Annotated in this window: 56 protein-coding genes and 1 tRNA gene (2 of these 57 running past the window's edge); 15 read left to right on the forward strand and 42 right to left on the reverse strand. The window is 58.9% G+C overall.

The features are described from left to right. Window positions 1-117 carry the 5' portion of a quinone oxidoreductase family protein gene (locus RG836_RS13585; protein WP_310846132.1) on the reverse strand. Its footprint begins 876 nt before the window's first position, so 117 of the gene's 993 nt are visible here — the first part of the coding sequence; its start codon is at window positions 115-117; the stop codon falls past the left edge of the window. Between the two features lie 154 nt (window positions 118-271). Between RG836_RS13585 and RG836_RS13590 the strand changes: the two genes are divergently transcribed. Further along, window positions 272-1,177, forward strand: coding sequence for a LysR family transcriptional regulator (locus tag RG836_RS13590; RefSeq protein ID WP_310846135.1), 906 nt, complete (start codon window positions 272-274; stop codon window positions 1,175-1,177). A gap of 33 nt (window positions 1,178-1,210) precedes the next feature. Here RG836_RS13590 and RG836_RS13595 read toward each other — a convergent pair whose 3' ends face one another. From RG836_RS13595 to RG836_RS13640, 10 genes are all read right to left on the reverse strand, one after another. Next, the gene (locus RG836_RS13595; protein WP_310846542.1) at window positions 1,211-1,843 is read right to left on the reverse strand and encodes a LysR substrate-binding domain-containing protein; all 633 of its coding nucleotides are present in this window, start codon (window positions 1,841-1,843) and stop codon (window positions 1,211-1,213) included. Between the two features lie 6 nt (window positions 1,844-1,849). Beyond that, entirely contained in the window at window positions 1,850-2,122 is a 273-nt protein-coding gene (locus RG836_RS13600) for a LysR family transcriptional regulator (protein WP_310846137.1), read from the reverse strand. Window positions 2,123-2,232: 110 nt separating this feature from the next. Then, on the reverse strand, window positions 2,233-2,961 hold the full coding sequence (locus tag RG836_RS13605; RefSeq protein ID WP_310846139.1) for an SDR family oxidoreductase: 729 nt from the start codon (window positions 2,959-2,961) through the stop codon (window positions 2,233-2,235). Between the two features lie 71 nt (window positions 2,962-3,032). Further along, window positions 3,033-3,530, reverse strand: a complete 498-nt coding sequence (locus RG836_RS13610; RefSeq protein ID WP_310846143.1) for a nuclear transport factor 2 family protein — start codon at window positions 3,528-3,530, stop codon at window positions 3,033-3,035. 457 nt (window positions 3,531-3,987) lie between these two features. After that, window positions 3,988-4,935 (reverse strand): SphA family protein, encoded by a 948-nt coding sequence (locus tag RG836_RS13615; protein WP_310846145.1) that lies wholly within the window; start codon window positions 4,933-4,935, stop codon window positions 3,988-3,990. Between the two features lie 155 nt (window positions 4,936-5,090). Next, window positions 5,091-6,044, reverse strand: a complete 954-nt coding sequence (locus RG836_RS13620) for a fumarylacetoacetate hydrolase family protein (protein ID WP_310846147.1) — start codon at window positions 6,042-6,044, stop codon at window positions 5,091-5,093. 10 nt (window positions 6,045-6,054) lie between these two features. Further along, the gene (locus RG836_RS13625) at window positions 6,055-6,432 is read right to left on the reverse strand and encodes a YciI family protein (RefSeq protein ID WP_310846150.1); all 378 of its coding nucleotides are present in this window, start codon (window positions 6,430-6,432) and stop codon (window positions 6,055-6,057) included. Continuing rightward, window positions 6,425-7,405: a VOC family protein gene (locus RG836_RS13630; protein WP_310846153.1), complete on the reverse strand. Its 981-nt coding sequence runs from the start codon at window positions 7,403-7,405 to the stop codon at window positions 6,425-6,427. Before RG836_RS13630 ends, RG836_RS13625 begins: the two co-directional genes overlap by 8 nt. 13 nt (window positions 7,406-7,418) lie before the next feature. Continuing rightward, a complete protein-coding gene (locus RG836_RS13635; RefSeq protein WP_310846156.1) occupies window positions 7,419-7,733 on the reverse strand; it encodes an NIPSNAP family protein in 315 nt (104 codons plus the stop codon). A 5-nt stretch (window positions 7,734-7,738) separates the two neighbouring features. After that, entirely contained in the window at window positions 7,739-8,632 is an 894-nt protein-coding gene (locus RG836_RS13640; protein WP_310846158.1) for an NAD(P)-dependent oxidoreductase, read from the reverse strand. A gap of 137 nt (window positions 8,633-8,769) precedes the next feature. Between RG836_RS13640 and RG836_RS13645 the strand changes: the two genes are divergently transcribed. Continuing rightward, window positions 8,770-9,672, forward strand: a complete 903-nt coding sequence (locus RG836_RS13645; protein ID WP_310846161.1) for a LysR family transcriptional regulator — start codon at window positions 8,770-8,772, stop codon at window positions 9,670-9,672. Between the two features lie 13 nt (window positions 9,673-9,685). Here RG836_RS13645 and RG836_RS13650 read toward each other — a convergent pair whose 3' ends face one another. Continuing rightward, the gene (locus RG836_RS13650; RefSeq protein WP_310846163.1) at window positions 9,686-10,591 is read right to left on the reverse strand and encodes a LysR family transcriptional regulator; all 906 of its coding nucleotides are present in this window, start codon (window positions 10,589-10,591) and stop codon (window positions 9,686-9,688) included. A gap of 149 nt (window positions 10,592-10,740) precedes the next feature. Here RG836_RS13650 and salA point away from each other — a divergent pair, with 149 nt between their 5' ends. From salA to catA, 4 genes are all read left to right on the forward strand, one after another. Continuing rightward, window positions 10,741-12,042 (forward strand): salicylate 1-monooxygenase, encoded by a 1,302-nt coding sequence (gene salA, locus RG836_RS13655; RefSeq protein WP_310846165.1) that lies wholly within the window; start codon window positions 10,741-10,743, stop codon window positions 12,040-12,042. A gap of 74 nt (window positions 12,043-12,116) precedes the next feature. Then, window positions 12,117-13,487 (forward strand): MFS transporter, encoded by a 1,371-nt coding sequence (locus RG836_RS13660; RefSeq protein WP_310846167.1) that lies wholly within the window; start codon window positions 12,117-12,119, stop codon window positions 13,485-13,487. A 40-nt stretch (window positions 13,488-13,527) separates the two neighbouring features. Beyond that, window positions 13,528-14,649, forward strand: a complete 1,122-nt coding sequence (locus RG836_RS13665; protein ID WP_310846169.1) for a muconate cycloisomerase family protein — start codon at window positions 13,528-13,530, stop codon at window positions 14,647-14,649. Window positions 14,650-14,690: 41 nt separating this feature from the next. Next, complete coding sequence (gene catA, locus RG836_RS13670) at window positions 14,691-15,626, forward strand: catechol 1,2-dioxygenase (RefSeq protein WP_310846172.1); 936 nt, start codon at window positions 14,691-14,693, stop codon at window positions 15,624-15,626. A gap of 202 nt (window positions 15,627-15,828) precedes the next feature. On the opposite strand, the gene RG836_RS13675 is transcribed toward catA, so the two are convergent. The 7 genes from RG836_RS13675 to RG836_RS13705 form a co-directional block, all read right to left on the reverse strand. Next, on the reverse strand, window positions 15,829-18,324 hold the full coding sequence (locus tag RG836_RS13675; protein WP_310846175.1) for an efflux RND transporter permease subunit: 2,496 nt from the start codon (window positions 18,322-18,324) through the stop codon (window positions 15,829-15,831). Further along, window positions 18,321-19,418, reverse strand: coding sequence for a WD40/YVTN/BNR-like repeat-containing protein (locus RG836_RS13680; RefSeq protein WP_310846178.1), 1,098 nt, complete (start codon window positions 19,416-19,418; stop codon window positions 18,321-18,323). Before RG836_RS13680 ends, RG836_RS13675 begins: the two co-directional genes overlap by 4 nt. A 190-nt stretch (window positions 19,419-19,608) precedes the next feature. Beyond that, a complete protein-coding gene (locus RG836_RS13685; RefSeq protein ID WP_310846180.1) occupies window positions 19,609-20,940 on the reverse strand; it encodes a DUF1329 domain-containing protein in 1,332 nt (443 codons plus the stop codon). Window positions 20,941-21,017: 77 nt separating this feature from the next. After that, window positions 21,018-22,712 carry a DUF1302 domain-containing protein gene (locus tag RG836_RS13690; RefSeq protein ID WP_310846182.1) on the reverse strand — a complete coding sequence of 565 codons (1,695 nt, stop codon included), beginning with the start codon at window positions 22,710-22,712 and terminating at the stop codon, window positions 21,018-21,020. A 134-nt stretch (window positions 22,713-22,846) separates the two neighbouring features. Beyond that, entirely contained in the window at window positions 22,847-23,611 is a 765-nt protein-coding gene (locus tag RG836_RS13695) for an SDR family NAD(P)-dependent oxidoreductase (RefSeq protein ID WP_310846185.1), read from the reverse strand. A 173-nt stretch (window positions 23,612-23,784) separates the two neighbouring features. Continuing rightward, window positions 23,785-24,243, reverse strand: coding sequence for an SRPBCC family protein (locus tag RG836_RS13700; RefSeq protein ID WP_310846188.1), 459 nt, complete (start codon window positions 24,241-24,243; stop codon window positions 23,785-23,787). 92 nt (window positions 24,244-24,335) lie between these two features. Continuing rightward, entirely contained in the window at window positions 24,336-25,100 is a 765-nt protein-coding gene (locus tag RG836_RS13705; protein ID WP_310846191.1) for an SDR family NAD(P)-dependent oxidoreductase, read from the reverse strand. A gap of 329 nt (window positions 25,101-25,429) precedes the next feature. On the opposite strand from RG836_RS13705, the gene RG836_RS13710 reads away from it, so the two are divergent. Then, the gene (locus tag RG836_RS13710; protein WP_310846194.1) at window positions 25,430-26,368 is read left to right on the forward strand and encodes a LysR substrate-binding domain-containing protein; all 939 of its coding nucleotides are present in this window, start codon (window positions 25,430-25,432) and stop codon (window positions 26,366-26,368) included. A gap of 1 nt (window position 26,369) precedes the next feature. On the opposite strand, the gene RG836_RS13715 is transcribed toward RG836_RS13710, so the two are convergent. The 12 genes from RG836_RS13715 to RG836_RS13770 form a co-directional block, all read right to left on the reverse strand. Then, on the reverse strand, window positions 26,370-27,278 hold the full coding sequence (locus RG836_RS13715) for a LysR family transcriptional regulator (protein ID WP_310846195.1): 909 nt from the start codon (window positions 27,276-27,278) through the stop codon (window positions 26,370-26,372). A gap of 98 nt (window positions 27,279-27,376) precedes the next feature. After that, window positions 27,377-27,769 (reverse strand): nuclear transport factor 2 family protein, encoded by a 393-nt coding sequence (locus RG836_RS13720; RefSeq protein ID WP_310846196.1) that lies wholly within the window; start codon window positions 27,767-27,769, stop codon window positions 27,377-27,379. 127 nt (window positions 27,770-27,896) lie between these two features. Beyond that, window positions 27,897-29,165, reverse strand: a complete 1,269-nt coding sequence (locus RG836_RS13725; protein WP_310846198.1) for an acetyl-CoA hydrolase/transferase family protein — start codon at window positions 29,163-29,165, stop codon at window positions 27,897-27,899. Between the two features lie 101 nt (window positions 29,166-29,266). After that, a complete protein-coding gene (gene catC, locus RG836_RS13730) occupies window positions 29,267-29,545 on the reverse strand; it encodes a muconolactone Delta-isomerase (protein ID WP_310846202.1) in 279 nt (92 codons plus the stop codon). A gap of 57 nt (window positions 29,546-29,602) precedes the next feature. Beyond that, a complete protein-coding gene (gene mmlI, locus RG836_RS13735; RefSeq protein WP_310846206.1) occupies window positions 29,603-29,926 on the reverse strand; it encodes a 4-carboxymethyl-4-methylbutenolide mutase MmlI in 324 nt (107 codons plus the stop codon). A 32-nt stretch (window positions 29,927-29,958) separates the two neighbouring features. Then, entirely contained in the window at window positions 29,959-31,248 is a 1,290-nt protein-coding gene (locus RG836_RS13740) for an MFS transporter (RefSeq protein WP_310846209.1), read from the reverse strand. 172 nt (window positions 31,249-31,420) lie between these two features. Beyond that, complete coding sequence (locus RG836_RS13745; RefSeq protein WP_310846212.1) at window positions 31,421-32,314, reverse strand: acyl-CoA thioesterase; 894 nt, start codon at window positions 32,312-32,314, stop codon at window positions 31,421-31,423. 3 nt (window positions 32,315-32,317) lie between these two features. Next, entirely contained in the window at window positions 32,318-32,995 is a 678-nt protein-coding gene (locus RG836_RS13750; RefSeq protein ID WP_310846215.1) for a 3-oxoacid CoA-transferase subunit B, read from the reverse strand. Then, the gene (locus RG836_RS13755) at window positions 32,992-33,684 is read right to left on the reverse strand and encodes a 3-oxoacid CoA-transferase subunit A (protein WP_310846218.1); all 693 of its coding nucleotides are present in this window, start codon (window positions 33,682-33,684) and stop codon (window positions 32,992-32,994) included. The genes RG836_RS13750 and RG836_RS13755 overlap by 4 nt, the downstream gene beginning before the upstream one ends. Window positions 33,685-33,915: 231 nt before the next feature. After that, complete coding sequence (locus RG836_RS13760) at window positions 33,916-34,818, reverse strand: LysR family transcriptional regulator (RefSeq protein WP_310846221.1); 903 nt, start codon at window positions 34,816-34,818, stop codon at window positions 33,916-33,918. A gap of 127 nt (window positions 34,819-34,945) precedes the next feature. Continuing rightward, on the reverse strand, window positions 34,946-35,839 hold the full coding sequence (locus tag RG836_RS13765) for an MBL fold metallo-hydrolase (protein WP_310846223.1): 894 nt from the start codon (window positions 35,837-35,839) through the stop codon (window positions 34,946-34,948). Window positions 35,840-35,993: 154 nt separating this feature from the next. Then, on the reverse strand, window positions 35,994-37,190 hold the full coding sequence (locus tag RG836_RS13770; RefSeq protein WP_310846225.1) for an acetyl-CoA C-acetyltransferase: 1,197 nt from the start codon (window positions 37,188-37,190) through the stop codon (window positions 35,994-35,996). A 226-nt stretch (window positions 37,191-37,416) separates the two neighbouring features. Between RG836_RS13770 and RG836_RS13775 the strand changes: the two genes are divergently transcribed. The 5 genes from RG836_RS13775 (at window position 37,417) to RG836_RS13795 (ending at window position 42,192) form a co-directional block, all read left to right on the forward strand. Then, window positions 37,417-38,244: an HTD2 family dehydratase gene (locus tag RG836_RS13775; RefSeq protein WP_310846227.1), complete on the forward strand. Its 828-nt coding sequence runs from the start codon at window positions 37,417-37,419 to the stop codon at window positions 38,242-38,244. Window positions 38,245-38,297: 53 nt separating this feature from the next. Then, window positions 38,298-39,461: an acyl-CoA dehydrogenase family protein gene (locus RG836_RS13780; protein WP_310846230.1), complete on the forward strand. Its 1,164-nt coding sequence runs from the start codon at window positions 38,298-38,300 to the stop codon at window positions 39,459-39,461. A gap of 12 nt (window positions 39,462-39,473) precedes the next feature. Then, window positions 39,474-40,316 carry an HpcH/HpaI aldolase/citrate lyase family protein gene (locus RG836_RS13785; protein ID WP_310846232.1) on the forward strand — a complete coding sequence of 281 codons (843 nt, stop codon included), beginning with the start codon at window positions 39,474-39,476 and terminating at the stop codon, window positions 40,314-40,316. A 166-nt stretch (window positions 40,317-40,482) separates the two neighbouring features. Beyond that, window positions 40,483-41,247, forward strand: a complete 765-nt coding sequence (locus RG836_RS13790) for an electron transfer flavoprotein subunit beta/FixA family protein (RefSeq protein WP_310846235.1) — start codon at window positions 40,483-40,485, stop codon at window positions 41,245-41,247. Beyond that, window positions 41,248-42,192, forward strand: coding sequence for an electron transfer flavoprotein subunit alpha/FixB family protein (locus RG836_RS13795; RefSeq protein WP_310846239.1), 945 nt, complete (start codon window positions 41,248-41,250; stop codon window positions 42,190-42,192). A gap of 156 nt (window positions 42,193-42,348) precedes the next feature. On the opposite strand, the gene RG836_RS13800 is transcribed toward RG836_RS13795, so the two are convergent. Further along, window positions 42,349-43,275, reverse strand: coding sequence for a LysR family transcriptional regulator (locus tag RG836_RS13800; RefSeq protein ID WP_310846242.1), 927 nt, complete (start codon window positions 43,273-43,275; stop codon window positions 42,349-42,351). Window positions 43,276-43,460: 185 nt separating this feature from the next. Between RG836_RS13800 and RG836_RS13805 the strand changes: the two genes are divergently transcribed. Further along, window positions 43,461-44,078: an isochorismatase family protein gene (locus RG836_RS13805; RefSeq protein WP_310846245.1), complete on the forward strand. Its 618-nt coding sequence runs from the start codon at window positions 43,461-43,463 to the stop codon at window positions 44,076-44,078. 228 nt (window positions 44,079-44,306) lie between these two features. Next, window positions 44,307-46,367, forward strand: coding sequence for a 2Fe-2S iron-sulfur cluster-binding protein (locus RG836_RS13810; protein ID WP_310846247.1), 2,061 nt, complete (start codon window positions 44,307-44,309; stop codon window positions 46,365-46,367). Window positions 46,368-46,587: 220 nt separating this feature from the next. On the opposite strand, the gene RG836_RS13815 is transcribed toward RG836_RS13810, so the two are convergent. The 9 genes from RG836_RS13815 to RG836_RS13855 form a co-directional block, all read right to left on the reverse strand. Beyond that, window positions 46,588-47,064: a nuclear transport factor 2 family protein gene (locus RG836_RS13815; RefSeq protein ID WP_310846249.1), complete on the reverse strand. Its 477-nt coding sequence runs from the start codon at window positions 47,062-47,064 to the stop codon at window positions 46,588-46,590. Between the two features lie 158 nt (window positions 47,065-47,222). Further along, complete coding sequence (locus tag RG836_RS13820) at window positions 47,223-47,849, reverse strand: glutathione S-transferase family protein (protein ID WP_310846252.1); 627 nt, start codon at window positions 47,847-47,849, stop codon at window positions 47,223-47,225. 202 nt (window positions 47,850-48,051) lie between these two features. Beyond that, window positions 48,052-48,963 (reverse strand): LysR substrate-binding domain-containing protein, encoded by a 912-nt coding sequence (locus RG836_RS13825; RefSeq protein ID WP_310846253.1) that lies wholly within the window; start codon window positions 48,961-48,963, stop codon window positions 48,052-48,054. A 19-nt stretch (window positions 48,964-48,982) separates the two neighbouring features. Further along, complete coding sequence (locus RG836_RS13830) at window positions 48,983-49,885, reverse strand: LysR family transcriptional regulator (RefSeq protein ID WP_310846256.1); 903 nt, start codon at window positions 49,883-49,885, stop codon at window positions 48,983-48,985. Between the two features lie 821 nt (window positions 49,886-50,706). Next, window positions 50,707-50,782: transfer RNA gene (locus tag RG836_RS13835), tRNA-Gly, on the reverse strand. Between the two features lie 62 nt (window positions 50,783-50,844). Beyond that, the gene (gene pgsA / locus RG836_RS13840; RefSeq protein WP_310846258.1) at window positions 50,845-51,405 is read right to left on the reverse strand and encodes a CDP-diacylglycerol--glycerol-3-phosphate 3-phosphatidyltransferase; all 561 of its coding nucleotides are present in this window, start codon (window positions 51,403-51,405) and stop codon (window positions 50,845-50,847) included. A gap of 32 nt (window positions 51,406-51,437) precedes the next feature. Then, on the reverse strand, window positions 51,438-53,261 hold the full coding sequence (gene uvrC, locus RG836_RS13845) for an excinuclease ABC subunit UvrC (RefSeq protein WP_310846261.1): 1,824 nt from the start codon (window positions 53,259-53,261) through the stop codon (window positions 51,438-51,440). Window positions 53,262-53,263: 2 nt separating this feature from the next. Continuing rightward, the gene (gene gacA / locus RG836_RS13850; protein ID WP_310846262.1) at window positions 53,264-53,905 is read right to left on the reverse strand and encodes a response regulator transcription factor GacA; all 642 of its coding nucleotides are present in this window, start codon (window positions 53,903-53,905) and stop codon (window positions 53,264-53,266) included. Between the two features lie 133 nt (window positions 53,906-54,038). Continuing rightward, window positions 54,039-54,452, reverse strand: coding sequence for a GNAT family N-acetyltransferase (locus tag RG836_RS13855; RefSeq protein WP_310846544.1), 414 nt, complete (start codon window positions 54,450-54,452; stop codon window positions 54,039-54,041). Window positions 54,453-55,113: 661 nt separating this feature from the next. On the opposite strand from RG836_RS13855, the gene RG836_RS13860 reads away from it, so the two are divergent. Next, window positions 55,114-56,199, forward strand: coding sequence for a 3-deoxy-7-phosphoheptulonate synthase (locus RG836_RS13860; RefSeq protein ID WP_310846265.1), 1,086 nt, complete (start codon window positions 55,114-55,116; stop codon window positions 56,197-56,199). A gap of 60 nt (window positions 56,200-56,259) precedes the next feature. Here the strand turns inward: RG836_RS13860 and RG836_RS13865 are convergent, their stop codons facing one another. After that, window positions 56,260-56,927, reverse strand: the 3' portion of a protein-coding gene (locus RG836_RS13865; RefSeq protein WP_310846268.1) for a hypothetical protein. 337 nt of this gene lie beyond the right edge of the window; 668 of the gene's 1,005 nt are visible here — the last part of the coding sequence; the start codon falls outside the window, past its right edge; its stop codon occupies window positions 56,260-56,262.

Here is a 56,927-nt window from a genome sequence, read left to right on the forward strand (position 1 = left end):
CCCACTGGAGGGTTTCCCCGGCGTAAAGGTTTCGTGGCGCATAACTGCAGGTGTTCCTTGCTGGTAAATCCGGACGCGTTGATTCATGGCTGCCTCGCCTTGAAGTTGCTGAGTCATTGTCTGATTCCCCCGTTAAGCGCGATCCGTCGGATCGCTTCAGTGAAATCAATGTATAAGCAAGCCAATTCAGGATAAATAAGCTAAAAAGCACACCACTGTTCCCACTAGCGTGCTAATAGTTCGCTCATATAACGTCGCGAAGAGAGACAGCGTGGACTATTTCAACGCGGTAAAAGCGTTCACTCAGGTCGTGGAAGCCGGGAGTTTCACCAAGGCGGCCCAGGCGCTGAACCTGCCGCGCAATACCGTTACCAAACACATCCAGTCGCTGGAAAGCCATCTGCGGGTCAAGTTGCTCAATCGCACTACGCGCCGTATTTCATTGACCAACGACGGCACCGCTTATTACGAGCGCATGGTCCGGGTGGTCGATCAATGGCTGGAAGCCGAATCGGATATGGCCAGTGCCCAGGCCCGGCCCAACGGGCGCTTGCGGGTCGACATGGGCGCAACCATGGCCTCGATGCTGGTGCTGCCCGCCCTGCCCGACTTTCAAAAACGCTGGCCGGAACTGCAACTGGACATTGGCGTGAGCGACCGAATGGTCGACCTGCTGGGCGACCGGGTGGACTGTGTCATTCGCGGGGGCACGTTGAACGATCCTTCGCTGATTGCCCGACGTCTGGGCAGCCTCCCGTTCGTGACCTGCGCGGCACAGGATTACCTGGCGGCGCAGGGTTCGCCGCAGCACCCAAGCGAGCTGGAAAAGGATCAGCAAATGGTGCGGTATTTTTACGCCAGCACCCACCGACGCCAGCCCGTGGAATTCGTCAGAGGCGATGAGCGCCTGTCGATCAACGCGAATTATTTCGTATCGGTGAACGACTCCAACGCTTTGCTCGCTGCCGCACTCGCCGGCCTGGGGATCGTGCAGGTGCCGATGTTCATGGCTGAACCGCACCTCAAGTCCGGTGCATTGATCCAGTTGTTGGAGGACTGGTCACTGGAGCCGAATCCGATCTACATCGTGTACTCGCCCAATCGCCATCTCAGTGCCCGCGTGCGCGTTTTCGTTGACTGGATGGTCGAGTTGTTCGAGGCCAAGGGATTGCGCTAGATCATGACCTCAGGCCATCAAGCTTGCGGATGTTCAAGAACGCAGGGTCGGATGGTTGGCGAACAGATCGGTGACCCACTCCACGAACACCCGCACTTTTCCTGACAGGTGACGGTTCTGCGGATACACCACGTGGATCGGCAGGGGTTCGTTGGTCCAGTCTTGCAATATCGGAATCAACCGCCCGTCCTCAATGAACGGTGACAGCAGAAAATCAGCCATTTGCACGATGCCCAATCCCGACAAACCCGCCGACGTATAGGCATAACTGTCGCTGAGTGCAATGTGACTGGATAACGCTACCTGAACGCGCTCATCGTCTCGGCTGAAATACCAGTCAAAAGGCGTGCCCGCACGGGAGGAAAAGTAGTTCACACACCGATGATCCACCAACTCGTCGGGGTGCACCGGGCGGCCATGTTTCTCCAGATAGGACGGCGAGGCGCAGGTGACGTAGTGCATGGTCCCCACCCGACGCGCAATCAGCCGGGAGTCAGCCAATCGCCGTCCGCCACGAATGGCGCAATCCACGCCCTCTTCTACAAGGTCAACCGGACGGTCGCTGCAGCCGAGTTCCAATCGAATATCGGGATAAAGCGCAAAGAAGGCCGGGAGTGCGGGAATGATCACATCGCTGGCCAGGCCGGCCGGCGCATCGACCCGCAGACGCCCCTAGGGGCTGAGGCGCGTGTGTGTTAAAGCGTCCTCGGCATCGCGGACATCCGCGAGTATCCGTAAGCAGCGCTCATAGTAGGCCGATCCATCGGCAGTCACGCTGACATGCCGAGTCGTGCGGTTCAACAGCTTGACCGACAGTGAAGTTTCCAGCGACTGGATCAACGTGGTCACCGTCGCTTTGGGAAGCTTCATGTTTTCAGCCGCGCGATTGAAACCGCCGGTATCCACCACTTGGACGAATACCTCCATCGCTTGGAATTTGTTCATTGGGTCCTTTGATCCAGCGGGTGCTTGAAAGAGCCGCGCCTATGAGTGATCGGCACACGTCTGCGAGTTAATGGCTCCCAGCTTAACCAGTGCGGCGCTCGATTGCCTAACTACCAAGGCTGCCGACCATGGCTCCCAAAGAAGCCGCCCGTTGGGCCATCAGCGCCGATCAGGGCCATCTTGATCGCTGTCGCGGCGCCTTCCTCCGGCGTGAGAACGCCCGTGTTGCCATTCAGGTCGGTCTGGACATGGCCGGGCTCGACGGCGTTCACTTTGATGCCCAGGCTTTCAAGTTCCTTGGCAAATGAAACCGTGACAGCATTGAGTGCGACCTTGGATGAGGTGTAATCGAGCAAGTTGACGCTGGAATAAATCGAAGTCGGGTCGGTGATCAAAGCCAGCGAGCCGACACCACTGCTCATCATCACGATCCGGCCGTTTTGCGCCGCTTTGATCAGTGGCAGCACAGCTTGAGTGACGCGCACCGGACCGAACAGATTAACCTCGTAAACCGCCTTCATGTCCTCCATCCGGACCTGGCTCGGTGGCGTGGTGACGTCGATGATGATCCCGGCGTTGTTAATGAGAACTTCGAGCGCGTCTATTTCCGCCGAGAGTGTCGCCACTGCACGCTGCACACTCTCAGGGTCGGCCACATCCAGCTGCAGAAACCGCACATCCAGACCTTCGCCGCGCAGTTCAGCAACCGCCGCCTCGCCACGGGACCGGTCACGTGCGCCCATCCAGACTGCCATGCCGGCCTCGGCCAGCCCTTTGGCAATGGCAAAGCCAATGCCTTTGTTAGCGCCGGTGACCAGCGCTTGCCGTTTGTTCTTCATGGGTGTTTTTCCAATTCTGTAGAGTTTGCTGGCGAAGATGCCACTGCGACACCCATCAGGATGGGCCCTGACTAACGAGCGCTGTGGGCGACAGGGTCGTTTTGCGCGCCTTGCACATGGTGCTGAAGATCACCCGCCAGACTCAGCGTCACTTCCCGGCGACTGAAGCGCCATTCACCGCCATGCAGTTCAAATTGATCCAGGTATTTGCCGGTGCAAATCGGCTGCAGCGGGAAGCCATCGAGTTGTTGATGCACGGTGTAGTAGCTCGCCGAACTGGCTTTTTCGCCCGAGGCATCGACGTCAATCAGCACGTTGGTGACCGAATGCCACGTGCGCGGGGTTCGATCTGCGTGAACCTGCAGGCCAGCGTTGAAAAACTCGAGAAGACCCTCAAGGGTGGATGCTTCGTTGCCCAGTACATGCAGCACGGCGTGTTCGAGTACATTCGCGACACCTGCGAAATCCCCGCGATCCAGGCAGTGGCAATAAGTGGCGTGAAGCCGATGGATGGCGCTCTCGGCGGCCAGGCGCGTAATGATATCCAGGTCTCTGGTGTTCTCGCTCATGCTCAATACTCCGCGGCCGAAGCCATTCAATAACGATATGTAGCAAACGCTACAAACACATCATTGCACGGTGCTTTGCACAGCATCAAGTTCTTTATAGCGATCGATACATTCAGACTCAGCGCGGCCAGCAGCTGCCCTACAAGAGCGCGAATTCCGACTGAAAGGCGCTGCCGGCAACTGTCGAACAGCCCACCAGTTTTTCTTGCGAATGCCCCAGACAGGCATAGGAAGACGGACCGCACAAGGTCAAGAGAACGTAGTCGGTGATGCTATCGACTTTGTCCGCAGAGGTATGTTCGGCCACGTAAGCACTTACCGCTTCGCTGCCCTTGGCCGCCAGACTGGCAGCCAGTGCAGCCGCGATAAACATCATCCTTGGCAGATGAAGTTCGACGCAGCGCGCTGCTGGATATTCAACGATCCATGTTTGGCATGGTTACAAAAACAGTCCCGGTCAGAAGCGAAAAACCGCCTGCAACCAAAAACGGTCACCTTCGGAACGGTTCTCGACTTTCATCTCATGCTGCCACTTGGCCGCAAAACCCCATTGCGGAGTCTGGTACTTCACGGCAGGACCGATCGCAAATACTTGCCCGCGGTTACCATCTGCAAAAGTTTCTCCGTGTTGTTCATCATCGGTTACTTGTTTGTAAAGATAACCGTTGACGCCAACTTGCCATTCTTTAGTGACGTTGTAGCCAATATTGTAATCCGCGTTGAATTCATCCCCGGATTTATAGTGCGTCGCATCATTCTTAGTGTTAACGAAGTAAACCATCTTGGAGCTGACTTCCAAGTTATCGATCGGATAAGCGGTAAACGAATACCAAGGCCCGAAAGACCACGTATTACGGCCAGGGTTGAACAGGCGATCTTCGTCGTAGGAACCAATCGGCGCCACGATGTCCAGGCCCAGCAACTGATGAAAGCGTGGCGTGCTCCAGCTCAGGATCAACGGCACCATGGTCAGATCACCCATGCCGTCCTGATGCTCGGTTCGACGCACGCGGCCACGCGGGGTGTCCACATCGAAACTGATAGCGCCCTTGACAAGCGGCAATGCAAATCGACTCTCGACCCTGGCCCCGAACAACGTCAGGTAGGAATAGACATAATCCAGACGGAGTGAGATAGCCTGAACATTCAAATCAAAGTTATGAATACCAGCCTTGTCATGCCCATCACTGTCTTTGAGTGAGTTGGAAGTATAGTCACTCAGATACCAGAACGTAGTCAGCCCTGGCGGAGGCAACCTTCCCGAAGCTACCGTATTGACGCCAACGGGATATACGCTGCCCCCTCCCTCAGTTGCCTGTACATGAGAAGGCAATACCGCGCCAGCTAATATCAAGGCGGCAATGCACTTGGGTTCAGTGATGGAGAATCGGACTATAGGCCTCATTTTTCGTACCTTCTTTTTATTGTTTTTTATCGATTACAACCTGCATTTACTAGCCATTTTCAGGCAGCACAAAACCCTTCCAAGAAATGGAAAACACGCAAAGTTCTGTTGTTAAAACCTGCCGATCGAAAGGGACCGGCATGCAAGGGATTACATCAAGCGATAATGGTTTCCAGTTCGCCCAGGCCGTCGATCCAAACTCTCAACACATCTCCCCGGACAAGGAATACGCCCTTTTCCATGCCCACGCCGGCCGGCGTTCCGGTCAGGATCACGTCACCGGGAAACAGCTCGACCCGCTGACTCAGATACTCGATCTGATCCGCGACGCCGTACATGTGGTTGGAGGTGCTGGAGTCCTGCTCGATCGTACCGTTACGCCAGAGTTTGATATCGAGCGCTTCCGGATCCTCCACGAATTGCGCCGGCGTCAGATAAGGACCCAACGGACAAGCGCCGTTGAATACCTTGTGGCCGATCCAGTCAAAACGGAACGGCGAACTGGCATCGACCGTGTCGCGCACCAGGCTATCGCGGGCCGACAGGTCGTTGGCACACGTATACCCGGCGACATAATCGAGCGCCGTGTCCTTGCTGACCCGATAGGCTCGGCGACCGATCACCACCGCCAATTCGGCTTCCCAATCCAGCTTTGTGGTGCCTGCAGGCATCTCGACGATCTGCTTGTGCGCTGCCAGGCTGCCTCGACCGGCCTTGATGAAATGCCAAGGGGCAATGCCATCGCTGCGCGGATCAAGCGACAGTTTCATGTTGAAGGCACGGCCCATCGCCGCCACATGGTCCCGGTAGTTGGCCCCCGCCGCATAAATAGTGCCTGGACGCTGCAAGGGCGTGGAGAGCTCGAGTGCGTCAAGGTCCAGTCGGTGGTCGTCGAAGCCTGCTGGGTTGTTGCTGATCCCTTCAGCCAGCGCCTGAAGCTGCTCGTTGGCGCGTGTCCAGTTCTCCAGCAAACCATCGATCGTGAGCACTGCAAGCTCGACCTGCGCCGAGGTCGCCACCCCCAGCAGGTCATAAGCCTGATCGTTCACCCGCAGACCCGTGGCAGGGATGGCGGAGTCAGTCCGGTAGGCGAAAAGTTGATATTTCATAAGTGACCTTTTAAAGAAGCGAGGCGCGTTTATCCGAGAAGGTGACATGTACGGTGATACCGCCTTCCATGAGCATCCACTTGCGCACCTCCACCGCGAAAACGCCGTTGGCGATGAACGGATCGGCCTGCACCAGACGCTCGGCCTCAGCCTGGTCGGAGGCCCGCAGGATGGTCATGCCGCCCAGCTGCCCGGGCGCATACTCGTCAGACACAAACGGCCCGGAAGCAAACAACTCGCCACGGTTCTGAGCAGCGATTGCCCACTGCAAATGGGCACCGAGCAACTCCGCCATGCGGGTCAGGTCTTTAGGCGTACGAAAAGCCACGAATAACGGCTTATTCAGCATGCCGGCAAGCAACGCGTGCTCCGGGGTCATCTCAGCCATTGGCCAGCGCCTCGGTCAGGGCCATGCCCGGTGTTGCATCAAAGCCTTCCGGCACTTCGTAGTTCTGGGCGAAGTCATCCTTAGGCGGGCCAACAGACCACACGGCGGCCAATTCATGAGGACCGGCAGCGTTCAACGGCACCCAATCGCTGTCGTCCTCAGGAATCACGTCGATGTCCCAGAAGTACTCCACCAGGCTGTTCCATGGATCACGGATGTAATGGAAGTAGTTGGAGCCGCCAACGTGGCGCCCGAGACCGAAGGCACTGGTGTAGCCCTTGGCAACCAGGCTTTGCGCGCCCATTTCGATCTCGTCGATGTCCATCACTTCGAAACTCAAGTGATGCAGGCCACTGTGCGAGCTTTTGGCCAGCCCCAGCGCATGGTGATCGCCACCACAACCAAAACGCAGAAAGCCCAGAATATCGCCGGCGCGATCCGACACCTTCATACCCAGCACTTCGGTATAGAACTGAATGGATTTGTCGACATCCGGGCTGAACTTGATCAGATGGCCCAGGCGCAAGGGCGACGCGATCCGGGAGGACGACTTCAGATCGCAGGCGCGCTGGCCGATGCGGCGATAACGGCCGTAGGTGTTCACTTCCGGCGTCGGGCGAGGTGCCGAGGGTGCTGCAACACCCTCGCAGACATGCACCCAGTCATTGCTCGGATCACGGAACCAGATGCCTTGGGAGTCGATAGCGAACGGGGCGTCTTCAAGCGCAACGTTGTGGCTCTTGAGGCTCTTGCGAACCTGTTTCATGCCTGCCGCATCGGTGCCATAGGCCACATAACTCAAGGTTTTGGGGCTGCCCGGCATCAAGCGCACCTGATCCTGGCCCCGACCCTTGCAACGCAAGACCAGATGCTCGCCCGATACCCGGGCTTCCAGTCCGAAGGCCTCGTAAAACGCCCGCCCGACTTCCAGGTCGGGAACGGACAGACCGACGTGATGAAGAAAACGAATCATGGCTGTAGCTCCGTTACTTGATTGGGGAAAAAGGCGCGCCCGTCAACAGCTCGGCGTGCTGCGACGTCACCATGTGCCCCGCTTTAGCGAGGAATTCATGCCATTTCGGATTGCTTGAAAGCGCCGCGCGACGTTGCGCACGGTCCTCATAGCTGGAAAACCCCCAGATATGGATGACGCGATTGACGTCGCCGGTTTCCGGTTTCAAGTAAGCGATGAGATTGCCCCAGGCTCCGCTCTGGATTGGCAGCCCCTCGGCTTCATACATGCGGAGGAATTCGTGCAGGGCACCGGGCTTGAGTTGATATGTGCGTTGTTCAATGAGCATGTCGTTCACTCTTCTTGGGGACGTACACGGGAGTCGGCTTCGATAAGCTTGATCACGGCAGAGATATCTTCTTCACCCATCCCCAAATACAGGGCACGGTTGAAGTAGGACTGAGCGGCACTGAACAGCGGTGACGCACAGCCCAGATCCGCGGACATGTCACCGGCCATCCGCAGGTATTTTTCCAGGGTCACCAGCGGCCCGGGAGCTGGCTGGAATGTACGGCTGGCCATCATCGGTGCACGCACGGTGAACATGATCGAACCGCCAGCACTCTGGCGTATGACTTCCACCACCTTCTCGGCACTGAAACCGGCTCTGACGCCCAGGTTCAACGCTTCGGCAGCCGCCAGCGTATGGATGGTCAGCAGGTAGTTGGCGATCAGCTTCATCGCTACGGCACTGCCCAATTCGCCAATACGGAACTGAATATCAGCGATGGCGCTGAGCACCGGCTGGCAGTGTTCGATCAACGACTCGTCACCGCCCAGGAACAGCGAGGCCTTGCGTGCCAGCACCAGGGGTGGAGACCCGCTGACCTCTGCTTCCAGCATTCTGGCGCCCTTGTTCTCGATACGCTGCGCCCACTGGATTTTGAAGTCGCGCTCATACGTGCCCATTTCAATCAGGGTGTGACCCGGACGCAGCGCATCGAGCAATCCGTGGGGGCCTTCCATGACTTCGTTTTGCGCCTCCTCACAGGGCAGGCAAGTGAGGATGAAATCCGACTCGGCAGCGACCTGGGCCGGGTTCTCCAGGGCAATGCCACCCAGTTCCACAAAGCATTCACGGTCGCGGCGACGATAACCCACCACGCGGAAACCGGCGGCGAGCAGATTGGTGGCGATGGGCAGGCCGAGTTGGCCGATGCCCACCATACCGATGGTGATAGCACTCATTGTGAGCTTCTCTTGTTGTTATTCTTGCCTGTGAACGTCACAGGCGTCGTTGACTGCTAACTTAGGCGCCGCCGGTGTCGAGAACAAATAGCCTGAGTTATTTATAAGTAGTAATCAGAGTGATACGAGGCGCTGCAATGAAGGATCTGAACCTGTTGTTTACGTTCGAGGCACTGTGGCGCGACCACTCTGTGTCCATTGCAGCGGAGAACCTGGGAGTGACTCAGGGCGCGGTCAGTAGCTCGCTCAAACGCCTGCGCCAGGAATACGGCGACAAATTGTTCGCCATGGTGGGGAGGCGCATGGAACCCACGCCGTTTGCCGTACAGATCGCCCCGACCCTGCTCGATGCGCTGGATCTGGTCCGCGAGGCGCAAACGCGCGCACTGGAGTTCGCCCCACAACACTGCCGCAAGGTCTTCACTTTGCGTACACGGGACATCGGCGAAGCGGTCTGCCTTCCGACGATTCTGAAGCTGTTGCAGGCCGAGGCGCCGTTGTGCCGAATCACCACCGTGGCCAGCCCGGTCGAGGAGACCTTGAGCGGCTTGTCCATCGGACGCATCGATCTTGCGATCGGGTATCTGCCGACCTTGAAGACTGACATCCATCGAACCGTGGTGTCCTCGCAACAGTATGTTTGTGCACTGCGCACCGGACACCCGCTGGCAGATGTGGAGCTGACCCTGGAGCGATTCCTGAGGCAACAGCACCTGCTGGTCGAGACCGGAGGCACCGGGCACGTGTTGCTCGAGCGCGCGCTGATTGAGGCCGGCGCACGAAACAATATTGGTCTGCGCATCCCGCAGTACCTGTCGGCCCCTTACCTGTTGCTGGAATCGGACATGCTATGGGTGGTGCCTGCGGTACTGGGCAAGACGCTGTCACGGCACTTTCCGTTGCTGCTCAAACCCGTGCCACTGGTGCTGCCGGAATTCGACATTGCGCTGTATTGGCACGACCGCTTTCATCGTGATCCACAGAACAAGTGGTTTCGCGAAATGGTCGCCACCGCTTTGCGTCAGTCGTTACAGGACTGAGAGCCGGTACTGGTCAGGCTTCGGAAAACAGCTCGAACATCAATTGGCGCAGCCAGCGGTTGGCTGGATCGCGGTGATAACGGGCATGCCAAAGCATGTTGATGGTGAATTCGGGTATGGCCACCGGATGAGGTAACGCCGTCAGCCCGAAATGTTCCAAGTTCACAGTGGCGTAGCGCTCAGGCACGGTTGCAAGTAAGTCGGTGTGCTGGAGGATGTGGCCTACTGCGGCAAAGTGCGGTACTTCCAGGCGAATGGAGCGCTGGATGCCCAGCCGCATCATCAAGGCATCCGCTTCGCCGTGCCCGGTGTTCGCAGCGACAACCCGCACATGTCCATAGGAGCAGAACCGCTCAAGGCTGAGCGGTTCGCGGGTGGCGGGATGGTCCCTGCGGCACAGGCACACATAATGCTGGCGCATCAGCCTGCGTTGAAAAAAGCCTGCCCGCAGTTGCGGGATCAAACCGATCGCCACGTCCACCGTACCGTTCTGCAAATCCTCGTTGAGGCTCATCGCATTGTCGCGAACCGTACTGATGACACAGCCGGGAGCCAGACGCGCCAGCGCATCCATCAGCCGTGGAATCAGGTAAATCTCGCCGATGTCAGTCATGGCCACCGTGAACTTCCTGACACTGGTCATAGGGTCGAACGAATTGGCCCGACTGAAGGCGTCACGCAGGGTGTCCATGGCCTGCAGCACCGGTTCGGCCAATTGTTCGGCATAGGGCGTGGGCTGCATGCCGTGGTAAGTGCGCACGAACAGATCGTCTCCCAGCGCCGCTCGCAGACGCTTGAGAGCGTTGCTGACAGCAGGCTGTGTCAGCCCGAGATTTTCCGCCGTGGTCGACACGCGGCGGTCGAGTAGTAGCTGGTTGAAAACCACCAGCAGGTTCAAATCCAGATCATGCAGTTCCATCAGCCATCGCCCTGACGTGGTACGGGTAAGCCCTGAAAAGTAATATTCAGAGTGGTGATAAATCTTATACGGGTCAGTGCATTTATCAATGTCACTACGTTACTCATGATGGCCTCACAACAAGAATTTCCGTCATGGGTAACCCAAGCATGAATAACAAAAGCACTAATCCAGCCCTGCGCATCGGCATTGTTGGCGGCGGTATTTCCGGGGTCGCCCTGGCCCTCGACCTCTGCCGCAACAGCGATGTTTATGTCCAGTTATTTGAAGCCGCACCCGCCTTCGGTGAAGTGGGTGCCGGTGTCGCCTTCGGCGCCAACTCGGTGCGCGCTTTGGATGGCCTGGGTATCGGCGACGCATACCGCAAAATCGAAGACCGCACGCCAGCACCGTGGGAAGACGTATGGTTCGAATGGCGCCACGGCACGGGCGACTCCAAGTACTTGGCCACAACCATAATGCCAGGCATGGGCCAGTCTTCGGTGCACCGTGCCGACTTCCTCGATGTGTTGACCACCCATCTGCCGGCCGGCATCGCCCAGTTCAATAAACGCGCTGTGGGTGCCGAACAGATCGGCAACGAGGCTCGCGTCCTGTTTGCCGATGGCACCGACTACCGTTGTGACCTGCTGATCGCTGCGGACGGCATCAAATCGGCGCTGCGCTCCCATGTGCTTGAAGGCATCAACGCGCAACCGGCAGAACCACGCTTCACCGGCACTTGCGCTTATCGCGGCATGATCGACAGCGAGACCCTGCGCGAAGCCTACCGTGCCAAGGGCCTCAATACCCATCTGGTGGATGTGCCTCAGATGTACCTGGTCAAAGACGGTCATATCCTGACCTTCCCGGTCAAACAGGGTCGCATCATCAACGTGGTGGCGTTCCTCTCCGACCGTTCCACCGACACCCCACATTGGCCGGCCGATGCGCCCTGGGTGCGCAAGACCACTCAAGCGCAGATGCTCGAGGATTTCGCCGAATGGGGCGAGGCCGCTCGCACGCTGCTCGAATGCATTCCCGAGCCAACCTACTGGGCACTGCACGACCTGGCCGAGCTGCCTGGCTACGTGCATAACCGTGTCGTGCTGATCGGTGATGCGGCCCACGCCATGTTGCCGCACCAGGGTGCTGGCGCCGGGCAGGGCCTGGAAGACGCGTACTTCTTGGCACGCCTGTTGGGCGATTCACGCCTGACCGCAGACAACCTCCCCGCGGTTTTGACCGTTTATGACGAATTGCGCCGGCCACGGGCCTGCAAGGTTCAGCGCACCTCCTGGCAAGCGGGAGAGCTGTACGAGATGCGCGATCCGGAAGTCGGGGATGACGAACAGGCCTTGGCGACCAAACTGGAAAGCAGGTTCAACTGGTTGTGGCACCACGACCCGGAAACCGACGTCGTCGAGGCGCGCGCGCGTCTGGGCTGGGGGCTGCCGTCCGACGCAGCCTGACCGCCGGCCGCTCACACCGGGGTGCGCCCGCGCGACACCCCGGCTCACATAACAACTACAAGAAGAGCCATGCCATGCGAACAATCGACGTAGCTGCCCTGCTCAGCGGGGCGCGATTCAACGCCTTCCATGCTCGCCTCCTGTTCTGGGGCGCATTGATCATTATTTTCGACGGTTACGATCTGGTTATCTACGGCGTGGTTCTGCCCGTGCTGATGAAAGATTGGGGCCTGAGTGCGTTGCAGGCCGGTCTGCTGGGCAGTTGTGCGCTGCTGGGGATGATGGCAGGGGCGCTGTTCTTCGGGCAGTTGTCCGACCGCATCGGCCGGCGCAAGACCATCACCCTGTGCGTTGTGCTATTCAGCGGCATGACGGTGATCAATGGCTTTGCTCGCACCCCTGAAGAGTTCGGGTTGATGCGCTTCTTGGCCGGCATCGGCATTGGGGGCGTCATGCCCAACGTCATCGCCCTGATGAACGAATACGCGCCGAAGAAACTGCGTGGCACGCTGATTGCCGTGATGTTTACTGGTTATTCAGTCGGCGGCATGCTTTCCGCTGGCCTCGGAATGTGGCTGATTCCTCTGTATGGATGGTCCTCAGTCTTCTTCGTCGCAGGTGTGCCGCTGCTGGTGTTGCCACTGATGGTCCGGCAGTTGCCCGAGTCGATCAACTTTATGTTGCGCAAAGGACAGGGCCCGGCTGCCGGTCGCCTGCTGCAGCGGGCAGTGCCAGGCTACCTTCCGGTCAGCGATGATGACCTGCGCCGCGAAGCTGGCCAGGCTCCCAAAGTCTCAGTGGCGCAGATCTTTCAGGACGGCCGACTGATCAACACCCTGCTGCTCTGGCTGGCATTCTGCTGCAGCCTGCTGATGATTTATGGCATCAGCGCCTGGCTGCCCAAATTGATGAACACTGCAGGTTACGGGATCAACTCCAGTATTGGCTTTTTGCTGGTACTCAATTTCGGCGCGATCTTCGGTTCGCTGTTTGGCGGCTGGTTGGCCGACCGTTTCGGCCTGGGGCGCGTGCTGGTGTGGTTCCTGGCGACCAGCGCACTGGTGCTTGGCTTGATGGCGGTAAAAGCGCCTCTGGCGCTGTTGTATGTGTTGATCGCCATTGCCGGCGGCGGCACCACGGGGGCCCAGATATTGGCCAACGCCTTCGCCGTGCAGTACTACCCCGCACACATCCGTTCTACCGGGCTGGGCTGGGCGATGGGCATCGGCCGGGTCGGCGCGATCATCGGCCCGATGCTGGGCGCCGCCATGCACGCCGCCGAACTGCCGTTGCAGTTTTCCTTCCTGGCCTTTGCTGTCCCGGGACTGATCGGCGCGGCCGCCATCGGCACTTTCCTGATCCGGGTCAATCGTAAGCGCCCGGTGCATCCAGACGTGGACGCCGTGACCGAGTCGCAGCCCTCCTCTGCCCGGATCAATCCATGAAGAACGCTCAATCAATCCAATCCTGCCTGTGGAATCCGGTATGACCGCTGCCAATATCGAAAGCATCGAAACGATCCTCGTCGACCTGCCGACCGTTCGCCCGCACAAACTGGCGATGCACACCATGTCTCAGCAGACACTGGTCATCATCCGACTGCGCTGCAGCGACGGCATAGAAGGCCTGGGCGAATCCACCACTGTCGGTGGCCTGTCGTACGCCAATGAAAGCCCTGAGAGCATCAAGACCAATATCGACACCCACCTGGCGCCCGCTTTGATTGGCATGGACGCCAGTAACCTCAACGCCGCCATGCAGCGACTGGATAGAGTCGCCAAAGGCAACACCTTCGCCAAATCCGGCCTGGAGACGGCGCTGCTCGATGCCCAAGGCAAGCGCCAGGGCGTTGCGGTCAGCGAGCTGCTGGGCGGTCGTGTGCGCGACAGTCTGGAAGTCGGTTGGGTATTGGCCAGTGGCGACACCGCCAGAGATATCGCCGAGGCCGAGCATTTTCTCGATGTGCGTCGTCACCGTCTCTTCAAGGTCAAGATCGGCGCCAATGCGCTGGAGCAGGATCTTAAACACGTAGTGGCGATCAAGCAGGCGCTGGGCGAGCGGGCGAGCGTACGGGTCGACGTCAATCAGTACTGGGACGAGGCGCAGGCGATTCGGGGTTGCCAGGTCCTGGGCGACAACGGCATCGACCTGATCGAGCAACCGATTTCACGGATCAATCGCGCGGGCCAAGTGCGTCTGAACCTGCGTAGCCCAGCACCGATCATGGCTGACGAATCAATCGAATCGGTCGAAGACGCCTTCAGTCTCGCAGCAGACGGCGCGGCCAGCGTGTTTGCCCTGAAGATCGCCAAGAACGGCGGCCCACGTGCGGTGCTGCGTACTGCACATATTGCCGAAGCGGCAGGCATCGCACTGTATGGCGCGACCATGCTCGAGGGCGCCATCGGCACCCTGGCCTCGGCTCACGCGTTTCTCACCTTGAGGAAACTCGCATGGGGCACCGAGCTCTTCGGTCCGCTGTTGCTGACTGAAGAGATTGTCAGCGAGCCACCGGTCTACCGCGATTTTGAGCTGCACGTGCCCAACAAACCCGGCCTGGGTCTCAGCCTGGATGAAGAACGCCTGGCAATGTTTCGTCGCAAGTGATGCCTGGCCGCACCTGATACAAAAAAAAGAGGAACCCGCACATGACCGTAAAAATAAGCCATACCGCCCAAGTACAAGACCTGATCAAGGAAGCTGCCGGCTTCAACAACGAACAGGGTAGCCCGCGTCTCAAGCAACTGATGCACCGCCTGATCAGTGACGTGTTCAAGACCATCGAAGACCTAGAGGTGACCGAGGACGAGTTCTGGTTGGCAGTGGACCGATTGAACAAGGTCGGCGCGCACACCGAGTTCGGCCTGTTGCTGCCGGGTTTGAGCATGGAGCATTTCATGGATTTGCTGCAGGATGCCAGGGATGAGCAGGTTGGGCTCACCGGTGGCACCCCGCGAACCATCGAGGGTCCTTTGTACGTCGCCAATGCGCCGCTCAGCGAAGGCTTTGCGCGGATGGATGACGCAAGCGAAGACGATGTGGCGACGCCGTTGTTCATCAGCGGCACGGTCACCAATACCGAGGGCAAACCGGTCGCAGGCGCTATTGTCGATCTCTGGCACGCCAACACTAACGGCACCTACTCCTATTTCGATCAGAGCCAGTCAGCCTTCAACCTCCGTCGGCGGATCAAGACCGATGCCCAGGGCAACTACCGCGCGCGCAGCATCATTCCCAGCGGCTATGGTGTCGACCCACAGGGCCCGACCCAGGAATGCCTGAGCGCTCTGGGGCGCCATGGACAACGCCCGGCGCACATCCATGTGTTCGTCTCCGCGCCGGAGCATCGGCATCTGACCAGCCAAATCAATCTGGACGGTGACCAATACCTGTGGGACGACTTCGCCTATGCCACCCGCGACGGTCTGGTTGGCGAGGCTCGTCTGGTGAACGATGCCGAAGCGTCCAAAGCTCATGGCCTGGACGGCCGCCAGTTTGCCGAGCTGGCGTTCGACTTTGTGCTGCAACCGGCCGCTACGCCGGACGACGAACTGCGCAGCCAACGCCCTCGCGTCGGACAGTGACGCTCTGGCAACGACGCTGGCTTTCATCGACCTAGGAGAGCAAAAACGACAAGACCCCATCCAATGATGGGGTCTTGTCGTTTGGGGGCACTGCCCCCCACAGCCACCCTAGGGATTGCCTGAAAGTGCAATGAAAGGGGAAAAGGATGGATTGCCAATCCCCGGCGCATTGCGCGCCGGGGAGTCGCTTCTGGCGTGGCGGTTACAAGCTGATCGCCGAGGAGCTGGCTTGATGACGCGGGCAACTGTCTGGCGTGGTTACCGTGGCAAGGCTCACCCTTGTACTACCAGGTTCACTATGCGAAAGCCCGGCGGACACTTGAGCCCGCGGCAACAAAAAGTGCGCCAAGGCTGGCAACAGGATCAACGCGCCGAGCATGTTCCAGATGAACATGAAGGCCAGCAAAATGCCCATGTCGGCCTGGAACTTGATAGGTGAGAACGCCCAGGACGCCACGCCCAGCGCCAGTGTCACGCCCGTCAGCATCACCACTTTGCCGGTGAATGTCAGCGCCCGGTAGTAGGCTTCGGACAGGGTGGCACCCTGGCGAAGCTGGCCCAGGACAATGGTCAGCACATACAGCGCATAATCCACGCCGATCCCGACACCCAGAGCGATGACCGGCAAGGTCGCGACCTTGATCCCCATGCCCAGGGAAACCATCAAGGCCTCGGCGAGGATCGATGTCAGCGCCAGAGGCACCACGGCACACACCACGGCACGCCAGGAACGGAAGGAAATGAAGCACAGCAGGATCACGGCCCCGTAAACCCAGAACAGCATTTCGTGGCTGGCCTTCTTCACCACGATATTGGTCGCCGCTTCAATGCCAGCGTTGCCCGCGGTCAACACGAACTTCACCCCATCGCCGTTATTGTTCGCGGCAAAGGCTTCGACCTTGTCCACCACCCGGGTCAGGGTATCGGCCTTATGGTCCTGCAGGTACACGAACAGCGAGAGCAGGTTGCAACCCTGGTTGAAGATTTCACGGGGGGTACGGTTGGCGACGGTGTTCAGCGTCCACTGATTGGGTACCAGTTCGTACCACTTCGGATTACCTTCGTTCATGCCAACCGTAATCCGCCGGCTGAGCAACGGCAACGAGTTGCTCCCCTCAACACCGGGCACGTCATGCAACTCCCACTCGAGCGCATCGACCAGTGATTGGGTTTTGTACGAAGTGCATTGGTCGTTCGGCGTTTCGACCATGACCACCAGCACATCGCTGCTCGCCGAATAGGCGTTGGCCATGAAGGCGTTATCCAGGTTGTAACGGGAATCGGCACGCAGCTCCGGCGCACCGGGATCCAGATCGCCCACTTTAAGGTGCAGGCTGACCATGAACCCCGCCACCCCCAAAATAATCGACACCACGACCGCGACAGTGGCCCATTTACGCTCGGTGAACAGATCGAGAAAGCGCCATACCACGTGCTTCTCGATGCCAGCCGCCTCCCCCGCTTCATCTCTCATGCTGCGCACGGCGGCGCTGCGGCTGACGCCGGTAAAACTGAGCAACACCGGCAGCAAAATCAGATTGGTGAAAATCAATACCGCCACGCCGATGCTTGCGGTAATGGCCAGCTCCTGAATCGCGCGGATGTTAATGACCAACAACACAGCAAAGCCCACCGCATCGCAAAGCAACGCGGTCAGGCCCGCCAGAAACAATCGCCGGAAGGTAAAGCGCGCGGCCACCAATTTGTGCATGCCACGGCCGACGTCCTGCATGATGCCGTTCATCTTCTGCGCGCCATGGCTGATGCCGATGGCAAAGACCAGGAACGGTACCAGGATCGAATAAGGATCCAGTTCAAAACCCAGCAACGGCAACAGGCCCATCTGCCATATCACGGCGATCAGCGAGGTGGCGACCACCAGCAGGGTGCTGCGCACACAATGGGTGTACCAGTAAACCGCCGCCGCAGCGATCACGATGGTCAGGAAAAAGAACCACAACACTAGACGAATGCCATCGATCAAATCGCCCACGACCTTGGCGAATCCGGTGATGTGCAGTTCCACTCCCTGAGCTCGGTATCGTTCCCTCAGGGCTTCCAGATGCGCGGAGAACTGCTTGTAATCCAAGGCTTGCCCGGTTTCCGGGTTGACGTCCAGCAACGGCACGAAAATGATGCTGGACTTGTAGTCCGAGGCCACCAGTTGCTCGGCGTCGCCGGAGCGTTCGACGTTGGTACGGGTCTGGTCAATGCTTTGCGGCGATCGGTCATAGTTATCCGGAATCACCGGGCCACCGTCGAGGCCTTCTTCGGTGACTCCAAGCCACCGCGTGTTCGACGTCCACAATGACTTGAGAAACGCACGATCGACACCCGGGATCAGGAATACTTCGTCGTTCAGTTGCTTGAGTGTCTCCAGATAGGCCGCGTTGAAAATCGTACCCTGCTTGACCTCGACGGCAATACGCACCGCGTTGCCAAAACCCTTCATGTCACCTTTGTGCTTGAGGTACTGCTCGATATAGGGATGCCCCGTGGGGATCATCTTTTCGAAATCGGCATTGAGCTTAAGCCTGGTCGCATAAAAACCCAGCATCAGGGTGACCAGCAGGCAAACCACCAGCACCAGCACCCGATGGTTGAAGAACAGCCGCTCCACCGCTGATCCGGATTGTCTGTCGAACGCTTCCAGACTGCAGACGACAGGTCTGGCATCCGCGCGATTATCAATCTTCATTGTTCACTCCCGATAACGCTGGCCAAGCTGAGCCTGGTAACACCACGCATACCCACCACCACCAGACCGCCGTCGGCCGACTGGGTGATGCCCGCCAACGGCGGCAATTGTTTTAGCGGGGATAATTGAAAGCTATTGCCCTTGTCGCGACTGAGCAGCAACTGGCCTGATTGATTGACCAGCACGATTGCCCCCTCCTTGAGCTGCATGCTGCCGGTAATGGAGGCACTGGACGGGATATCGACTTGGCTCCATTCGACGCCGCCGTCGCTGGAGCGGTAGGTACTGCCACGCAAGCCGCTAACCAGCAGATGGTCGTCTGAACTGACGACCAGATCGAAGTAGCTGCCCTCGTAGGGCGTCTGCACAGCTTCGAATTGGGCGCCGTCGTTCTGTGAGCGAAATACGCTGCCTTGTTCGCCGACGATATAAAGGCTGGAACCGCTGCCGCCCATGGAATAGAGGTGCAAACCGGTCGGGTTGTCGATGTGGGTTTGCCATGGCTGCCAGTGCCGGCCGCCATCGTCCGTGCGCAGGATGAGGTTGTAGGAACCGAGGATGTAGCCGGTGCGTTTATTGACGAAATGCACGTCCAGAAACGGTTTGTCCGGACCGTCGGCAACCATCAATTCGGCCGCCTTGACCTGGCGTTCCAGTTGCTCTGGATCACCTTCCTGGCCTTGCAAGCGCTCTCGGGCGACGCGCAGCAGGGTCTGGGCCAGTTCGATACCGTCGAACTGTTTTTCCCAGTTTTCACCGCCGTCCTTGCTGTGCAACAGAACGCCGCCATGGCCAACGATCCAGCCCTCTTTGGCATCGACAAACTGTACGGATGTCAGCGTCACGCTGACAGGGACTTTGGCCTGCCGCCAGGTAGCACCGTTATCGTCCGAGAGCACGACGATGCCTCGCTCGCCGACCGCCACCAGGCGCTCGGGAGTCGATGTCACCGCCACCAGCACCGCGTTTTCGGCGTGGGGTGACAGTTGCGCCGGACGCACCAGGGGGCCGGGCACCGCAGCGTGTGCGGTCCAAGATAAGGCGAGCGATAACGCGGCAGTGAGCAAGGCACCGACCTTTCGATTGCAGCGCATAGACATTCTCCAGCGTTTTTATAATTGTCAGCTGACGCAGTGCGCCTTTTGATCCACAAACTTCCATCGGGTGTGCGGCGCGCGACACCCTGGACACCTCGACTGGATGACTTCAATGCCCCGCTGACCGGCTGCAGAAGCGGATGGCTCCTGCAGCTTTTCCCGACCTGACCTCAGGTTTAAGTGAGGGTCAGCGCACCCCTTCACCCGACATCGCCTCAGGCGTGAAGTCGGCCGACTTGACGTCCGACAGCATCTTGAAGTGGTAGGTATACGAAGGGTTTGACCAGTCCGTGGCACCCACGCCGCTCCAGCCTCCGGTCTGCAGGTTGTGGGTGGACCATTGCAGGTTGGGGAACACGAAAGGGCCATCCATCATCAGGAACGGCAAGGCAATCTGAGTTCGCCACAATTGCCCCTGGCCGTCCCAACCATCCGCCAGGATTGCGCCCCAGGTATCCTCGTCCAGGTAGTAGCGACGCTTGGGCACCACGTGCCGCTTGCCCGGAGCAAGGTCGGCTTCAACCACCCACACGCGGTGCAATTCCCAACGAGTCGAATCCGGGTTGATGTGGTGTGGCATCAATTGCTTGTCGATCGACACGTTCTTTTGCAGGAATTTGTTGTTGTTGTAGGGAATATAGATTTCCTTCTTGCCTACCAACTTCCAGTTGTAACGGTCCAGATCGCCCAGGAAGATGTACGACTCGTCGTAGTACTCCATCCCCGAGTTGACGTCCGACGGCGTGTCGTAACCCAGGGTTGGCGCCTTGCGCACCCGACGCTGGCCAGGCAGGTACTGCCAGGCCTGGCGTGGCTTGTTCACCGAGTCGATCAGCACAAACTGCTCGCCTGACTTGATGGGTGGATCGGTCATCCACACGCGCAGCAGTTCGGTCTGGCCCTTGAAGGTGTCCAGCGTGCCGTTCTTGTTGTAGTACGGGTACATCGCCTTGTTATAGCCCCGCACCGACAGCACCAATTTGCCGTCAGGCGTGCCGACATAGTTGTTAAAGGCATAGGAAGTAGCCTCGCCCACAAAGGTCAATTTGTGGTTCCACATGGCCTCGGCGCCGCTCTTCGGAATCGGAAAGGGTACGCCGCCGTAGGCGCCCTCAACCCAGACATTACCGTCAGTCAACTTGGCGCGGGTGGCGTTGGCGAAGGTGTTGTCATACACCCATTGCGGTGCGGCCGCCGTGCGGTGGGTGGGGTACACGTCCAGACGATAGCTGTCGGGGTACCTCTTCAACATGGCTTTGATGCCGTCACTCAGCTTGTCGGCATACTGGTCCATATTCTTCGCATTGATGGAGTACAACGGCTTCTCGTTCGCGAACGGGTCAGGTCGCGAATCGCCGTTTTTGTATCCGGCCGGCACCGTGGTGTAACCACCCTCCCACGCTGGAATGGTGCCTTCCTTGTTGCCTGCCTTTTCCGCGCCCATGGGGGTCAGGGTGGACTTCAGTTGTGCGGCCTCGTCAGGGGACACCGCCGCGAAAACGTGTGGGGTCGAGAACATGACACTCCACAACGCAGCGCACAAAATCGTGTGTTTAGCTTGCATCTTCACATCTCCTGCTCGGCTTGTTTTTATGGCTAGAGCGAACGTTGCACAGAGAACGCGATGAAATCGCGGTCCTTGAGGGATTGGTCGTAGGAGTAGGACTGGACCGCTGAGTTGGCGGGTATCACGCCTGTTTCCTCAGTGCCGAAGTAGCCGGTGTACATCAGGCTGAATTTCCAGGTTTTCAGGTAATCGGCCTTGACCCCGACACTGAAATCACCGCCATGGTTGACGCTGAACCCGGGGTTGATCACCGAAGACTTGCCGAACAGGCCATAGCCGATACCAATGGGCACCGTAATGTCGACACCGTCGAGTACCTGGTAATAGGCCGGCTCGAAAATCATGCGCAGCGCGCCGGCATCGCGGGTCGCGTTTTGATCGAGCGCATCGGCGTTCTTGGTGATGCTCAGGCGACGGTTCCACGCCACTTCGCCGAGAAAATTACCGCCCTCCCACAGCGGGCCGGCATCGAGCAGCGCGATCCATGACACTTGGCCATGGGCCGTTCTGCCGACCGGATACAGCGGATGATGGTTATTGTTGATGCCTTCGCCCGGCAGCACAGTGATCGAGCCAGCGTGCGGCACCAGCGGCATGTTGTCGCGAACCGAAAACTCACCCGCCACGTTGGTGTCGCCCACTGTTGTACTGAAGCTCACACCCAGCGCCTTGATCTTTTCCGGGTACACCAGCTCGTAGGTCGAAGGCGCAAACGCAGGACTCAAGCTGGCATGGACCACCGGGCTCTTGGCGTTGTACTGGATGGCGTAGAGACCGAATTCGGCGTCGATGTCTTCAGGCCGGTAACGCAGTTGCAAACCGCCCTGCCCCGAGTCGCTGGCCTTTTTGTCTTTGCCACGCACAAAACTTGTGCCCGGCCCGACCAGAATTTGTTCGCCACCGTCATCGAGGATATCGACGGTGGAAAAATAGCTGCCCGCTGCCGGCAAGCGATCGGCTTCCCAGTGAACCTGGTAGTAAGCACCGAGCGCCAGGTTGTCTCGCAGTTGGATCTGCCCGGAAATCTGCGGCACCGGGCGCACCAGTTCCTTGAACTGGGTGCCAGGTACCGACAGCAACTTCACGATATCGGTCGGCGCCTGGCCGCCCGCAATTCCGTTGGCGCCGTAGAACAGACTTTCGCCATACAGAACAGTGTGTTGACCGACACGCAGGGTCGCCGGCATATCGCCGATATAAGTCTTGCCGAACACGAAGGCATCCAGCAATTCAGCCTTGCGACCATGCAATTTTTCGGTTTCGGAGGTGAACTCGTTGTAATCGACGGAGTTGGAGTTGTTGCTGAATGGAGAGTCGTTGTCGTTTTTGCGGTTGTAGATACTGTCGTACCAACCTGCACCACTGACGCGAAGGCCCATATTGTTTTTGGTCAGATCGAACTCGGAAAAAAGATCGACCCGATTGGAGATCATGCCCTTGTCGAAGTTACGATCACCGTCGTCCTGGTTGGCATCACCGGTGAGTCTGGAGGACTGATCTTTCACGCGCCAGGCGGCGCTGTACTTCAAGGTGTTATCCCAGCGTATCTTCAGATCTTCCACACCGGTATTGAACTCGAACGCGTTCGCCAGGGGTGTGGCGAGCGTGGTCATCGCGGTCACTACCGCACAGGCCAACGCCCGAATTTGAAACGGATGACTTTGCTCGTTGAGAAACTCGGTGCACGCAAGCGCACTGATCGTTCTTGTTGTATTGACGTTCATTTTCTCTTCACCAACTTAGTTATTATTAGTGCGTTTGGTTTTGAAGAAGCCGTGACGCTCGCCGGCCATTGAGGCAGCGAATTTTTTCGTGGTTTTCAATCCTTGGAAGTTGTCGACTTAGCGCGCCAGGTTTTTCACCACGCGGTGGTTCCGCCGTCGATTTTTATATCCGTGCCGGTAATGAAAGAACTTTCATCCGAGGCGAGAAACAGTGCGGTCGCCGCCACCTCCTCGGGTTTACCGATACGTCCCAACATGATCTTGCCGACCATGACATCCACCCACTCAGGATCTTCCAGCAACGGAAGTGTCTGTTTGGATTCGATCAAACCGGGGGAAATGCTGTTGGCCCGCAAGCCATACGTACGGCCTTCCATTGCCAGTTGTCGGGTCATGGACAGCACGGCGCCCTTAGCCGCCGAATGCGCGATGCCCGGCAGCATGCGATAGGTCGACCAGGCCGACACCGACGCGGTGTTGATGATAGAAGAGCCTGGTCGCTTGATCAGTTCGGGCCAGGCGGCACGCACCAGGTGGAAAACCAGATTGAGCTCTTGGTCGATGGTGCGATGCCAATCGAAATCGGAGATCTCATCGACCCATCCGAAGTAAGCCATGGCGGCGTTATTGAACAGCACGTCGACGCGGCCATAGGTCGAGACGGCCAGATCAACCAACAGCTTGCACTGGCGCGTGTCAGTCAAGTCACATTCGCTGAGGGAAACCATGTCCCCGCCCAACGACAACACCTCGTCGACCGTAGCCTGGGCGGCCTCGCGATTGATGTCGCAGCCGACCACTTTCGCACCCTGAGCGGCAAACATCAGCGCCGCCGCGCGCCCCATCGAACCACCGGTGCCGGTGATGATACAAACCTTACCCTCAAGACGATCACTCATGACGTTTTCCTGCTTCGTGGAGAGTCAGCCCTTGCGGCCAGCACCGGATGGCTGACCGAAAAAGCAATGATCGACAAGGCGTCTGGCTCATTCACCGTTGACCCAGAACAGACGCGGATCAAAGTGTCGAGCCTGCATGACCTTGTCGATGCCGCGTGTTCCGGCATCGTCTGTCAGGCGACGTTTTTTTTCGCGCGCATACGGCCCAGCGTAGTGTTCACCGCTTCGCAATAGGAGGTTTCCATGCCCTCGGCAAAGGCCTTTTCTTCTGCGCTGCCGGCTTGCACACCTTCCAGGGAAAAGGTGAAGGTGAAGCGTAGGAACAGGGTGCCGTTCTCTTCTTCGATGATATTTTTGATGATGCCGCGGGCACCGCCGGAAATGCGTACAAACTCCACGCGCTCTTGCGGGAACAGCGTGATCAACTCTTGCAGGGTTTCACCGTGCAGCCGCACTTCACGAATGAAAGGGCTTCCGCCTGGAGCCTCTTCGACAATCTTGCAGTGTTCGATCGGGCGGACATAACCGATTGGATTGCGCGCCTTCTCTTCCAGGCCTTCCCAGACCTGCGCCCGGCTCAACACCACTTCACCGGCCGGGTTGATTTCCAGGCGCTTGCTTACATTGATCATATTGCTCACCTTTTCATTATCAAATAATGCCGTCGCTCGGTCGTGAGTAACGGCACACCACAAAAATGTGCGGGTCGCTCGACAGCGCTTTATCAGATGGCCAGGTAGCCGCCATCCACGGACAGTGAAGTGCCGGTCACGAAGCTCGATTGATCGGACAGTAGCCACAGCGCGGCGGCCGCGATTTCCTCGGGCATGCCGAAGCGCCCGATGGGATGACGCTCACGCAGTGCCTGAAATTGATTGGCAAAATTGTCTTCCTGGCTCAGGCGCAGAATCATCGGCGTTTCGATGATGCCGGGAAGGACTGCGTTGACGCGGATTCGATGCGGCCCATAGTCCACGGCGGCGGCCTTGGTCAGACCCAGAACGCCGTGTTTGGCGGCGATGTAATCGGACGCGGCGGCGATGGCTACGGCGCCCAAAGCAGAAGCCGTATTGACGATGGAACCCCCACCGGACTCGAGCATTGCCCGGATCTGATGCTTCATGCAGTAGAAGACGCCGGTCAGGTCGACCTTGATGATTCGATCCCAGGCCCGGGCGTCGATTTCATGCAAAGGCAAGTGGCTTTGTTCGATGCCGGCATTGTTGAAGGCGCCATGCAAAACGCCAAATCGAGCGACCACTTCGTCGACGGCGGATTTCACCGCGGCTTCGTCGGTGACATCGCAAGGGATGGCCGTAGCAATGCCTCGGTTGGATTGGACGATCTCGACGATATCGTTCAAACCGGCAACATCGCGATCGAGCATGATCACCCGAGCGCCTGCTCGTGCGAAGGCCAAAACCGAGGCTCTGCCGATGCCACCTGAGGCGCCGGTGACAATGATATTGCGGTGGCTCAAATCATTCATGACTGAATTCCATTGGCAACGTTTCTTGTTATTCATCTCGCTGTTGGCCTGCGCGACACAGAAAATTGTCCGCCTGCTGCCTACAACCATGACTGCCTTTGTTGATGCCCTGCTCACCCGTGCGGAGGCAAGCAGTGACTCAACTTTAGGTAGCCGGTCAGTCACTGACTAGATCGAGAAATCACTAAAGACTGTTGCGTGAACGCACCAATGAAAGTCTTCCGCTGCCCAACAGGTCCATGCTCAAATGCAGCGCAAACCGGGTCATCGCAGGAGCCTTTCAGCTCCGCCAGAAGCCAACGAAATGCCGGTGGAAAGGGAGATTGTGTGTGAATGACTTGAACGACCTCTATTACTTCGTCCTTGTCGTCAGGCACGGAGGATTTTCACCAGCGGCCAGAGCCACGGGCATCGAGAAAACCCTGCTGAGCCGGCATATCGCCTTCCTCGAAAAACGCATTGGCGCCCGCCTGCTACACCGCACCACGCGCCAGGTTTCGTTGACGGAAGCGGGTCAGCATTTCTACGCACTGAGCCAAGCCGTGGTCGAAGGTGCGCAGACAGCCTATGAGAGCGTGGAGCACATGCGCCGCGAGCCGGTGGGCCTGGTGCGCCTGAGCTGCCCTCAGGTCATGGCCAAGACCTACCTGTCGCCGCTGTTGCCCCGCTACATGGCAACCTTCCCCAAGGTTCGCCTGGAGCTCAGCGCGGTGGACCGCGAAGTCGATCTGTACGAAGAGCGGCTGGATATCGCCTTGCGCGCGCGTACGCACATCGAAGAGTCCGCCGGGCTGGTGGCAAAAACCTTGGGTAGCGCAAGACGACTCATGGTCGCCAGCCCCGGGTTTCTTGATCGTCTGGGCCGTCCCGCGACCGTCAGGGTACTGTCGAGCTTGCCGACGCTTTGCCTGCCGGCCGACATGCACGATGGTTCCGGACGCTGGCTGCTGCACGACCGCGCGAACGAAGAAGTGCTGATTCCCCACACCCCCTGCCTGATCTCTGACGACCTGAGCATGCAAATGGATGCCGCACTCAATGGTCTGGGGGTCGCGATGCTGCCCGAACCGATCGTGGTCTCAGCGGTTCAGTCCGGGGCACTTGAGGTGGTGATGCCTGCGTGGGCAGGGCCGCCCCACCTGATTCACCTGCTGTATCCAAAACCCAAGGGCATGCTGCCGTCGGTGCGCAGTGTGATCGACTACCTGGGTCTGCATTTACCGCGGTTGATTCTCGAGGGCACCCTCGCCAACCAGGCTTCGACCTGAGTCATTGCCACTGTGCCTGCTGACTCTTGAGAACCGCGCTCATCATCTCCCGCAGCCACTTGTTCTGTGGGTCGCGATGAAAACGATCGTGCCAGTACAGGTCGATCTCGAACGAGGGAATCCGCAACGGTAACGGCTGGATGACCAGCGGAAAGTAGCGCGCCAGCGTGTTAGCCAACGCACAGGGCAGCGTCCAGACCACATCGGTTTCCAGCAATACGTGCGGACTGGACAGATGATGGGGCAAGCGAATCCTGATGCAGTCCGCTCCCCCCGCATCGATCAAGGCACGTTCCAGCGCCTGATGGCCGGTACCTCCGGCCTCCACCAGCAAATGATCCCGTGTAATGAAATCGTCTAGGGTCATGGTTGTATTAGCCATCGGATGCTCACGGCGCATGACACAAACGTAGTGCTGGGAAAACACCGGCAATCGGTGGATATCGGTCTGCAGGGTCGGCATGTAGCCCATCGCCAGATCGATTCTGCCGGTCGCCAGGCCGTTGAGGGTTTCCTCCATTCCGCCGCCGACCGTATTCATCCGCGCCATGGGTGCTACCCTGGCCAGCTCCTTGAGGATCGGCGGCAGGCACACCACTTCACCGACATCGAGCATTCTGACGGTGAACGATTTTCGGCATAGCCCCGGATCGAACTCGACCATCTGGCTTTCCGCGGCTCTGATCAGCATCAGTGACTGCAACAGGCGTGGGGCAATCTGTGTGCAAAAAGGGGTAGGCTCCATCCGCCGGCCCACCAGTGTGAACAGCCGGTCACTGTAGGTCTGGCGCAGCCGCTTGAGGCTGTTACTGACCGCGGACTGAGTGAGGCCGAGATTCTGCGCCGCAATCGATGCCGAATGATCGCGCCAGAGCGCCTCGAAAATGTACAGCAGATTCAGGTCTTTCATGACGCGCCTTGATCACATCGCCCGCAAATCAAACGCCTGCCAGTTGCTCTCGTCGAGGGCCGCTGACAGGCAATGACAGGTCACTGCGCCATTGAGAACTAGACCGATGCGCGGATCAGATAGCTGTCAGGCGCACTCGTGAACACCGGGGACAGGTCGATGTTGATCCGGTAATCCCTGATCAGCCGATCGACGTTGAAACGCAGTACCACGCAGCACGGTACGCCGACGGTCAGGCCATCGTGCCGGGTGTAGTAGCTGTCGAATTCAAGAAGGGTCACGTCATCGTGGACCCAAACCCCGGTCATGACATGTTCAAGGGTTTCAATCTGCGAGTAGAAGGCGCTGACACCCTGCTCGATGGCGGCTTTGCCGACCAACTTCGGCGCATTGCCGAATCGGAATTCGACATCGTCCGCCAGATAACTCAGGAAGCCCTCGATGTTTTTTCTGTCGATGCAGTCGAACATCGCTTTCATTGCGTAACTCATGCAACCATCCTCGATTTTGTTGTTGTTTTCTCAGTCCGACTCTATTTTCGGCGCGGCGATACCGCAATACGGCAAATTCACCAAAGCGCGTTGCACCAGCGCAACAATCACGCGCTGCCGCCCCTATTCAATACCCCGCAGTTCCTTCCCTCGCCCATGCCGCTTCCAGTTCCGCCCGGTGCTGCGGGGCGGCGATGCTCAGCATCTTGTCGAGCCTTTGCTTCAGGGTCAGCCCACGCAGATCGGCCACACCGAATTCGGTGACGATGATCCCGGCATCACTACGGGGAATGGTGACCGGGCCCTTCAGGCGGGCGACGATTCGACTGTGGCTGCGAGCGCTCGACGGCAGCGCGATGATTGGCAACCCGCCCCGGGAACGATGGGCGCCCCGGATGAAGTCCAGTGAGCCTCCCACGGCTCCCAGGTAACTGCCTGCCGCAACCTCGGAGTTGACTTGTCCGGTCAGGTCGACCTCCACCGCCGAGTTGATCGCCACCAGACGATCCATGCTGGCCAGAACCTGAGCGTCGTGGGTATAGGCGCTGGAGCGCATATGGATAGACCGGTTGCGATGGGCGAATTGCGCCAGTGCCTGGCTGCCGATCAGCACGCCGCCCACGCTGAGCCAGGGGTCCCTGCTCTTGCGTGAATTATTGATCACACCGCTTTGCATCAGGCGCATGACACCGTCGCCGATGCTGCCCGAATGGACACCCAGGTTATGGTGGTCATCCAATGCACTGAGCACGGCATCCGGTATGGCACCGATGCCCGTCTGCAGGGTCGAGCCGTCTTCGACCAGGCCGGCGATAAGTCGGGCAATTTTCATGTCCACCTCACGAATGCTCGCGCTTTCGCTGGCCAGGGGCGGCCGGTCTGTGTAGACCACCGCATCCAGTTCATCCAGCCCAAGGGTGCGCTCACCGTAGGTAAAAGGGGCCTGCTGATTAACCTCGCCGATCACCACGGTCGCTTGCTCCAGCGCGCAGAGCAAGTATTCGCTGGCCAGGCTCAGACTGTGCCGGCCGTTGGCGTCCGCCGGCGACAGCTGCAGCATCAGGACATCGACTCGCAACTTCCCCGAGCTCAACTGCGACGCCATTTCCGAGTAATGGCACGCCAGGATATCCAGCACGCCGGCGTCAGCCAGGGCGCGATTGGCACCGGCACCGCAATAGGCGAGAAAGTCCACGGCATCGGCATGCTCGGGCCGACAGGTATCACTGTTAGTAATGCCCAACAGCACGCGGATACGCTGGAAATCATGACGCTGGGCCATGAGCGCGCGCGTCAGGGTCAGCGGCTCCGCATTCGCTTGTCCCCATAGCACCGTGTCTCCAGGGCGGATCAGGCTGGAGAGTTCCGGTGCGTGGGCGTGTAATTCGAGAGGCATGGAAAAACCCTGGCAATAGCGAGCCGGGCCCTGTGGTACAGGACCCAAGGCAGACAGGGCTCAAATGGAAACGGGCGGCCCGTGGCGGGCCGCCGCGACGATCAGAAAATCGACGACGGGTGCTTGGCCAGCGGCGTGACTTTGATTTTCATGAACGGAAACAGCGGCAGGCTGGACAGCAGGCTGTGCAGTTCATCGTTGCCAGCAACGTCAAAGATGCTGATGTTCGAATACTCACCCACGACGCGCCACAGGTGCGGCCACTTGCCGGACTCCTGAATTTCGATGGCCCGCGCCTTTTCCGACGCCTTGATTCGCTCCACTTCGTCCAGCGGAATGTCACGGGGAATACTGACGGTCATTTCTACGCAATACAGCATGTTGAACTCCACGATATTGTTGTTGAACGAGCGCCTCGCTATCGGCGACGCGAAATCTCAAACCAGCTCTTCGGTGACGAAAGGCTTGAGCTGGCCGATGAAATATTTGCCATGTTCGAACCAGGCCTTGCGGATATCAGAGTCCATATAGACCTGATACTGCTCCTCGCTGGCGAACCAGCATTCACCGATCGCATCGATGCGACCAACATCCAGGTACGGGACGTGGGTGTCGGTAGGGTTGCCGGCAACCAGTCTCACTTCGTATTTGTGCAATCCCGGCATGCCGGCGGACATCTGGAAATGCACCACGCACTCTTTGCGAAACTGCTCGTGGCTCATGCTTTCCGGTTTAACCAACAGGTAAAGAATACGAATCATGGGGACCTCGATGAATGGCTGAAGACTGGCGCTCAGGCGGTCTTCGGCGTTGTGGAATTGGCAGTGCTGGCCGCGTCAGCGTCCGGATCTTGCGCGTCCAGCACCTCAATGCTGATGCCCTTGGTTTCCGGTAGCAACAGCAGGGCCACGACGGAGATTGCATAAGCCCCCAGGCAGAACACGCCGATGGCTTGGGCCAGGCCGACGTGGACCGACAGCAGGCCGACGCCGGTAATCGCGGTCGCCCCCAGGGACTTGCCGACATTGTAGGAAAAGCCCATGCAGGTAGTGCGCACAGGGGTCGGGAACAGCTCGCTGAGGAACGGTCCCAGCGCCGCATACATGCCGATGGCGGCAAACCCAACCAGGAAGCCCATGACATGGCTGACCCATGGATTGAGTGGAATCATCATGTAGGTGACGGTGACGATCCAGGACATCAGCGACAGCGCGATCAGCGTTGGGCGTCGCCCCAGCCTGTCGGCCAGATACGCGGTGCTGGCAAACCCGGCGAAGCAGCCCACCGCCATGACCAGAATGGTTGCGATCAAGGAACCGGACTCCACACCTCGGTCCTTGAGCAAGGACGGTATCCACACCAGAATCACATAGCTGCCGGCCTGCAGACCGACCACCAGCACGCTGGATAACAGGGTGAGCCTGATGTACTGCGGCTTGAACACCGTCCAGACCGATGCCTTGGGCGCCTTGCTTGCAGCAGCGTTGACGAACGCGTCGGAGTCAGTGACGTGGCGGCGAATGAACAGCACGACCAGCGCCGGGATCACACCGAACCAGAACGCCACGCGCCATGCCAATTCGGCTGGGAACTGACTGAGAATCACGGTGATGATAATCACCGCTGCCGCCCAGCCCAGCGAAAAGCCTGATTGCACGAAACCCATTGCGCGACCACGGTGTTTGGGCTTGATCACTTCAGCCATCAGTGCGGCGCCCACTGCCCATTCCCCGCCAAAGCCGAAGCCTTGCAGGGTTCGAGCGATCAACAACTGTTCGAAGTTCTGCGCGAAGCCCGCCAGCACACCAAAAAAAGTGAACCAGACGATTGAAAAAATCAGGATGCGCACACGACCATGCCGGTCACTGAGGATGCCCGCAATCCAGCCGCCGACGGCCGCCGACAACAGCGCCGCGGTACCGACCATGCCTGCCTCGGCTTTAGTCAGCCCCCACAGGGCAATGATTGTCGGCAACAGAAAACTGAACATCTGCATGTCGTAGGAATCCAGCGCCCAACCGGAGTAGCAAGCCCAGAATGTCTTGCGTTCGCGAGGCGAGCCTTTTCTGTACCAATCGAACATGTTGACTTTCCTTATTGTTATTGGCGGTCTGCTCATGGCTGCGTTGAGCCGCTAAATCGTCGTGTCGAGGCTGCGTCGCCACTGTGATCGTGCATTTGCAGCATGAGGAAGTTTTTCCCGGCTGCCCATTTACACTTGTGGAAGCCCCTCTTTCGCAATACCGAACACCCTGTCATTCGGTCGCCGCCTCTACCCAGAGGTCCTGCACCCTACTCGCGACCAGGCGGCCGTAGCGTTGGTAGATGCGCGTATTGACCAGGTTTCGACCTGACAGGCTAAGCACCGGATCACTCAAAAACAGCAGCCAGTCATTGGCATCGATGGCCGGGCTGTGGAACCACAGCGTGTGATTGAGGTTGCTGACGCGACAGTGCGGCGACGCCTGTGTCGCCATTGCCGAGGGAACCGACCATCGAGCCAGTCGGCAGTCAGACATGTAGGCCAGGGCTGCGTGGTGCAAACAGCCCTCACCCGGCAGCGCGTGCTTCAACCGCACCCAGAAAGCCGTTTCGCCGTGTTCGGCCGGCCACTCGCATTGCAATGGCAGGGGGATCGGGCGCACATCCAGCACGGGGTGGTCGATCATGCGCAACCGCATCCCCTCGCCAGACTGCGGATCCATCACAGCCAGCTCGGCCAATGTCGGCAGCGCCTCCGGCACCGGCATTTGCCGGTCCAGATGATGGACCCGGCCGCTGGCGGCACTGGGTTGCCGGAAGGATGCATTGGCGCTCAGCACCAGGCCGGTGCCTTGCACTGCATAAACGTGTCGATTGGATAAGCACCGATCGTCCTGCAGCACCTCCACACTGTACTCAACGGCGCCTCGCGGGTCCGCGTCATGCAAAAAGGTGCTCTGCAACATGCTGGGGCTATACCCGCCTGCGCTTTGCGCCGCCGCCCAAAGTGCCTGGGCGATCAACTGCCCGCCGTGCACCCGTCCATCGGCATCCAGCTCACAGGCATGACTGCGGTATCGATGTTGTCCATCCGCGTCCAGTGCCAGCAACTCGGTCAGATCGCGCTGATCCCAATACAGTCTCGATGCGTGCAGTGGCCGGTTCAACGCTTAAGCCCCGGCCGCCAATGCAGAGGCAACGGCAGAGAAGTCCAAGGGTACTGGCGTCAGCGCCTGCAACTGCTCGGCGGTCGTGTCGCCGACCAGTTCCAGCACCAGCACACCACTGCCGGTCAATTCCAGCGTGGCCAAGTCGGTGTAGACCCGGCTGACACACCCCAGACCGGTGAGCGGATACGTACAGCTGGACAAGAACTTGCTCTGCCCGTCCTTGTTCAGGTGATCCATCATGACAAAAATGCGCTTGGCCCCGATCGCCAGGTCCATCGCTCCACCGACAGCCGGAATGCCGTCCCTGGCACCGGTGTGCCAGTTAGCCAGGTCGCCGTTGGCCGCCACCTGGAAAGCACCCAGCACGCAGATATCCAAGTGACCGCCGCGCATCATTCCGAAAGAGTCGGCATGGTGAAAAAACGCAACGCCGGGCAGTGGCTGAATCGGCTCCTTGCCGGCGTTGATCATGTCCCAGTCCTCCTCACCGGCCGGCGCCGCCACCCAGCGCCCCAGCACGCCGTTCTCGCTGTGCAGGAATATGTCTTTGTCCGGCGGAAGATGGTTGGCCACCAGTGTCGGTAAGCCGATCCCCAGGTTGACATAAGCACCCTCGGGGATGTCTCGGGCGACGCGGGCAGCCATTGCATTGCGAGTGTCTTTGTCCATATCGTTCATCCCACCTGCAGCTGTGCCGGCGCCACATCGGTGCGCTGGACAATGTATTTGACGAAGATACCGGGGGTGATGATCCGCTCGGGATCAAGCTCACCGAGTTCCACCACACGCCCGACCGAGGCGATCGTGTTGCGCGAGGCCATGGCCATGATCGGACTGAAATTGCGTGCGGTTTTGCGATAGGCCAGGTTGCCCCAGCGATCGCCTTCCTCGGCATTGATCAGCGCGTAGTCAACGTGGATGGGGTACTCCAGGACGTAGTTACGTCCATCGATGTTGCGGGTCTCCTTGCCTTCGGCCAGCAACGTGCCGAAACCCGTGGGCGTGTAGAAGCCGCCGATGCCACAGCCTGCTGCGCGCAGGCGCTCGGCCAGATTGCCCTGCGGGACGATTTCCAGCTCGATCTTTCCGGCGTGGTAGAGCGTTTCGAACACATGAGAGCCGGTCATCCGAGGGTATGAGCACAGGATCCGTCGCACACGACCCGCCTTAAGCAGTGCGGCTAAACCGGTATCGCCCTGCCCGGCATTGTTGCTGACCAGCGTCAGGTTGCTCGCACCCTGGGCGATCAATGCCTGAATGAGGTCGTCAGGCATGCCTGCGCCGCCGAAACCGCCCACGGCAATAACAGCCCCGTCGGGAATGTCTGCCAGTGCATCGATCGCGCTGGACAACAGCTTGTTAATCATCGCTCTACATCCTTTCTCGTTCTTGGGGCCAGGCCGGAGTCTGGCAAGCCGTGCAAGGCGCTACCCCGCGTTGGAATCAGCTTGCCAGTGCGGCCCATGGCCCACAATTTCGGACTTCGAAAGGGCGGATTAACGTTCGATTAATGGCTGCCAGCGGCCAGGGACGCGCAGGCAAAACCATGCCACTGCACCAAGGTGCGGACATGGTTCAGGGGAGCAATCGAAGGACAGTCAGACCGTGCGATAGCGCTCGATCAGTGAGTCGGCAAACTCACGGGCAAAGGTCGAGAGACCATCGAAATCCTGAGCGCACAGCTGGAAAGTCCGCACCGCCCAAGGGTCGAGTAATTGGCAGGCGCCGATGCCCTGCCGACCTTTGAGTCGGTCGTAACTGGCCTGCGGCACAATCGCAATGCCCGCGCCGGCTTCAACCATGCGGAAGATGGCGTCGGAGCTTGCGACCTGCACGCGAATCGTCAGCGGCAGATGCAGCGCGGCCGCGGCGCGACTGAGAAATACGTTGATGGCGCTGCCTTCGAGCAGTGACACGAAGGCGTACTGCAGGGTTTCCTTGAAGAACACCTCGGGGCGCAGCAGGATCGGATGATCCAGCGGTGCGATTACCATCAAACGACTGGAAACCAGCGGCACACTTTGCAGACCATCGGTGACCACGCTGCCGGACACGATGCCCAGATCGGTGCTGCCCTCGCGCACGGCACGCACGATGTCATCGCTGAGCCGTTCGCGCATGTCGATATGCACATCCGGATGGCTGGTCAAATAGTCGCCCACCACCGGTGGCAGGTATTCCGTGATTGCGGTGGTGTTGGCCTGTAGACGCAGCTGCCCCTTGAGCCCGTCGGTGTACTGCTGAAGATCGCCCGTGAGCATTTCCAGCTGGGACAGGATGACCCGCGCATGTTGCAGATAGGTCTTGCCGGCGTTGGTCAGGGTCACCCCCTGAGGCGAGCGTTCGAGCAGACGCACGCCGAGGTGTTCTTCCAGATTCTTGATGCGGTTGCTGGTCGCAGGCACCGAAAGGAAAGAGCGCTCGGAGCCGCGGGTAAGACTGCTGGTTTCCGCAATGTTGATGAATAAGCGGAAATCGGTGATATCGAAATGCATCGCCATGGTGGGACGGTTCCTGCCAAGTGAGACTTACTGTACTCACAGTACATTGAGTCTGCCTAGTGGCATTCATCATGGCTGCGACCGAACCGACCGCAGCTATCGTTCACGCATGGCGAACCGGAAAACGTCATTGCCAATGCGAGGGCTCAAAGACGAAACCATCACCCTGACGACGGATAAAACCGCAATGCGGCTCGCCGAAATGCACGGGCATGATCAACGCCTCGCGGTCGGCTGCGGTGTTGAGGAACGCCATGCGGGTGCGACGAGCGACGTCTTCCCAGATGCAGTACCCGGAGTTGATATCAGGACGCACGATCTGAATCGGGCTGTGCAGTATGTCGCCGCAGAAGATCCCCTCCTGGCCCTGCGAGCGCACACGGAACGCGACTTGGCCAGGACTGTGCCCGGGCGCCGCCTCCACCACCAGGCAATCGGCGATTTCTTCCCCTGGGAGCATCATCTCTGCGAGCCCTTCATTGACAATCGGCATCACGCTGTCGAAGAAGGACTCGCCAAACACGTCGATCACACCGGCCTCTTTGTTTTTGCCCTGATGGCAGAAATCGAAGTCATCCTTGGGCAAGTAGTAACGCGCATTGGGGAAGGTCGGCACCCAGCGCCCGTCCTGCCATGTGGTGTTCCAGCCCACATGGTCCGAATGGAGATGCGTGATGACCACATGGGTAACTTTTTCAGGTGGCGCGCCGGCGGCGGTCATCCATTCCTTGACCAGGGTATTGAGCATGTTCATGCGAGCGATGCCCGGACGAGGCTTGAGGTTACCCACCCCGGTATCGATCACGATAATGTTGCTGCCTGCGTGCACCACCCAGAACTGAATGGTGACCAGCAATTTATTCATGTGCTCGATCCAGTGGTTCGGCGCCATTAGCTCCCGATGCTGTTGCAGTACGCCCTCCTCCATGCCTGGGAACAAAAAAGCCGGATCATGGGTTGGCCCCGCGTACTCAAGAATCCGGGTTACTTTGATGTCTCCGATCATGCGGGACTGCATCATGGCACTGCACCTCAAGGCTTATTGTTAGATCGCGGCTGTGCCGCAAGTTTTTCCGGATTATCCGTCGCGGGCAGCGACTGCGCAGTTCGAATCTCGTTAACAGCACCTTAAGCGGCGCTTAAGTCGATTCGCTCAGCGCAGCAGGCCACTTGGTTCAAAGGCGTTCGAACAACGCCGCCAGGCCCTGGCCGCCACCGATGCACATCGTTTCCAGACCATAGCGCGCCTCGCGCCGGCGCATTTCATGCAACAACGTGGTCATGATCCGCACGCCCGTCGCGCCAATGGGGTGCCCCAGGGAAATCCCCGAGCCGTTGACGTTGACCCGCGAGTAATCCTCCAGCCCCCAGGCCTTGAGCACGGCCAGCGCTTGGGCGGCGAACGCCTCGTTGAGTTCGATCAGGTCCAGATCGGCAAGGCTCAGCCCGGTGCGTGCCAGCAACTTTCGAGTGGCCGGGACCGGTCCGATGCCCATGCGCGAAGGTTCACAACCTGCGGCCGCCCAGTCAACCAGACGTGCCATCGGCGTCAGGCCATGCCGCTGTGCATAGTCGGCCGACACCACCAGGCAACCGGCGGCCGCATCATTCTGTTGACTGGAGTTACCCGCCGTGCAGACGCCTTCGGGCCGAATCAAGCGCAGGGCTTTCATGCTCTCGAGGCTGGCGTCTTCACGAATCCCCTCATCCATCGAGACATGCGTGACACTACCGCGCTTGCCGGGAACATCCAGCGCGACAACCTCATCAGCAAAACGACCCTCGCGCCAGGCGGCTGCCGCCTTGTGATGACTGCGCACGGCAAATTCGTCAGCCTCCTGGCGGCTGATGCCATAGTCCTGGGCCAGATTGTCTGCGGTTTCCGGCATACCTGAAATATGACCGAAACGCTCTGACGGCTGCGAGCGTTCGCGGCCACGCTCAAGCCTGTCGTGAAAGCGAACGCTGCCGGCCCGCGCACCCCAGCGCATATCGGTGCTGTAGTACTCGATGTTGCTCATGCTCTCCACACCCACCACCAGCACCGCTTCTGCGCGACCGGTCTGAATCTGCATGGACGCATCGATCACTGCCTGCAGGCCGGAGCCGCACCGACGGTCAAGTGTGTAGCCCGGCACTTGCACTGGCAGGCCGGCGGACAGGGCAGCGTAACGCCCGATGCAGGGTGCCTCACTGGATGAATAGGATTGCGCCACGATGACTTCGTCGAGCGAGTCCCCCGGCACAGCGGTGTGCGCCATCAGTTGCTTGATCATAAAGGCGGCCAGCTGCTCGGCGGTGAGCGGGGCCAGTGCGCCGCCAAACTTGCCGATGGGCGTGCGAAGGGGTGAAACGATCAGCGCATCTTTCATTGCAGCTAAACCTCGATAGAGTGGGCAATGCCGACAGCATGGGCGGTGTTCGAAGGCGTCGGCAATTTTGCATCGCGAAAGCCCGCCTTCCAGCTGGCTTAAGCAGCGCGGCTCGACGCTGGCTACCTTCTTAGCCCATGGTTGATACCCTCTTCCGCAAAAGCTAATTCCCCCTCTGCTCAAGCTCCTAGCATCATGCATCGCACAACTTCAGCGGATGCAAGACATGCTCAGTTTCGATCCATCCCAATGGCTGGGACGTACCCAGGAGGTACACGACCAGCTCAGCCGCAACCTGATCCAGCGTATCGCCGCAACCTTCGATGTCGAGGCGCCAGGCCACGGCGAAGAACTGCCATGGCTGTGGCACTGGTGTTTCTTCAACGAGCCCGTCAACAGCCGCGACCTGGGGGTGGATGGACATCCGGCACTGGGCAGCTTCATGCCGCCTGCCCACGGTCGCAACCGGATGTGGGCCGGCGGGCGCTTGACTTTCATCGAGCCATTGCGCGTCGGTGCTGAAGCCACGCGCAAGACGCGTATCGAAAAGATCACACAGAAGGACGGCAACACCGGCTCGCTGCTGTTCGTCACCCTCAAGCATGAGTACTGGCAGGACGGACACCTGTGCATTTCGGAAGAACAGGACATCGTGTACCGCGAACCGAGCCCTCCCAAACTGGGCCACGGCGAACCGGTGCCCGAGCACCAATGGCAGGAGAGCGTCAGCCCCACCCCGCTGCTGCTGTTCCGATACTCGGCGTTGACCTTCAACGCCCATCGCATTCACTTCGATTGGCCCTACGTCACCAAAGCCGAAGGCTATCCCGACCTCGTGGTGCATGGCCCATTGACCGCCACCCTGAGCATGACCGCGTTCGTGCGCGCCAATCCATTGGCCCGCGTGCGCAGCTTCTCGTTCCGCGGGTTGCGCCCGCTGATCTCCCCAGACGACTTCCAGGTCGGTGGTCGGCAAACCGGTTCTGGTAAAGCCCAGCTGTGGGCGGGTAACACCAGCGGCCTGTGCCAACTCGCCGAAGTGCATTTCGACTGACTCTATAAAAACGCGGCCGCCTCGATAGCGGGCGCCCATCCGAGGAACACTCCATGAGCCAACGCAACAGCGAAGACATCAAATCCATTCGTGAAGGGGTCCGCGCCCTGTGCGCCGAATTCGACGCTGCCTACTGGCGCAAGATCGATGAAGAAAAGGGCTTTCCGGAAACGTTCGTCAGTGCCATGACCCAGGCCGGCTGGTTGTCGGCCATGATCCCCGAAGCGTACGGCGGCTCCGGACTTGGCCTGGCAGAAGCCTCGGTGATTTTGGAAGAAGTGAACTACTGTGGCGGCAACTCCGGCACCATTCATGGCCAGATGTACAACATGTTCACCCTGCTGCGTCACGGCAGCGAAGCTCAGAAAAGTTATTACCTGCCGAAACTGGCCAGCGGCGAACTGCGCCTGCAATCGATGGGTGTGACCGAACCTACCACCGGTACCGACACCACGAAGATCAAGACCACCGCTGTTCGCAAGGGCGACAAGTACGTGATCAACGGCCAAAAGGTGTGGATCTCGCGCGTCCAGCATTCGGACCTGATGATCCTGCTGGCCCGAACCACGCCGCTGGCCGAAGTGACGAAAAAATCGGAAGGCATGTCGATTTTCCTCGTGGACCTGCGCGAGACGATTGGCAAGGGGCTGACCGTTCAACCCATCGCTAACATGGTCAATCACGAAACCAACGAACTGTTCTTCGACAACCTCGAACTGCCAGCCGATAGCTTGATCGGAGAAGAAGGCAAGGGCTTCCGCTACATCCTCGACGGCCTCAATGCCGAACGTACGCTGATCGCCGCCGAGTGCATTGGCGATGGTCGCTGGTTTACCGAAAAATCCAGTGCCTATGCCCGCGACCGCGTGGTATTCGGGCGCCCCATCGGCCAGAACCAGGGCGTGCAGTTCCCGATTGCCGAAGCCCATATCGAGATCGAAGCTGCCGACCTGATGCGCTGGAAAGCCTGTGAAGAGTACGACAGCGGGCTGAATGCCGGTGCCAGTGCGAACATGGCCAAGTACCTGGCCGCCAAGGCGTCCTGGGAAGCTGCCAATGCTTGTCTGCAAACCCACGGCGGGTTCGGTTTTGCCTGCGAATACGACGTCGAGCGCAAGTTCCGCGAAACGCGTCTGTACCAGGTCGCACCGATTTCCACCAACCTGATTCTTTCCTATGTCGCCGAGCACCTGCTCGAGCTGCCACGTTCGTTTTGAGGGAACAGGCGTATGCAAAACCCAGTGATGCGTTCTGCTCTTTTCGTTCCGGGCAATCGTCCGGAACGCTTCGCGAAGGCGTTAGTCAGTGGCGCGGATGTCGTCATCGTCGATTTTGAAGACGCTGTCGAAGAACAGCAAAAGGCCAGGGCTCGCGCCAATCTCAATGCCTTTCTCAACGACAACCCGAGTGCCCGTGTATGGGTTCGGGTAAACACGGCTGGGCATGCCGAATATCAGGCGGACCTCGACATGTGCCTGCACCCGGGGGTCGATGGTATTTTCCTGCCCAAGGCCGAGAGCGCCGAGCAATTGCTGCGAGTAGCGACAACCGGTAAGCAGGTGATCCCCATCATCGAGAGTGCGCGCGGGCTGGATCACTTGCCGGCCATGGCCCGCGTGCCGGGTGTGGTGCGCTTGACCTATGGCAGGCTGGACCTTGGGCTGGACCTGGGCTTGACCGTCACCAGTTACGGCGCAGAACGCATGTTCGACCAGGTCAGGTACGCGTTGCTCGTGCAGACGCGACTGGCCGGTCTGGAAGCTCCCCTGGAAAGCGTATTTGCGAACATCGAAGACAGTGAGCGCTTGCTGCATTACGCCCGCACGGCCGGGAACATGGGCTTTGCAGGCATGTTATGCATCCACCCCAAACAGGTCGCTGTGGTTCACAGCGCATGGGCTCCGAGCGAGGAAGACTTGGCCTGGGCGCGTCGCGTGCTCGAGGCGGCAGACGGTCGCGGCGCCTTCAAACTCGATGGTGAAATGGTCGACGCGCCAGTGGTGGCACGTGCTCGACAGTTTCTGGGCCTGAGCGCCGGGTCTGCCTCGCCTGAAAGTGACGGTGGCCGCTGACCGCTTCGAAATATCTGATTCAACAGACACCAATGAAGAGTTGCCCGCGCCGGTACGCCCACGACGCCCACCGGCGGGGGCAACTCAGGAGGTATCCCTGCGGCCTGCTGATGCAGCAATGCCGACAGTCGATATTGCGTAAACATTGCCTGGAGCACACCTCGGTATGAGAGTTTTGGTCTCGATAAAGCGCGTGGTCGACTACAACGTCAAGGTTCGCGTCAAGGCGGACAATTCCGGCGTTGACCTCGCCAACGTCAAGATGTCGATGAACCCGTTCTGCGAAATCGCAGTGGAAGAAGCCGTACGCCTGAAAGAACTCTCGATCAAAGAAGGGCGTGTTGCGACTGAAATCGTCGTCGTCTCCATCGGCCCGTCCACCGCTCAAGAGCAACTGCGCACCGCGCTGGCTCTGGGTGCCGACCGCGCCATCCTCGTCGAGTCCGCTGAAGATCTGACATCCCTGGCCGTGGCCAAGCTGCTCAAGGCCGTTGTCGACAAGGAACAGCCGCAACTGGTGATCCTCGGCAAACAAGCCATCGACAGCGACAACAACCAGACCGGCCAGATGCTCGCCGCACTGAGCGGCTACGGTCAGGGCACCTTCGCCTCGAAAGTCGACGTCTCGGGCGACAGCGTTGCCGTGACCCGCGAAATCGACGGCGGTGCGCAAACCGTTTCGCTGAAACTGCCGGCCATCGTCACCACCGACCTGCGTTTGAACGAGCCGCGCTACGCGTCGCTGCCAAACATCATGAAAGCCAAGAAGAAGCCGCTCGAAGTGCTGACTCCGGACGCTTTGGGCGTTTCCACCGACTCCACCAACAAGCTTGTGAAAGTCGAAGCGCCTGCGGCACGCAGCGCGGGTATCAAGGTCAAGTCGGTGGCTGAACTGGTCGAAAAACTCAAGAACGAAGCAAAGGTGATCTAAATGACTATCTTGGTCATCGCTGACTTTTCAACCGACCAGCAGGGCAACAAAGTGCTGGCCCCGGCCACGCTGAACACCGTGGCTGCTGCTGCCAAAATCGGCGGCGATATCCACGTTCTGGTCGCCGGTCAAGGCGCTGGCGCCGTGGCGGAAGCCGCGGCAAAAATCGCTGGCGTGAGCAAAGTCCTGTCGGCCGACAACGCTGCCTACGCTCACCAGTTGCCGGAAAACGTCGCTCCGCTGGTGGCAGAGCTGGGCGCTGGCTACAGCCACATCCTGGCGGCCGCGACCTCCAACGGCAAAAACATCCTGCCGCGTGTCGCTGCGCAACTGGACGTGGACCAGATCTCCGAGATCATCTCGGTCGAAAGCGCTGACACTTTCAAGCGCCCGATCTACGCCGGTAACGCCATCGCCACTGTGCAATCGAACGCCTCGGTCAAAGTGATCACCGTGCGCGCCACCGGTTTCGACCCGGTTGCCGCTGAAGGTGGGTCCGCTGCCGTTGAAGCAGTGGCTGCGGCTCACGACAAGGCGATCTCCAGCTTCGTCGGCGAAGAGCTGGCCAAGTCCGATCGTCCGGAACTGACCGCCGCCAAGATCGTCGTTTCCGGCGGTCGCGGCATGCAGAACGGCGACAACTTCAAACACCTGTACGCCCTGGCCGACAAGCTGGGCGCTGCCGTCGGTGCTTCCCGCGCCGCAGTCGACGCCGGTTTCGTACCGAACGACATGCAGGTTGGCCAGACCGGCAAAATCGTTGCGCCGCAACTGTACATCGCGGTCGGTATCTCCGGCGCGATCCAGCACCTGGCCGGCATGAAAGACTCCAAAGTGATCGTTGCGATCAACAAGGACGAAGAAGCGCCGATCTTCCAAGTGGCCGATTACGGCTTGGTGGCGGACTTGTTCGAGACGGTGCCGCAATTGGCGTCGCTGGTATAGCCGTCGAGCCGTTACCCTGGGGTACGTAGTGGCGGCCGGCACGGCAACGCGAGAGGCCGGGTGATACCGGCTTCCATCGCCTGACCGCCTCAACAGGGCAACGACTGTGTCCGCCGGGACGCTGATGCAGCGAGGACGCGTCCAGTGACCGCCCGCTCAAATGACGACGTCGTACTGTTCAATGCTCGCGGGTAAATGAATGGCGAGGTAGTCGATAAGGCTTCGCACCGAGGGCAGCATGCCCTTGGGTTTGGGATACAACAAATGAATGACATGCTCGGCGCCCGCCCAGCCTGGGAGGACTCGATCGAGTTGTTTGCGCTGGATCGCAGACGAAGCGATCGGCTCCGGAAGGAGTGCCACGCCCAGGCTCTGGATCGACGTCTCCAATTGCATCCTGAGATCATCGGAAAGCAAGCGTGGGGTGTGGGTGACGAGGCAGGTCCCTGTAATGCTTTCCAGAAACCATCTGCCCTTCCCTTCCTGGACATCTCCGGGTCGGCAGATGGTGTCTACACCCTTGAGGTCCTCCGGCGACTGCAGCGGGCCAGAGCGAGCGAGAAATGCCGGGCTGGCGACCAGCACGCGCCGCGCCACACCCAGCCTTCGAGCGACTAACCCGGACGAGTCCTCAATCTGTGGCCGAGCCCTCAACGCCAGATCGAACCCCTCCTCGATCAAATTGACCTCTCGATCCGTAGCGTTGAGCTCCAGCCGCACCTTCGGATGAGTCAACAGATAAGCCGGCAGGATCGGCAATAAATAGGTCTCGGCCATGACCTGGGGGCAACTGAGTCTGACCATGCCCGCAGGCTCTACCTGCAGATTGGCAATACTCTCGAAAGCCAGATTGGCGCCTTCGACCACGGTCAGGCACTGCGCGTAGAAATTCGCGCCTGCTTCGGTCAAAGCGATGTGGCGAGTGGTTCGATTGAGCAGACGCACGCCCAGCCGCGATTCCAGTTCCGCCACCCTTCGGCTCAAGCGAGTCTTTTCCACGCCCGCGACCTTTGATGCGGCCGTGAACCCTTTATGTCGGACCACGAGGACAAAATACTGCAGGTCGTTGAGATCGTCGATCATTGGTGCTGTCCTGCAACAGTCTTGGGTGATATGCCTATCTTATCGATGATTATTGCATCGATTACAGTGATCTCCTCGAAACTGAGCCGTCCGTTGCGATACCGCGACTCGCAGGAGTCGAGAACAGGTTAGCGACTCGGCGGTTTGACCGGCATCAAGCCGATTAAAACCCAAGGAGAAAGCCCATGAGCTACGATCGTCTCTCTGCTGAGAATGCCGCGATTGTGTTTGTCGATCACCAGACCGGCCTATCCAATGGCGTTCAGGACCAAAGCCTTCCCGAATACATGGCAGCGGTAGCCGCCTTGGCCAAGCTGACCAAAACCTTCGACCTGCCCGCCATCATCACCACCAGTGCCGCGGATGGCCCGAACGGTCCGGTGTTACCGATCATTACCGAGACACTGCCCGACGCCCCGGTCATCCATCGCCCGGGCGAGATCAATGCCTGGGACCATCAGGCATTCGTCAGTGCGGTTGAGAAGACCGGGCGTAAGAAACTGATCGTGGCGGGCGTGTCGACCGAGGTTTGCGTCACGTTCGTTGCGCTGTCGGCCGTCAAGGCCGGGTACGAGGTCTATGCTGTCATCGACGCCTCCGGCACTTGGAGCAAACTGGTGCAGGAAGTGGCAATCGCTCGCATGGTTCAAGCCGGTGTCGTGCCCATGACCTGGGTAGCCGTTGCGGCAGAGATGCAAGCCGATTGGCGTAACGTCACCGGCCAGGCGCTCGCCCAAATCATGGGCGTGCACTTGCCCTTCTACGGCAACCTGCTGGGTAGTTTCACGGAGGCTAAAAAGTAAAAAAGGCTACGCGTATCGGGCACCCGCAATGTTTCACGTCGTGAAATGCTTTGTTGCATCGCTTGAGGCTTCCGTCTCTGGCAGAAAAATCGGACGATAGCGTCCACACCTACCACCCGCGTGTGCCTTTTTATCCGGTCCTCGATGCGGGTAGATATGGCGACCCACCCTCACCCGCCCACCCTATCAATGTTTCAAATGCCAAGGGCACCCAAGGAGATGATCGTCATGAGCGAACGCAACATGCCTGATACCCGATCCCCTTGGCACGATGGGGAACTGCAACTGCAGCGTTCAGTGGGCGCGGTCGAGTTGATGGTCGGCCCGGGTGAGCGCCAGATGGCACGCGACTGGATGCCCGATCAGCACCGCGAATTTTATGCCCAATTACCCTTTGTGGTCTTGGGCACGGTCGATGACAGCGGCCAGCCCTGGGCGACGTTGCGCACCGGCCAGCCAGGTTTCATGCATTCCCCCGAGCCTGACCTGTTGTCGCTTTCGCTGCCGTTCCAGGCAGCCGATCCCGCTCAGGTGGGTATGGCGCATGGCAATGCCGTCGGGCTACTGGGCATTGAATTGCACACCCGCCGACGTAACCGAATGAACGGCACGATTTGCAATGCTGACAGCAATGGCTTTCAGATCGCCGTTTCCCAGGCATACGGCAACTGTCCGCGCTACATCAAACTGCGCGAGTTTCATTTTGTGGACGAACCTCCAGGGCCCGCCGATGAACTCGAAGCGCTGAATGATCGTGCCCACGAGATGATCAGCCGTGCCGATTCGTTTTTCGTCGCCTCCTACACCGTGCGAGACGGTGTCCGTGAGGTCGATGCTTCCCATCGCGGCGGCAGGCCCGGATTCGTCCGCCAAGATGACGATGGCACGCTGTTGATACCGGATTTCAACGGCAATCTGTTTTTCAATACGTTGGGCAATCTGTTGCTCAATCCGAAAGCCGGCCTGGTGTTCACAGATTTCGAGACCGGCGACGTGCTGCAGATGACAGGCAGCACTGAAGTGCTGCTGGACAGTCCGGAAATCGCCGCTTTTCAGGGGGCCGAGCGTTTATGGCGTTTCACCCCGCAACGCATCGTTTATCGCGAACGAGCACTGGCGCTGCGCTGGACCATCGCCGAGGATGGCGACTCTTCCAGCTCGCTGATGACCGGCAACTGGGAGCAGGCAGCTCAACGGCTTCAAGCTCAAGCATTGCACGACTCCTGGCGCCCGCTTCGTGTGGTGCACATCGCGGATGAAAGCGCCGGGATCCGATCCTTTCATCTTCAGCCTGTCGACGACGCGGGTCTCCCGCCCTTCCAGGCAGGACAGCACCTGCCCATTCGCATCAGTCGTGAAGGCGACATCGCCGCACCGCTGATCCGCACCTATAGCCTTTCCAGTGCCCCTTCGGACGACTTCCTGCGCATCAGCGTCAAGCGCGATGGCGCAGTATCCTCGCATCTGCATGATTGCATCCAGCTAGGCGACACCCTCGAAACCCGTGGTCCTCGAGGCGGTTTTACCGTGGAACCTTCGGTCAGACGCCCACTGGTACTGATAGGTGCCGGTGTCGGCATCACGCCCATGCTGTCGATGCTCAGAGAAGTGATTTATCAAGGCCAGCGCATCGGCCGAATGAGGCCCACATGGGTGTTGCAGGGAGCGCGCACCTTGGCCGATCTGGCCTTCAGTCCTGAAATGACGACACTGGTCGAGCGCGGCGGTGAGAAAGTAAAACTCCAGCGTTTCCTCAGCCAGCCTGAAGCAGGAACGACACTGGGCCTGGAGTTCGATCAAGCGGGAAGAATCACCGTTGAAACGCTGAAAACCCTGTTGCCACTGAATGACTACGACTACTACGTGTGCGGCCCCGGCAGTTTCACCCAAGGGCTGTATGACGGGCTCAGGGCAATGCGCATTCCCGATGACCGTATTCACGCCGAAGCATTCGGCGTGTCGACGCTGACGCGAGATTCGGCCGCCCCTTTGCCCCCCTCCTCGCAACAGGCTTCCGTGGCCACGCCCGTGAAGGTGCTGTTCGCGAAGTCCGCGAAGGAAGCGCGTTGGGAGCCGCAGGTCGGCACGTTGTTAGAGCTGGCCGAGTCGCGAGGACTGAGCCCGGATTTCAATTGCCGATCGGGCACCTGCGGCACATGCAAAACACGTATTTCAGCAGGCGCGGTGCACTATCTCACCCCGCCGCTGGATCCTGTACCCGCTGGCGAAGTGTTGCTGTGCTGCGCAGTGCCCGCCACCGACAGTCCGCCACTCGTGCTTGACCTCTGATGCCTTCGTTGTTGGCATGAGCGATCACAGGCCTTCGAGATCGCCACGGGCAGCCGCACCGAGGTTGCTGTGCATCCGGCCAGCATCCCGGTTGTACGCGGCGACATCAACAAACAAGGGTCCATGAAGGACCCTTGTTTATAACCTCAGGCTGCGTGGTAGCAGACCTTCCTTCGTAACATGTCCTTATCAGCAATCCGCTCTTCCCTCGACGGCTACTTCAGAGGCCCAATTCCGACAGGCCGGGGTGGTCATCTGGACGGCGACCTAGAGGCCAATGGAACAGGCGCTCGGACTCCTTGATAGGCAGGTCGTTGATGCACGCGAAACGGTGCGCCATCAAGCCATTCTCTGCGAATTCCCAGTTTTCATTGCCGTAGGACCGAAACCAGTTCCCGGAATCGTCGTGCCACTCGTAGGCATATCGTACGGCGATGCGGTTATCTGTGAACGCCCACAACTCCTTGATCAGTCGATAGTCGAGCTCTTTGATCCACTTGCGCGTCAAAAATCCTTCGGCTTCTGCGCGGTTGGACGCGAACTCCGCGCGATTGCGCCACTTGGTGTCGAGCGTGTAGGCCAATGCCACCTTCGCCGCATCACGGGTATTCCATCCATCCTCGGCGAGGCGCACTTTCAATAACGCGGTTTCGCGAGTGAACGGAGGGAGAGGAAGGCGTTTTTCTTCGTTGGACATCTCAGTCACCTTGATAGGAAGTGAAAACGGAGGCGCAGCCGTTTCGTTGCGCCCGAGCTGTCTCCACCCGTACCTGGCACCGCAGCACCTTGCCGGATACGAGTCCCCGAAGAGGCAGCCAATGTGTAACCGGGGGAAAAGTGATCCACCGTAAAACGTTAAGCTTGCTGCAGGCCGACCGCCGTGCGACGCATCGGATGGAAACCTGGCAGCGCTTCGATACGAGCAAGCCAGGACCGCACCGAAGGATAGTCCACGAGGGAAACGTTGCCCTCTGGCGCGTGTGAGATATAGGTATAGCCCGCGACGTCGGCAACGGTAGGCGCATTACCGACCAGGAAATCCCGCTGGGCGAGCTCTTTCTCAAGCACCTGGAGCAAGGCATGGGACTTGGCAATCGCATCCTTCGCATCGAACCCGGCGCCGAAAACAGTGATCAACCGCGCTCTGGCAGGCCCGTTGTTGATCGGCCCAGCGGCCACGGATAACCAGCGAACCACCTGTGCCAGCTGGACGGCGTCGGTAGGAAGCCAGTGGCTCTCGCCATACTGACGCGCCAGGTAAACGATAATGGCGTTGGAGTCAGCAAGGATAGCGCCGTTGTCATCGATGACCGGCACTTGACCGAATGAGTTGAGAGCAAGGAATTCGGCGGACTTGTGGGCACCGTTGGCGAGATCGACATCAATAATTTCTACCGGACGGCCCAGGAGTGAAAGCATTAATTCAACTCGATGTGCATGTCCCGACAAAGCGTGGCGATACAACTTGATAGGGTTCGACATGACAGCTCCTTTGTTCTTAGACGTAGCGAGGATTGTGTAATGCCGAACCATCTTCCTTGGTTAGTGGTGAACGAGGAACGTTCAAAACCCAAAACCCACCATTTCTGTTTATGAAACAGTAGAAGCTCTGTTGCCGGGCAGATCGCACAGAAAAACTTGAAGGCACACTGGTTTTGCTGAGCACTCGGGTATGAAACGAGGCTTAGTGCGTAGCGAGTTGTAATGCCGGATGCGCTCGAAGAGCGGACACCGTGTAGTCGACGAAACTTCGAACTCTTGGTGACGCTTTAAGACCTTCGCGATAAACCAAATGCAGAGGGGCGGCAGGCAACTCGAATTCGCTGAGGGTGCGGCGCAGTTTCCCTGAATCAAGATAGTTGAATAACGCAAAACTAGGACAGCTCAACAGGCCGGCCCCCTGACACGATGCGTTGATCGCTGCCTGAGTCGTGGCGCACCTGAGATGGGATGTGGCTTTAAAACTGATGGGTTGGCCCGCCGACTGAAAGGCCCAGCGGATATCCTCGCGGTACCCCTGCGTGGCAATCAATCGATGTGTCCTCAGCTCTTCCGGCACTTGTGGTTCGCCGTAATTGTGAAGGTAGCGCGGGCTGCCACAAATGTGAGATTTAACATGACCTACATGCCTCGCAACCAACGCACAACTGGGTAGGCTGCCCACCTGTAAAGCAATATCGATTCCATCTTCCAAAACAGCGGGATACTGGTCGGTGAAACGCGTGAACACGGTGATTTCCGGATGGTGTCTGGAGTACTCGCTGATGATCTCCGGATACACATAGTTACTGAACAGCGCGGGAACAATAACGGTCAGACGCCCTTTGACGACGCTCTGCGTACTGCGCGCCGACGATTCAAACCGCTCGACCTCGTCGAGGATTCTGATGGCATCCTCCATGAACCTCTCGCCCACCTCGGTAAACTCGATGCCCCGAGTGGTGCGGATGATCAGGCGTGCCTTCAATCTGCTTTCGAGCCGGTCGATTGCACGAACGAGGGTGGTGACGGCAACCCCTGCCCGGTTCGCGGACATGCTGATGCTGCGGCATCCATGCAGGCCCCTGAATATCATCATTTCGCGATAGCGATCCATACTCTCGACTCACTTGTGATCACAACTGCAGTGACGGGTTGCTCGATAGACGATCCGCTAGAAAACTCACGAACGTCAGCGTCTTCGCAGGCACTCTGGCGCTTTTCTGGTAAACGATATGGATAGGAAGTGGTGCAGGCTGAAAATCGCGAAGGACAACCTCAAGTTTATGGGACTTGAGAAAGTGGTCGACCTGATAGGAAAGAACGCGAGTCACTCCCCAGCCCAGGCAGGCGATATTGATAGCCGCTTTATTGTCGGTAACTATCAGTTGAGGGGCAGGCTGGAAGCTCAGCGGTTTGTCATCGTGTACGAATTGCCAGTCGCGCAGCAGATGACTCGCCGACGAGCTGACCAAGTTGCAGTCCGCCAGGTCGTGCGGATGCTGCGGCCGTCCCACTCGATCCAGATACTGAGGGGAGGCACACACTACAAGACTCACCTCACCGACTTTCACCGACACTTGCCCAGGGTCGTACATATGACCGATACGAACGCCGACGTCGACGCCCTCCTCGGACATATTCACGACGCGGTCCACTAACATTGCGTTAAGGGTAACCGCCGGAAAACGGTCCATATATTCGACGAGCGTCGGGGCCACGAACATCTCTCCGAAGATGACGGGCGCCGTTAGCGTGAGATTGCCGCAAGGAACGGAATAACTTCCCGCAGCGGCTTCTTCCGCCTCTTCGATGTCCGCCAAGATACGTCGGCAATCCTCAAGGTAGCGCAACCCTGCTTCACTTAAATGCATGCTCCGCGTAGAGCGTGACAACAACTGAGCGCCTATTCGTTCCTCAATCGACGCAACGGCGCGCGTCACCGTGGGCGGGGATATATTGAGCCGGCGGGCCGCAGCGGCAAATCCGTCCTCCTCGGCGACAGCGATGAATATTTGCATCTCGTAAAAACGATCCATTGCACAACTAACCTATTCTTCAAAGACCCAGGCAGATACGCCACGCCCATATTTAACGAGCGTGTCGCTACCGACGGACTCGCTACAGCGGCGCTTCGGGATCATTCATCAGGAGCAAAGCCAGGCCTGTGCTCTTCACTCGAATGTTCAAGCACTCATCGTTATCAATAAGACGAGCGATCTCATTCACATGCTCGTTTGTTACGTGCCTGAGTAGAACACTCATAAACCGGAACAAAGTATTTCGTTTTTTGAAACACTGAGTTAGTTTCGGAAGAAGTCCGAGAGACAGGAACCTTAGTCAATCTTTACAACCTGTAAGCTGGTCATCGTCAGCACTTCGGCCAGCATTTGCCGACCCTCTTTCAATGCCTTCGCTTTGAAAGCAGGTTACGCATGAAAGACAGTGGCAAACGAGTCGTCGTCCGCGGTCGCTAAGAAATCGCGAGCCTGCTTGCCGAAGCAATAGAGACGGAGATGCCAGCACTTGGTCGCGATCGCACAGACGAACAGGTGCAATCCATGCAAATCATTAAGGTTGTAATATCCCGAGGTTTTTTGCCTGGCGAAGGCCGTACCTGCCGAAGGCACGTTTTGAACGCCTTCGTCTTGGTCGATCGAGGAGAGATGCACGGCTCCAGCGATGCGTCATCTATTGAAAAACTGGAGCGCCAAATGCCCGATTTCGATGTACACATTGATGTACATAAATGGGCGGCCGGGTTGGTTTTCAGTAAATTTCGCTGGAACGAAAAAAAGAGGCCGAAGCCTCTTTTTTTCAATGACGTACAGACGTCAGTGGATGCCTGTAGATCAATATATGGAGCGGGAAACGAGACTCGAACTCGCGACCCCGACCTTGGCAAGGTCGTGCTCTACCAACTGAGCTATTCCCGCGTCTTGGTGTGGCGCATTCTATAGAATCGGAATGCTCCGTCAACCCTTTGATTCAAAAAAGTTTATTTCTTCTGCACATCAGTCTTCAGATGCGGCCAGGCGGCACGCAAATACTGCACCATCGACCACAACGTCAGGCCCGCAGAGATCAGCAGCAAGGCATAACCCAACAACACCCAGAAAGTGAAGTCCGACGGGTTGGCCAGCAGAATCACCAGCGCGAGCATTTGTGCGGCGGTTTTCCATTTACCCAGATTCGATACCGCCACATGGGCACGGGCGCCGAGTTCGGCCATCCATTCGCGCAGGGCCGAGACCACGATCTCGCGGCCAATGATGACTGCCGCCGGCAAGGTCAACCACAAATTGCCGTGCTCTTGAACCAGCAACACCAGCGCGACCGCCACCATCAGTTTGTCCGCCACGGGGTCAAGGAATGCCCCGAATGGCGTGCTTTGTTCCAGGCGACGGGCCAGGTAGCCGTCCAGCCAGTCGGTGGCGGCGGCAAAGGCAAACACAGAACTGGAAGCCAGGTAACTCCACTGGTAAGGCAAATAGAACAGCAGAATGAAAATCGGAATAAGCAGGACGCGTAGAACGGTAATCAGATTAGGGATATTCATCGGCACAACTGGCTACGAGGTGAGTTGGCATTCTACTCGCTGTGTAGGTTTGCATAAATCGACTCAGCGAGCTTTTTACTGATCCCGGGTGCTTTGGCGATCTCTTCGATGCTGGCACGAGACAGCTCCTGCAATCCACCAAAATGTTTCAACAAATCGCGACGGCGGGTTGGTCCTACCCCTGCAACCCCTTCCAGGGTTGAGGTTCGCCGTGTTTTGCCGCGACGGGCCCGGTGCCCGGTAATGGCGAAACGGTGAGCTTCGTCGCGGATCTGCTGAATCAAATGCAATGCCGGCGAGTCGCCTTTCAACGTGAACTCGTGCGCCGCATCATTCAGATACAACGTTTCGAAGCCTGCTTTGCGCGTGGCGCCCTTGGCGACACCGAGCAAGATCAAATCCGGGACCGCCAGTTCATTCAATACATCGCGGGCCATGGACAGTTGCCCCTTGCCGCCGTCCACCAGCAAAATGTCCGGCAACTTGCCCTCGCCGTCCTTCAGTTTACTGAAGCGCCGGGTCAGAGCCTGGTGCATGGCCGCGTAATCATCCCCCGGCGTGACGCCTTCGATGTTATAGCGCCGGTAGTCGGACTTGATCGGCCCCTCGGGCCCGAATACCACACAGGACGCCACGGTCGCCTCGCCGCTGGAGTGGCTGATGTCGTAGCACTCCAGCCGTTGCGGCGGCTCGTCGAGATTGAGCACTTCGGCCAACGCATCGAAACGCGCTGCGACATGTTGACGATTGGCCAGGCGAGCACCCAGTGCCTGCTCGGCGTTGGTCACCGCCAACTGCTGCCAGCGCGCGCGCGTACCGCGCACCTTGTGGCTGATGCTCAGCTCGCGGCCACGCAGGGTGTCGATGGCTTCGATCAACGCTGGAAAATCTTCATGGACCACGTTGACGATCAGCTCACTCGGCAGGTCGCGCTCCGGGCTGGTGATGTAGTACTGGCCGAGGAACGCGGCCATGACTTCTGACACGTCTTCCTCGATACCGACCTGAGGAAAGAAGTTCTTGCTGCCGAGCACTCGCCCGCCGCGTACGCTGATCAGGTGCACGCAGGCGCCGCCCGGGTTGATGAATGCCGCGATCACATCGACATCGCCGCTGCCGCCTTCCATGCTCTGCTGGTCCTGGACCCGGCGCAGCAAGGAAATCTGATCGCGCAGTTCAGCCGCGCGCTCGAACTCAAGATTAATGGCGGCCTCTTCCATGCCGGCCGACAGTTCATCCGTCAGGGCATTACTGCGACCCTCGAGGAACATCACCGAGTGACGCACATCCTCGGCGTAAACCTGCGGCTCCACCAGCCCCACGCACGGCGCCTTGCAGCGTTTAATCTGATATTGCAGGCATGGCCGGGTGCGGTTTTTGTAGTAGCTGTCTTCGCACTGACGGACGAAAAAAGTCTTCTGCAACAAGCTCAGGCTTTCGCGGATCGCACCGGCGCTCGGGTATGGACCGAAATACTTGCCCTTGGCCTTTTTCGCCCCGCGATGGATGCTCAGCCGCGGGAAGGCGCCGTCGGACAAAAATACATATGGGTAGGATTTATCGTCGCGCAGCAGAATGTTGTACGGCGGACGCCATTCCTTGATCAGCGTCTGCTCAAGCAACAACGCTTCGGTTTCGTTGGCGGTGATGGTCGTCTCGACCTGGGCAATATGCCCCACCAACGCTGCGGTCTTGGGCGCCAGGCCGGTTTTGCGAAAGTAGCTGGCCAGGCGTTTCTTCAGATTCTTGGCTTTGCCGACATATAACAGGCGCGCGTCGCTGTCGAACATCCGATAGACGCCGGGGCGCCCGCTACAGGTCGACAGGAAAGCACTGGGATCAAACGGTTCGGTCATGTTCAGAGGCTGGCGTCGACCATGCCATGCCGAACCGCCAACAGCGTCAACTCGACATCACTGCTGATCGAAAGCTTTTCGAAGATGCGGTAACGGTAGGTGTTCACGGTTTTCGGGGACAGGCACAACTTATCGGAAATGATCTGGACCTTCTGGCAGCCAACGATCATCAGGGCGATCTGGATCTCACGCTCGGACAACGCGTCGAACGGCGAGTCATTGGTCGGCTGGAACGATTTGATCGCCAATTGCTGGGCAATCTGCGGGCTGATGTAGCGCTGGCCGGCGAACACCAGGCGAATCGCCTGGACCATCTCCGCCAAACCGGCGCCTTTGGTCAGGTAGCCGGCGGCGCCTGCCTGGAGCAGCCGCGTTGGGAACGGGTCCTCCTCGCACACGGTCACGGCGACAACCTTGATATCAGGGTGACTGCGCAACAGCTTGCGCGTGGCTTCAAGACCGCCGATGCCAGGCATTTTCACGTCCATCAGGACCACGTCCGGCTTCAACTCGCGGGCCTTGAGCAGGGATTCTTCCCCGGACTCAGCCTGGCCGACTACTTGCAGGCCATCGATGTCAGCCAGCATTCGTGTAATACCTGTACGAACGAGATCATGGTCATCGACTACTAGCACCCTAATCAAGCAGACACCTCGCGATTAAGTCTTATTGGGTTGCCGGACACCTTAGCAAAAAGCAACTGGCAGACCTAGCGGCAAGCCGCGAATATAAAGTTTGGATACATCATTCAGCGCTTGCTCTGCGTGGCTTTCAGCGCTATGACCGGCCAGCCTCACGCTGCATCATCAAGAAGCAGTCATCATCGCCCACCACCACGAACCCCGAGCGACGGTACAGCGCCTGGGCCGGGTTGTTTTTAAACACCGTCAGGCGCAAGGCTGACCGCCGAAGCTCGCAGGTCCGGGCCACGACCGCCTCGATCACCCAGGCGCCCGCGCCCTGCCCGCGGTACTGCTCTTGGACTTGCAGCTCACGAATATAGACTGCTTTGGCGTCGCGACTGAGGCTGCAAAAACCCAAGCGGGCGTCGCTCCGCAGAATGATCCAGTTCTCTCTGCCCGACCATGCCTGATCGAATGCTTCGTCCAGCCATAGTAGATCGTACTCAATGTAATAGCGCAGCATGTTGTCGCGCGTCAGGTTTCGAGCGAACTCCATATCATGCGCCATTGCCGGGCGTAACTGAAAAGCGGCTTCCAACTGTGTGAGTCTCCGTTCACGTGCGTGGCGCGATGGGAACCGGGCAACCTGCGTGATTGTGCTGCCTGGGCTGGAGCTATAGTCCATCTCCTTCATCCGCGATAGCAATTACTGATTGAATCGACCCGCCGGGCTCGAGTAAGCTCCACGCATTCCACCGGAGAAACGCCATGTTGAACGCCCCTTCTCAGCTTCATACCGCCAGCGCTCCGCGCTCGGTTGCGGCTGCACGGGCGAACAACGCGATTGCTCCCGTCAGCTTTTATTTTGGGTATTGGTTTAGCCACTGGCGCGCCTGATACCCCCAAGGCGCCCACTTCAAACGGGTCGCCACCAGAGAATTCTCAACCCCCGGTCGGCCTCCCGACCGGGGGTTTTGTTTTTTCAGCCTTATCATTTTTGCAAGACCAGACATTCAGAGGATTCACGCCATGAACTACGCCACTTATTACCGTTACGACAGTTTTACCGCTTGGCGATTTACCAGCCTCCGCTCGGGACAGCCTGCCGCCTCCGATCGGTCACCCCATTGTGGCAAGCACACACACGCAGCCAACCCGGCCAATTGTCGAACACCCCAGTAGGGCCGCATGCGCGGGAATAACGCGCCGTCCGCCCAGGAATCCTGAATATGAACTCGTCCGTCTCCGCTCTGCCACTGTCCACGCTCAGCCCTGCCAATGAAGCGCTGACCTTGCGTCTGCCCAGCTCCTTGCAGCTCAAGCAGCAATTGCCGCTCACCACTGCCCTCGCCCAGCAAGTGGCCGCCCACCGCCAAGGGGTTCGCGCCATTCTCGACGGTGAAGACTCCCGTCTGCTGGTGGTTGTCGGTCCCTGCTCCATCCATGACTCGCAATCCGCCCTCGAATACGCCACCCACCTGGCCCGCCTCGCCGCCGACGTCAGCGATCAAATGCTGCTGGTGATGCGCGCTTATGTCGAAAAGCCCCGCACCACCGTGGGCTGGAAAGGTCTGGCGTACGATCCGCACCTCGACGGCAGTGATGACATGGCCACAGGCCTGACGCTGTCACGTGAGCTGATGCGGGAAATGCTGCGCTTGGGCCTGCCGATTGCCACCGAGTTGTTGCAACCCATGGCCGCCGGTTACTTCGACGATTTACTGAGTTGGGTCGCGATTGGCGCCCGGACCACCGAATCGCAGATTCACCGGGAAATGGCCAGTGGCTTGAACATGCCCGTGGGTTTCAAGAACGGCACCGACGGCGGTGTTGCCGTCGCCAGTGACGCCATGCGCTCGGCGGCGCATCCGCACCGGCATTTCGGCGTTGACAGCCAGGGTCACCCGGCAATCATCCAGACTCCCGGCAATCCCGACACTCATTTGGTACTGCGAGGCGGCCACCGTGGTCCGAACTTCGACCGGCAGAGCGTTGCGCAGGTGCAGACCGACCTCGAAAAGCTGAAGATTCCGGCTCGCATCATGGTCGATTGCAGTCACGCCAACAGCAGCAAGAACCCGCTGCGACAACCCGCCGTGTTCAACGACGTGCTTGAGCAGCGCCTGCAAGGCAATACCGCGCTGATCGGCATGATGCTCGAAAGCCATCTGTTCGAAGGCTGCCAGCCGCTGAGCCCTTCTCTGCAGTACGGCGTGTCGATCACCGATGGGTGCCTGGGTTGGGAGTCCACCGAGACGTTGCTGCGCGAAGCGGCCGAGCGGTTGCGTGAGCGAACCAATATCCAACTCGCCTGAGCGCGCCCATTCCGGCGGTCTACCCATCCGAACCAAAGGAAGGGCAGACCGCAATGGCGGTTACTCGGCAGCGACCTCCTCCTGCGCGTCCACCTCGATGTAAACCACGTCAGACGCCTGGGACACATCATCCAGTCGCCCTATCACATAGGACACACCGACGCGCAAGCCTTGGTGCTCTTCCCAGAAACTCAGCGGAACAGTAAACCGCATCGGCTTGCCGACCATGCTCTCAGTGACTTCCCGTTCATCGCGATGGCTGAAGAATTGCCCGTCGCATTTCAGATAAACCATCTCCCCCGCTTCGATGTCGCCGCCATCCACCACGATCGAGATGCCATCCTGCGCATCCATCAAGGCCAGCCGCCCTTCATCGGAGGCCAGCACCCGAGCCAGCGGCAGCGCCTGCCTTTCCAGAGCACCGATCAGCACTTGGCCGGTTTCAGAACGGCGCGCCGGCAGGCCCATTTGCTCTACCACATAGCTGAAGCTCACTTCGCCGCCGAGGTTGGGCACGATATAAGAGGCATCGACCCAAAATGAAATCTCACTCCCTACTGAATAGGATTCGATGATCAGCGTGTCAGTGAAACTGGCCACCGTGGTCGCCCCCTTCCAACTGAATGACACCTTGTCGCCGCAGGCCATTCGCGCATAAGGCCTTACCGTCACCCGCACGCCTTCATTCACCCGCCGAGGATCGAGGGCGCAGCCGACCGTCCGCTCGA

It is taken from the genome of Pseudomonas rhizozeae, from assembly GCF_031583775.1.
In the GTDB taxonomy this organism is placed as follows: domain Bacteria; phylum Pseudomonadota; class Gammaproteobacteria; order Pseudomonadales; family Pseudomonadaceae; genus Aquipseudomonas.

What these genes read in the sequence shown, in the direction of transcription:
- RG836_RS13680 (WP_310846178.1), bottom strand. Translation starts at nt 19,418, where the DNA reads ATGCGCTGCAATCGAAAGGTCGGTGCCTTGCTCACTGCCGCGTTATCG.
- uvrC (WP_310846261.1), bottom strand. Translation starts at nt 53,261, where the DNA reads ATGACCGAACCGTTTGATCCCAGTGCTTTCCTGTCGACCTGTAGCGGG.
- RG836_RS13825 (WP_310846253.1), bottom strand. Translation starts at nt 48,963, where the DNA reads ATGGATCGCTATCGCGAAATGATGATATTCAGGGGCCTGCATGGATGC.
- RG836_RS13790 (WP_310846235.1), top strand. Translation starts at nt 40,483, where the DNA reads ATGAGAGTTTTGGTCTCGATAAAGCGCGTGGTCGACTACAACGTCAAG.
- RG836_RS13820 (WP_310846252.1), bottom strand. Translation starts at nt 47,849, where the DNA reads ATGTCGAACCCTATCAAGTTGTATCGCCACGCTTTGTCGGGACATGCA.
- RG836_RS13810 (WP_310846247.1), top strand. Translation starts at nt 44,307, where the DNA reads ATGAGCGAACGCAACATGCCTGATACCCGATCCCCTTGGCACGATGGG.
- RG836_RS13705 (WP_310846191.1), bottom strand. Translation starts at nt 25,100, where the DNA reads ATGAATGATTTGAGCCACCGCAATATCATTGTCACCGGCGCCTCAGGT.
- RG836_RS13630 (WP_310846153.1), bottom strand. Translation starts at nt 7,405, where the DNA reads ATGATTCGTTTTCTTCATCACGTCGGTCTGTCCGTTCCCGACCTGGAA.
- RG836_RS13765 (WP_310846223.1), bottom strand. Translation starts at nt 35,839, where the DNA reads ATGATGCAGTCCCGCATGATCGGAGACATCAAAGTAACCCGGATTCTT.
- RG836_RS13715 (WP_310846195.1), bottom strand. Translation starts at nt 27,278, where the DNA reads ATGAAAGACCTGAATCTGCTGTACATTTTCGAGGCGCTCTGGCGCGAT.
- RG836_RS13805 (WP_310846245.1), top strand. Translation starts at nt 43,461, where the DNA reads ATGAGCTACGATCGTCTCTCTGCTGAGAATGCCGCGATTGTGTTTGTC.
- RG836_RS13725 (WP_310846198.1), bottom strand. Translation starts at nt 29,165, where the DNA reads ATGCCTCTCGAATTACACGCCCACGCACCGGAACTCTCCAGCCTGATC.
- RG836_RS13720 (WP_310846196.1), bottom strand. Translation starts at nt 27,769, where the DNA reads ATGAGTTACGCAATGAAAGCGATGTTCGACTGCATCGACAGAAAAAAC.
- RG836_RS13855 (WP_310846544.1), bottom strand. Translation starts at nt 54,452, where the DNA reads ATGGCGCATGATATGGAGTTCGCTCGAAACCTGACGCGCGACAACATG.
- RG836_RS13650 (WP_310846163.1), bottom strand. Translation starts at nt 10,591, where the DNA reads ATGGAACTGCATGATCTGGATTTGAACCTGCTGGTGGTTTTCAACCAG.
- RG836_RS13625 (WP_310846150.1), bottom strand. Translation starts at nt 6,432, where the DNA reads ATGGCTGAGATGACCCCGGAGCACGCGTTGCTTGCCGGCATGCTGAAT.
- RG836_RS13800 (WP_310846242.1), bottom strand. Translation starts at nt 43,275, where the DNA reads ATGATCGACGATCTCAACGACCTGCAGTATTTTGTCCTCGTGGTCCGA.
- mmlI (WP_310846206.1), bottom strand. Translation starts at nt 29,926, where the DNA reads ATGATTCGTATTCTTTACCTGTTGGTTAAACCGGAAAGCATGAGCCAC.
- RG836_RS13600 (WP_310846137.1), bottom strand. Translation starts at nt 2,122, where the DNA reads ATGAACAAATTCCAAGCGATGGAGGTATTCGTCCAAGTGGTGGATACC.
- RG836_RS13760 (WP_310846221.1), bottom strand. Translation starts at nt 34,818, where the DNA reads ATGGCGATGCATTTCGATATCACCGATTTCCGCTTATTCATCAACATT.
- RG836_RS13750 (WP_310846215.1), bottom strand. Translation starts at nt 32,995, where the DNA reads ATGAACGATATGGACAAAGACACTCGCAATGCAATGGCTGCCCGCGTC.
- RG836_RS13860 (WP_310846265.1), top strand. Translation starts at nt 55,114, where the DNA reads ATGAACTCGTCCGTCTCCGCTCTGCCACTGTCCACGCTCAGCCCTGCC.
- catC (WP_310846202.1), bottom strand. Translation starts at nt 29,545, where the DNA reads ATGCTGTATTGCGTAGAAATGACCGTCAGTATTCCCCGTGACATTCCG.
- RG836_RS13675 (WP_310846175.1), bottom strand. Translation starts at nt 18,324, where the DNA reads ATGAAGATTGATAATCGCGCGGATGCCAGACCTGTCGTCTGCAGTCTG.
- RG836_RS13640 (WP_310846158.1), bottom strand. Translation starts at nt 8,632, where the DNA reads ATGAGTGCTATCACCATCGGTATGGTGGGCATCGGCCAACTCGGCCTG.
- RG836_RS13660 (WP_310846167.1), top strand. Translation starts at nt 12,117, where the DNA reads ATGCGAACAATCGACGTAGCTGCCCTGCTCAGCGGGGCGCGATTCAAC.
- RG836_RS13700 (WP_310846188.1), bottom strand. Translation starts at nt 24,243, where the DNA reads ATGATCAATGTAAGCAAGCGCCTGGAAATCAACCCGGCCGGTGAAGTG.
- RG836_RS13770 (WP_310846225.1), bottom strand. Translation starts at nt 37,190, where the DNA reads ATGAAAGATGCGCTGATCGTTTCACCCCTTCGCACGCCCATCGGCAAG.
- RG836_RS13740 (WP_310846209.1), bottom strand. Translation starts at nt 31,248, where the DNA reads ATGTTCGATTGGTACAGAAAAGGCTCGCCTCGCGAACGCAAGACATTC.
- salA (WP_310846165.1), top strand. Translation starts at nt 10,741, where the DNA reads ATGAATAACAAAAGCACTAATCCAGCCCTGCGCATCGGCATTGTTGGC.
- RG836_RS13695 (WP_310846185.1), bottom strand. Translation starts at nt 23,611, where the DNA reads ATGAGTGATCGTCTTGAGGGTAAGGTTTGTATCATCACCGGCACCGGT.
- RG836_RS13755 (WP_310846218.1), bottom strand. Translation starts at nt 33,684, where the DNA reads ATGATTAACAAGCTGTTGTCCAGCGCGATCGATGCACTGGCAGACATT.
- RG836_RS13795 (WP_310846239.1), top strand. Translation starts at nt 41,248, where the DNA reads ATGACTATCTTGGTCATCGCTGACTTTTCAACCGACCAGCAGGGCAAC.
- RG836_RS13685 (WP_310846180.1), bottom strand. Translation starts at nt 20,940, where the DNA reads ATGTTCTCGACCCCACACGTTTTCGCGGCGGTGTCCCCTGACGAGGCC.
- RG836_RS13605 (WP_310846139.1), bottom strand. Translation starts at nt 2,961, where the DNA reads ATGAAGAACAAACGGCAAGCGCTGGTCACCGGCGCTAACAAAGGCATT.
- pgsA (WP_310846258.1), bottom strand. Translation starts at nt 51,405, where the DNA reads ATGAATATCCCTAATCTGATTACCGTTCTACGCGTCCTGCTTATTCCG.
- RG836_RS13620 (WP_310846147.1), bottom strand. Translation starts at nt 6,044, where the DNA reads ATGAAATATCAACTTTTCGCCTACCGGACTGACTCCGCCATCCCTGCC.
- RG836_RS13785 (WP_310846232.1), top strand. Translation starts at nt 39,474, where the DNA reads ATGCAAAACCCAGTGATGCGTTCTGCTCTTTTCGTTCCGGGCAATCGT.
- RG836_RS13830 (WP_310846256.1), bottom strand. Translation starts at nt 49,885, where the DNA reads ATGGATCGTTTTTACGAGATGCAAATATTCATCGCTGTCGCCGAGGAG.
- RG836_RS13780 (WP_310846230.1), top strand. Translation starts at nt 38,298, where the DNA reads ATGAGCCAACGCAACAGCGAAGACATCAAATCCATTCGTGAAGGGGTC.
- RG836_RS13645 (WP_310846161.1), top strand. Translation starts at nt 8,770, where the DNA reads ATGAAGGATCTGAACCTGTTGTTTACGTTCGAGGCACTGTGGCGCGAC.
- RG836_RS13690 (WP_310846182.1), bottom strand. Translation starts at nt 22,712, where the DNA reads ATGAACGTCAATACAACAAGAACGATCAGTGCGCTTGCGTGCACCGAG.
- RG836_RS13815 (WP_310846249.1), bottom strand. Translation starts at nt 47,064, where the DNA reads ATGTCCAACGAAGAAAAACGCCTTCCTCTCCCTCCGTTCACTCGCGAA.
- RG836_RS13610 (WP_310846143.1), bottom strand. Translation starts at nt 3,530, where the DNA reads ATGAGCGAGAACACCAGAGACCTGGATATCATTACGCGCCTGGCCGCC.
- RG836_RS13635 (WP_310846156.1), bottom strand. Translation starts at nt 7,733, where the DNA reads ATGCTCATTGAACAACGCACATATCAACTCAAGCCCGGTGCCCTGCAC.
- RG836_RS13775 (WP_310846227.1), top strand. Translation starts at nt 37,417, where the DNA reads ATGCTCAGTTTCGATCCATCCCAATGGCTGGGACGTACCCAGGAGGTA.
- RG836_RS13615 (WP_310846145.1), bottom strand. Translation starts at nt 4,935, where the DNA reads ATGAGGCCTATAGTCCGATTCTCCATCACTGAACCCAAGTGCATTGCC.
- RG836_RS13665 (WP_310846169.1), top strand. Translation starts at nt 13,528, where the DNA reads ATGACCGCTGCCAATATCGAAAGCATCGAAACGATCCTCGTCGACCTG.
- catA (WP_310846172.1), top strand. Translation starts at nt 14,691, where the DNA reads ATGACCGTAAAAATAAGCCATACCGCCCAAGTACAAGACCTGATCAAG.